Here is a 56,823-nt window from a genome sequence, read left to right as displayed (position 1 = left end):
TCCTTTGTGGCGCAGAGCATCGATGCGCTCGGCGAGATTGAGCTGCTGGTGTCCGGTGCCGGCGACATGAATCCTGGTCGCATCCATGAGATCAGCACCGAGACGTTCAACGATCAGATCCAGGTCCACCTGATCGGCGCGAACCGGCTGGCCACCGCGGTGCTGCCGGACATGGTCGCGCGCCAGCGCGGCGACGTGATCTTCGTCGGGTCCGACGTGGCACTTCAGCAGCGCCCCCACATGGGCGCCTACGGCGCCGCCAAGTCGGCGCTCGTCGCGATGGTGCACAACCTGCGCATGGAATTGGAGGGCACCGGGGTGCGCGCCTCGATCGTGCACCCAGGCCCCACGATGACCGAGATGGGCTGGAATCTGACCGCCGAGCAGGTGGGACCGATGCTCGAAGACTGGGCGAAGTGGGGCCAGGCCCGGCACAGCTACTTCCTGCGTCCCCAAGACCTGGCTCGTGCCATTGCGTTCGTTGCGGAGACCCCGCGCGGCGCACACATCGTCGACCTGGAGGTGCAGCCCGAAGCGCCGCTGCGCGACACCGCCTCCGACCGCCAGAATCTGCAACTGGGCGAGGAAGGAATGCCGTCATGACCGTGACCACCGAGATCCCGCGGGTTTCCGGAGGAGAGGCCGAACACGGCCACCTGGAAGAGTTCCGAACCGACCCGATCGCGTTGATGCAGCGCCTGCGCCAGGAGTGCGGCGACGTCGGCTGGTTTGACCTGGCCGGGCGCAAGGTGGTGTTGCTGACCGGACCCGAAGCCAACGAGTTCTTCTTCCGCTCCAGCGACGACGACCTCGACCAGGCTGCGGCCTACCCGTTCATGACGCCGATCTTCGGCAACGGCGTGGTGTTCGACGCCTCGCCGGAGCGACGCTCAGAGATGCTGCACAACACCGCGCTTCGCGGTGAACACATGAAGCGCCACGCGAGCACCATCGAACACGAAGTCCGCCAGATGATCGACGGTTGGGGCGACGAGGGCGAGATCGACCTCTTGGAGTTCTTCGCCGAGCTGACCATCTACACCTCGACGGCCTGCCTGATCGGACGGAAGTTCCGCGAAGAACTCGACAACCGATTCGCCCAGCTGTATTACGAGCTGGAGAACGGCACCGACCCGCTGTGCTACGTCGACCCCTACCTGCCGATCGAGAGCTTCCGGCGCCGCGACGAGGCCCGCGTCAAACTGGTCGAATTGGTGCAGGGAATCATGAACGGCCGGCTGGCCAACCCCGAGACCGACAAGAAGCGCCGGGACATGATCGACGTGATGGTGTCGATCCCCGATGAGGATGGCAACCCGAGATTCAGTGCCGACGAGATCACCGGGATCATCATTTCGATGATGTTCGCCGGACATCACACCAGCTCGGGAACTTCGGCCTGGACGCTGATCGAGTTGCTGCGCCACCCCGAGGCACACGCCGCGGTCATCCGCGAACTCGACGAGCTCTATGCCGACGGTGGCGAGGTCAGCTTCCACGCTCTGCGCCAGATTCCCAATCTGGAGAACGTGCTCAAGGAGACGCTGCGCCTGCACCCGCCGCTGATCGTGTTGATGCGAGTGGCCAAGGGTGAGTTCGAAGTCTGCGGGTACCCGATTCACGAGGGCGACATGGTGGCGGCGTCACCGGCGGTCTCCAACCGTATTCCGGAGAATTTCCCCGATCCCAACGACTTCGTTCCGGAGCGTTACAACGAGCCCCGCGAAGAAGACGTCATCCACCGCTGGACCTGGATTCCGTTCGGAGCGGGCCGGCACCGGTGCGTCGGGGCGGCGTTCGCCACGATGCAGATCAAGGCGATCTTCTCGGTACTGCTGCGCGACTACGAGTTTGAGATGTCGCAACCACCGGAGTCCTACCGCAACGACCACTCCAAGATGGTGGTGCAGTTGGCCCGTCCGGCCAAGGTCCGCTACCGCCGGCGCAGCAAGTAGGACCGAAATGGGTAGCTACACAGTCAAAGTAGATCTTGACCTGTGCCAGGGGCATGCCATGTGCGAACTGGAGGCACCCGATTATTTCCAGGTGCCCAAGCACGGGAAAGTCGAGATCCTCGACTCCGAACCTCCTGAATCCGACCGTCGCCAGATCCAGTTAGCCGTACGGTCTTGCCCCACCAGAGCGTTGTCCATTGAAGAGAAACAGGATTGAACATGGCCTCTTTTACCCGCGAACAACTCGAAGAATGGGTCGAGCGTTGGCTGCAGGCCAATCGTGACGCCGAAGCATCCGGCGACTGGCGCGTGCTGGCGGACTTCTACGCCGATGACGCCACGTACGGATGGAACATCGGCCCCAAGGAAGACGTGATGTGCGTCGGGATCGACGAGATCCGCGACATCGCCCTGGGCCTGGAGATGGAGGGGCTGGACAACTGGCAGTACCCCTACCAGAGGGTGATCATCGACGATAAGCAGGGCGAGGTCGTCGGATTCTGGAAGCAGGTCGCGACCGATGCCGACGGCGCGCAGTCGGAGATCTACGGGATCGGCGGCAGCTGGTTTCGGCTCACCGACAAAGACGGGCAGCCGCTCATCGAATGGCAGCGTGACTTCTTCGACTTCGGTCACGTGCAGAAGCTCTACCTCGATCTGATGACCGCCGGCAAACTCTCCGCCGGAATGCAGAAGCGCATCGAACGCAGCCTGGCCGGCGAGAAGCTTCCCGGCTACTTCCCACTGGGCAAGTCGCCCGTTCCGCTCTGGTGAAGCACAACTGAGCCCCAGGAGGACTCGTGGCCATACGCGTCGCACTGATCGGTACTGGTAACGCCGGGCGGATCGCCCTGCGCGGACTGATCACCAATCCCGCCTACGAGCTCACCGGGGTGTGGGTTTCGACGGCGGCCAAGGTGGGCCGAGACGCCGGTGAACTGGCCGGCCTCGACGTTCACACCGGTATCGCCGCGACCGACGACATCGCGGCGATCATCGCCGCTGCGCCCGAGGCAGCGGTCTACTGCGCGATGGGCGACACCCGGCTGCCGGACGCACTCAAGGACGTCTGCCGGCTGTTGGCCTCCGGAATCAATGTCATCGGGACGGCCCCCGGGGTATTGCAGTATCCCTGGGGCGTCATCCCGGACAAGTTCATCGCACCCATCGAAGAGGCTGCCCGACAGGGCAATTCGAGCGTGTATGTCAACGGCGTCGACCCCGGGTTCATCACCGACCTGGTGCCGTTGGCTTTCGCAAGCACGTGTCAGCACATCGACCAGATCCGCTGCCTGGAGATCGCCGACTACGCGACCTACGACGGCGCCGAGGTCATGTTCGACGTGATGGGTTTCGGCAATTCGCTCGACAACGTGCCGATGCTGCTGCAGCCCGGCATCCTGAGCATTGCGTGGGGTGCGACCATCCGCGAGCTGGCCGCCGGACTGGGCGTCACTCTCGATGCCATCACCGACTCATCCGAGCGTGAGCCCGCCCCGGAGGCCTTCGACATCGCCGCGGGGCACATCCCTGCAGGCGGTGTCGCCGCCCTCAAGTTCGAGATCAACGGCATCGTCGACGGCCGGCCGCTGATTGTCGTCGAGCACGTCACGCGGCTGCGCAGCGACCTGCGACCCGATTGGGCGCAGCCGGCTCAGCCAGGAGGCTCCTACCGGGTGGAGATCACCGGCGAACCTTCGTATGCCGTCGACATCTGCCCCACCAGCGGCCTCGGCGATCACAACTACGCGGCGATCGCCGTCGGTGTCGGCCGCGTCGTCAACGCCATCCCGGCCGTCGTAGCGGCACCGGCCGGAATTGTCACCACCCTGGACCTGCCTCTGGTCGGCGCACCCGCGGTCATCGCGGGCACCACCGGCTGAGGCACTCAAAGACCAACCCAGCATCACTGAACGGAAAGGCGCAAACCTATGGGACGTGTAGACGGCAAGGTAGCTCTGATCAGCGGGGGTGCACGCGGTATGGGCGCGGCCGACGCCCGGATGCTCGTGGGCGAGGGCGCCAAGGTGGTCATCGGTGACGTCTTGGATGCCGAAGGCGCGGCGCTGGCCGCCGAGCTGGGCGACTCGGCACGTTATGTGCACCTCGACGTCCGGGACCCGCAGCAATGGGCTGCGGCCGTGACAGAAGCGGTCGAGACGTTCGGAAAGCTGAATGTCTTGGTCAACAACGCCGGAACAGTCGCGCTGGGGCCGCTGCGCAAGTTCGATCTGGACGAGTGGCATCGGGTCATCGATGTGAACCTCAACGGCACCTTCCTGGGCATGCGCGCGGCCATCGATTCGATGATCGCCGCCGGCGGCGGTTCGATCATCAACGTCTCCTCGATCGAGGGCTTGCGCGGGGCGCCCATGGTGCACCCCTATGTGGCCTCGAAGTGGGCCGTACGCGGGCTGACCAAATCCGCGGCGCTGGAGCTGGCGCGCCACAACATTCGCGTCAACTCGCTGCACCCCGGTTTCATCCGCACCCCGATGACCGAGCACCTGCCCGAGGACATGGTCACGATCCCGCTGGGCCGGCCTGGAACGTCCGATGAGGTCGCCACCTTCGTGCTGTTCTTGGCCAGCGACGAGTCCTCCTACGCCACCGGCTCGGAGTTCGTGATGGACGGCGGACTGGTCACCGATGTTCCGCACAAGACCGGTTGACACCCGGTCATACACCTAGCCATCATGTGTATGCCCGAGCGTGGCTCATGCTCCAGTGACAACCAAAGGTGTTCGTCATGACCTCAACGCAATCAGCTTGTCCGTTCGGTGCCGGGTTCGACTTCACCGATCCGGACGTCCTGCTCAACGGCATGCCGATCACCGAGTTCGCCGAGCTGCGCAAGACGGCACCGGTCTGGTGGAACGAGCAGCCCTCGCACAGCAACATCTTCGATGACGGCGGCTACTGGGTCATCAGCAAGCATCAGCACATCAAAGAGATCTCCCGCGACAACGACGTCTGGTCGACCAATGCCAAGGGTGCGGTCATGCGGCTGCCCGACGGCATCACCGCCGACCAACTGGACCTGACCAAGGCATTGCTGATCAATCACGACCCGCCCGAACACACCCGACTGCGCAAGCTGGTGTCGCGGCTGTTCACCCCCCGGTCAGTCAGTGCCCTGGAGGAGAAGCTGGCCCATTCGGCCCGTGACATCGTCGCCGCCGCAGCCGAGAAGGACAGCGGCAATGTCGTCGACGACATCGCCATGCGCCTGCCGCTGCTGGCGATCGCCGATCTGCTCGGAGTTCCCGAGGACGACCGGGAAAAGTTGTTCCACTGGACCAACTCGATCATGAACACCGACGACCCCGACTTCGACTCGGATCCCGCCATGGCCAACGCCGAGCTCATGGGTTACGCCTACACGATGGCCGAGGAGCGGCGGCGCTGCCCGGCCGACGACATCGTCACGCGGTTGGTCCAGGCCGACATCGACGGTGAATCGCTCGGCGAGACCGAGTTCGCCTTCTTCGTGATCCTGCTGGCGGTCGCGGGCAACGAGACCACCCGCAACGCCATCACGCACGGCATCAATGCGTTCGCCGAGAACCCCGACCAGTGGGAGCTCTACAAACGGCAGCGACCCGCGACCGCCGTCGACGAGATCGTGCGCTGGGCCACCCCGGTGCATTGCTTCCAGCGCACCGCCAAAGTCGACACCGAGATCGGCGGGGTGGCCATCAGCCAAGGGCAGCGGGTCGGCCTGTTCTACAGTTCGGCCAACTACGACGAGGACGTGTTCGACCGGCCGTTCAGCTTCGACATCCTGCGCGATCCCAACCCGCACCTGGCCTTCGGCGGGCAGGGCACCCATTACTGCATCGGCGCCAACCTGGCTCGCATGGAGATCAGGCTGATCTTCGACGAAATCGCCAATCAGCTACCCGACATCGCGAAGCTGGCCGATCCACAGCGACTGCGTTCCGGCTGGATCAACGGGGTCAAGGACCTGCAGGTCGCCTACCACCCTTAGCCCCTCGCAAACGCACTCCACGGGAGTGCGCGCGGGGGTTCGAAAGAACCTCCCCGCGGTCGGTAAGTCGGCTATAGGCTCCGAACAGGAGACTGCCGGATGTCCGGAAATTCACAAGGAAAGCAGGTTGCGGTGAAGACAAAGGGTGCGTTGCTCTGGGAGTTCAACAAGCCGTGGTCGGTCGAGGAGATCGAGATCGGTGAGCCCCAGAAAGACGAGGTCAAGATCCAGATGGAGGCGGCTGGCATGTGCCACTCCGACCACCACCTGATGACCGGAAGCATCCCCATGGCCGGCTTCCCGGTCCTCGGCGGACACGAGGGCGCCGGCATCGTCACCGAGGTCGGACCCGGGGTCGAAGACATCGCCCCCGGTGACCACGTGGTGCTGTCCTTCATTCCGTCTTGTGGCAGCTGTCCGACCTGTCAGTCCGGGATGCGCAACCTGTGCGACCTGGGCGCGGGACTGCTCAACGGTGTCGCGGTCAGCGATGGCACCTTCCGGGTGACGGCACGGGGCGAGGGCGTGTACCCGATGACGCTGCTCGGGACCTTCTCGCCGTGGATGGTGGTGCACAAGTCCTCGGTGGTGAAGATCGACCCGTCGATTCCGTTCGAGGTGGCATGCCTGGTCGGTTGCGGCGTCACCACCGGTTACGGCTCGGCCGTCCGCAGCGCCGACATCCGCCCGGGTGAGGACGTCGCGATCGTCGGTGTCGGCGGGGTCGGCATGTCGGCCCTGCAGGGTGCGGTCAACGCCGGCGCCCGCAACATCTTCGTGATCGACCCGGTGGACTGGAAGCGCGACCAGGCACTGAAGTTCGGCGCCACGCATGTCTACCCGGACATCTTCGCCGCGATGGGCGGCATGATGGAGGTCACCCACGGCCTGATGGCTCGCAAGGTGATCGTCACCGTCGGCGAGGTGCACGGCGCCGACGTCGACAACTACATGATCCTGACCGCCAAGGGCGGCACCTGCGTGCTGACCGCGATGGGGTCCATGCTGGACAACCAGGTCACGCTGAACCTGGCGATGCTCACGTTGCTGCAGAAGAACCTGCAGGGCACCATCTTCGGCGGCGGCAACCCGCAGTACGACATCCCCCAGCTCCTGTCGATGTACAAGGTCGGCAAACTCAACCTCGACGACATGGTGACCCGCCAGTACCAGCTGGAGCAGATCAACGAGGGCTACCAGGACATGCTGGAGGGCAAGAACATCCGCGGCATCATCCGCTACACCGACGCCGACCGCTAGCGCGGCGGAGCCGGGCGCAGCGGGTCGGCGTTACCGCCCAGCCGACCGCTGACTCACCGTTGACTCTGCGCTCACCGGGCAGGCCACTCGAACTTCTGCCTGGTGAGCGCAGAGTCAACAAACGACCTAGGTGTGCCGGAAGACCAGGCTGGCCTTGAGCTTCGTCTTATTGCCGACCATGCCCAAAAAGTTGCCTTCCACGGCGAACTGCTTGCGGGTGACGGTGGCCTCGGTGGTGAGCCGCACTCCCCCGTCGGCGAGGGGTGCCACCTCGACCTTCATCGGCAACGGTCCGGTGATGCCCTTGACGGTCAGTTCGCCGTCCAGCTGCGCGATGTCGCCGCCGACCGGTTCGCCACCGGTGACGACGACGCTGATGTCGGGGTAGCGGTCGGTGTTGAAGAAGTTCGACCTGCGCAGGTCATGGTCGCGCGTACCAAGTCCGGTATTGATCGAGGCAGCCTTGATGTCGACCCTTCCAGAGACGGTCTTGGCGTCCGTGATCTCGCCGCTGCCGCTGAATTCGGTGAACGCACCCCGCACCTTCAGCGCGCCCCACATGGTTCCGTTCTCGAATCGGATACTCGACTGCTGCGGATCCAGAGTCCAAGAACCGACCGCCTGTGAGTTGCTGAGAAATGTTGCGACAGCTGACATCTCGACTCCTCTACCTGCGCTGGCGCGCCTGTCCTGTGGGTCCCGGTTCGCTGTCGATAATACGCAGCAGCGTCCTTTTCATCTGGCACTCGGCGCATATGCTGAACCCATGACCACCGTGTTCACCAAGATCATCAACCGGGAACTGCCGGGCCGATTCGTCTACGAAGATGACGCCGTAGTCGCCTTTTTGACCATCGAGCCGATGACCCAGGGGCACACCCTGGTGGTGCCCCGCGCCGAGATCGACCAGTGGCAGGACGTCGACGGCGGCGCCTTCGCCCAGGTGATGGCGGTGGCGCAGAAGATCGGGAAGGCGGTGTGCCGCGCGTTCGACACCGATCGCGCCGGCATGATCATCGCCGGCCTGGAGGTGCCCCACCTCCACGTCCATGTTTTTCCGACCCGCAGCCTGGCCGACTTCGGCTTTGCCGGCGTGGACCGCAATCCGTCCGCGGAATCATTGGACGAGGCCCAGGCCAAGATCAAGGCCGCCCTGGCCGAACTGCACTGAGGTTCAGAGAATCTCGGCGGGCAATTCGGCGGATCGCTCGGAGGCATCGGCCAGGCGAGGTAGCGAGACCCGGAACGTGCAGCCCTGACCTGGCGGGGAGCTGACGGTCACCGAGCCGTGATGCGCCCGGGCCAGCGAGTCGACGATCGAGAGCCCCAGGCCGGTGCCGCCACTGGCCCGGGCTCGAGACGAATCGGTTCGGAAGAACCTCTCAAAGGCCCGCTCCACATCCTGCTCACTCATGCCAGGTCCCTGGTCGATGACTTCAAGGATCGCGTTGTCGCCCTCCGTGCCGACCCGCACGGTGATGGCGGTCCCGTCCGGCGTGTGTTGCATCGCGTTGGTCACCAGATTGCTCAGCACCTGCCGCAGCCGGGCGTCGTCGCCGAGCACCTCCGGTGTTCCTGGGCCGTCGAAGACTTCGAGCTCTATGGTGCGATTCGGCGCGATCGCCCGGGCGTCGTGGACGGCGTCGGAGGCTAGCACCAACAGGTCTACCCAATGCCGCTCCAGTGGGCGCTGAGCATCCGTCCTGGCCAGCAACAGCAGGTCCTCGACGAGCAGGCCCATGCGCCGAGCCTCGCTTTCGATGCGCGACATCAACAGCTCGACATCGCGAGCCGCGCCCTGCCGGTAGAGCTCGGCAAAGCCGCGGATCGTGGTCAGCGGGGTGCGCAGTTCGTGGCTGGCATCGGTGATGAACCGGCGCATCCGCTCCTCGGAGATGCGGGCACTTTCGGCCGACGCCACCGAGGACGCCACCGCCTCCTGGATCTGCGCCAGCATGCCGTTGAGCGCGAGCGTGAGCTGTCCGACTTCGGTACGCGGATCTCGCTCGGGCACGCGACTGTCCAACCGGCCGGCGGCGATCGCCGCCGCGGTTCGCTCGACCTCGGTCAGCGGCCGCAGGCTGCGATTGACCACCACATAACCGGCTGCGCCCAGGATCAGCAGCACGCCGACGCCGATCGCCATTCGCCACCACGCTAGGTAACGCAGGGTGGCCCGGGGGTCGGAGAGGTCCCGGGCCACAGTGATCAGCCGGCCGCTCTCGCCGTGCACCGACAGCGCCCGCCACTGGACCCCCGACCCGTCGACAGAGCCGATCGTGACCGGCACCGACCCCACGTCGTTGTCGGGCGGCAGCAACGGTTCGGCGTTGTGGTCGTTGACGACGGTCCAGACGCTGCCGTCGGGATCGACGTCGCGAACGTAGAAGCTCGTCGGCGGTCGCCCGGCATGGGGGTCGTCGTCCGCCCTCCCCGGGTGCAGGCCACGCTGCTCCAGCGCCCACCCGTTGGCGGCGTCGATCAGCGTGGCATCGATCCTGCCGATCAGGCGGTGCCGCAGGATCGTGGTCACGGCGTAGCCCTGCGCCAGCAGCCCGATCGCCACCATGGCCAAGGTGGCAGCGACCAGGCTGACCTTCAGCGGCAGAATGTCCCGAAGGGGTTTGACCGTCCCCATGTGTGTCGACCTATAGCTCGTTTCCGGCCCTCACCGGCCGTCGTTCGTCACGGCTCGCTGTCATCGCGGCTCGCGCAGTACGTATCCGACACCGCGCAGGGTGTGCAACAGACGCTTCTCGCCGGTGTCGATCTTGCGTCGCAGGTAGGAGACATAGGACTCCACCACGTTGACGTCGCCGCCGAAGTCATAGCGCCAGACATGGTCCAGGATCTTCGGCTTGCTCAGCACGGTGCCGGCATTGATCACAAAGTACCGCAACAGCGTGAACTCGGTAGGCGACAGAGAGACCGGCTGGCCCGCCTTCCACACCTCGTGGGTGTCCTCGTCGAGTTCGATGTCGGCGAAGGACAACCGGGAGTTACGCGGCTCCTGGACGCCCTTGCCCGCCCGGCGCAGGATGACCCGCAGCCGGGCCACCACCTCCTCCAGGCTGAAGGGCTTGGTCACGTAGTCGTCACCACCCAGGGTCAAGCCGGTGATCTTGTCCTGCAACGAGTCCCGCGCAGTCAGGAACAGTGCCGGAGCGTCGATGCCGTCGGCGCGCAGCCGCCGCAGCACGCCGAACCCGTCCATGCCCGGCATCATCACGTCGAGGATCACCGCATCGGGCCGGATCTCTCGCGCGCGATCCAGCGCAGCGGGTCCGCTGGAGGCGGTGTAGACCTCGAATCCCTGGAATTTGAGGCTCACCGACAGCAGTTCGACGATGTTGGTTTCGTCGTCGATGACGAGAACTCTGGCCTCCGGTGCGGCCTCTTGCGCAGCTGTTGCTCCCATAACGACAATTCCCTCGCGGCCCGGTGAAAACCACCTGGATATTGGCTGTATGTTTGCTGTCAATCAAACTAGCCGATAGCGGCTCACAGTGAGCCCTAGACTGGTCAAATGAGCTTGGCCAAGCAGCTGATCGCCCTGTCCACCGCCCCGGCACGGATTGGTCTGTCGATCGCCGACGCCGGGCTCGGGGTGGCCACCGCGGCACTGGGCCTGGCCCGCCAGTCACTCGGCGAGACCGGTGACCGTGGCACGGCCAACTCGATGGCACACATGTTAGGCCTGGACGACACCATCGCGCGGGCCAATCGGCTGGCCAAGTTGATGGACGACGACGCCCCGCTGGGACGTGCACTTGCCCCCGGTGGCCCGGCTGACCGACTGTTGGCCCCGGGGGGCCTGATCGATCAGTTGACCGGGCCCGGTGGCGTGATCGACCGACTCACCGCCGAGGGCGGCGGCTTGCAGCGCGCCCTGCAGCCCGGCGGCCTGGTGGACCAACTGACCGATGAGGACGGGCTCATCGAACGCCTGCTGGCCGAAGACGGCCTGGCCGACCGGTTGCTGTCCGAAGGGGGGCTGATCGACAAGCTCACCGCCCGCAACGGCCCACTGGAGCAGCTCGCCGGTGTCGCCGACACCCTGAGCCGGCTGGCGCCCGGCATGGAGGCACTGGAGCCCGCCATCGAGACGTTGCAGGAGGCGGTGATCGCGCTGACCCTAGTGGTCAACCCGTTGAGCAACATCGCCGAACGGATTCCGCTGCTGCCCCGCCGCTCCAGCCGGCGCAGCTCGCCGCGGACGGTCCGCTCGCAGCGGGTGATCGACCAGGACCCGACCGATCCGCAGAGTTGAGTGCGCTGGCGGCTATGTCGCCGGGCCTCAGTACGACCGACCATCGGCGTACCGCTGTCGCCGGGAGTAGCGTCCCCTGCCGCGGTTCCTCGACTTGAATGTCGGCAGCTGGCTATCGCAGTTGGGGCATACCAGCCGTAGATTCCGACGACGATTATTGTCGGCGTCGCCGTCGATGTGGTCCATGATCAGCGTCAATGCCACGCCGTTCCACGTTCCGTCGATTCCGCAGATCGCACAACAGCCGCCCTGTTGCTCATGGAGGTAGTCCCGGACATAGTTGCCGACATACGACGTGCGACCACAGGCTCCGGTGTCGAGCCAGGCCTGTAACAGCACACGGCGACGGTGTGATTGTTGGCATGCATTGCCGCAGAACACCCTTAGGCGACGTCCTTCAAACGCGACGCCACATCCGAGACAGGTCACCGACACAAGCCGACGCTATCGGTGGGGGCCGACACGAACTGAGCCGCCGAATGGGGCCGCGTGAGAGACTCGAACTCTCGACATCCGCTTTACAAGAGCGACGCTCTACCAACTGAGCTAACGCGGCAAACCTGGCTCGATGACGAGCCATGGCGATTGTACGACGAGCGATGGCGTTAGAGTTTCCCGCTCCCGACCGCTCGCGCCGGAACCGGCCCCAGCCGGCGCTGTCGGCCCCGCCGGACTAGTTACTAGTCGCGGGTCAGGTACTCCAGCACCACCCGGGTGAAGGCGTCCTTGGCCTCGATCATGGTCCAGTGCCCGCAGTTGGGGAACACGTGCACCTCGGCGTCGGGGATGGTCCGCATCGGGATCAGCGCCATATCCAGCGGGCTGACGCGGTCGTCGCGGCCCCAGGTGACCAGGGTGGGCGTCTTGAGCCGGTGCATCATCGCCCACGGCAGCGGCCCCTTGGATGCCTGCATCATCTTCACCATGTTGGTGAAGGCTTCTTTGCCGTACATCCGCCGCGCGCTGGCCAGGGTGTCCGGGTCGGTGGCCAATGCCCACCGCTCCTCGATGAGCTCGTCGGTGATCACCGACGGGTCATAGACCATCGAGTGCAGCCACCGCACCAGGGCGTCGCGGCTGGGGTTGTCGACGAAGTCCTGCAGCAGCCGGATGCCCTCGGCCGGTCCCGGGCTGAGCAGGTTAGTGCCGATGCCCCCGATCGTCACCAGCTTGCTCACCTTGTCGGGGTTGCCGATCGCATAACCGATCCCGACGCCGCCGCCCATGGAGTTGCCGACGATGCTGAACCGGTCCAACCCCAGCGCTTCGGCGAAGGCCGGCACCGCGCCGAACGCCGTGACCATCGGGTGCCCGCCGAAGTCGTCGCTGACGCCGAATCCGGGGAACTCCAGAACCAGGCAGCGGAAGTGCTCGGCGAAGGCCGACAGCACGCCACGGTAGTTGCGCCAGCCGGTCACGCCGGGCCCGGAACCGTGCAGCATCAGCAGCGTCGGCCCGTCACCGGCTTCGTGGTAGCGCAGCACTCCCTGCTCGGTGGTGACCTCGCGCAGGGTCTCGTCGTGGCTCAGCTCTGCCGGCATGTGTCTCCTCACAAGTCTCGGAACTCTTTAGACACGCTAATGCCGAACGCTCTCCGTCGAGGTGCCGGGGTCCAGATCGTGCCCGCGCTCGCACCGCGGCCGACGGCCCGGCCCGGCCCCGCACATAGGCCGCCCGGCGAACGGCCTCAGCCGGGGCGTCATTGCCACAGTTTCTCCGCGCACCACAGCGCCGCGGCAGCGGCCGCCAGGTCCACGGTGGGTGAGTGCATGCCGTTCCACCAGTGCAGCTCGACGTCCGTACCGCGTGCGCGGTGCAGGCGTGTCAGCCGGCGGGTGAGCCAGAAGGGTGCCACCTCATCGAACCGGCCGGCATCGATGCGCAGCGGAACGCCGGCGGGCAGTCGCAGATCGGCCACCTCGTCGGCGTTGAACGAATCGAGCAGGCGCTGGCGCACCTCGGCCCCCTCGGCCCCAGCAGTGCGCGCGGCGCGAGCGCACCGAAGGAATCACGTTCGCAGAGCTCGACCAGGCTCCGTTCACCCAGTTGCGGCCACAAAGCCAGCGCCTCGCCGCTCAGCCCACCGTTGCCTAACAGCGTCCGCAACGGCGCTGACGTCGTCGCCGCGCCGTCGACCATCAGCGCGATGAGCGCCGTCACCACCTGGAATCCAGGAAGCACGACCGGCAATCGCTGGGCCGCCCCGATCGTCTGGCTCATCCGGGTCACGGGAGCGAAGGCCACCACGGTGCGCAGATCGAATCCGTCGACGGGCCCTCCGGCGACGGCGTGCATGGCCGCCATAGCGCCCTCAGAATGGCCGGCGCTGATCCACCGGCCGTCGAGCGGCCATCGGTCCCGAGCGCACGTCAGCAGGTCACGCACGCTGCGCCTCCCGGCTGGCGGGTCATCGACCGCGCCACCATCACGCACGCGGTGAAGCGTCAAAACCGGCTCTTGGAAGCTGATGGCCGAGTCCGGCGCTTCTGAGCTACACCTGACGCGCCTTGGCGAACGCGCGTGACCGCAACAGATAACGGGCCCTGCTGCCCTCTGTTTCACCCTGGGCGGTGATCATCCGCTGTTGCGCAGTGCGCTGGCCAGCCCATTCATCGTCAGCAGGATGCCGCGGCGCACCAGCTCGTCGTCGTCGCCGGCACGGTAGCGCCGCAGCAACTCCACTTGAAGGTGGTTCAGCGGCTCCAGATAGGGAAAGCGATTGAACACCGACCTCGCCAGCGCCGGGTTGTCGGCGAGCAGATCGTCATAGCCGGTGATGCGCAGGTACATCGAGATGGTCCGCTGATGTTCCGCGACAATCTTATCGAATACGTTGCGGCGCAACGATTCATCCGGCACCAGCTCGGCGTAGCGCGCCGCCAGGCCCAGATCCGACTTCGCCAGCACCTGCGCCATGTTCGACAGCACCGTGCGGAAGAACGGCCAACGCTGATACAGATCGTGCAGCACAGCGGTTCGATCGGCTTCGCTTTCCGGGCCCGCTGCTATCCACTGCGCAAGCGCCGACCCGGTCCCGTACCAACCGGGCAGCATCACCCGCGACTGGCTCCAGGCCAGTACCCAGGGAATGGCACGCAGATCGGCGATCGACGAGGTGGGTTTGCGCGAGGTGGGCCGGCTACCGATGTTCATCGCACCGATCTCGCTGACCGGCGTGGAAGCCAGGAAGTATTCGACGAACCCCGGTGTCTCGTGGACCAATTCGACGTAGGCACGCTGGGCGCGGACGGCCAGGTCGTCGAGCACCGCATACGCCGGTCCTGCGGCATCGCCGAGCCCCTCCACATCAAGCAGGGTGGCCTCAAGAGTTGCGGCCACCAGGCTCTCCAGGTTGCGGCGCGCCATCAGCGGTTCGGCGTACTTGGCGGCGATCACCTCGCCCTGCTCGGTGAGCCGCAGTGATCCGTTCACCGCGCCCGGCGGCTGAGCCAGGATCGCCTCATAGCTGGGACCGCCACCACGACCCACGGTGCCCCCGCGACCGTGGAAGAACCGCAACCGGATTCCCGCTCCGCGGGCCGCCTCGACGAGGTCGAGTTCAGCGCGGTACAGCGCCCAGTTGGCGGCCAGATAGCCTCCGTCCTTGTTGGAATCGGAGTAGCCGAGCATCACCTCCTGGCTGTCGCCGCGGGCAGCCACGATGGCCCGATACACCGGGATTTCCAACGCCGCCTGCAGTATTGACGCACCGCTACGCAGATCCTCGATCGTCTCGAACAGTGGCACGATGCCGACCGGACAGTAGGGCGTCGATTCGGAGGCGTCCAGCAAGCCGGTCTCCTTGAGCAGGATCGCCGCCTCCAAGAAATCCGACACCGACCGGCACATCGAGATCACGTAGTTGGGCACCGCCGCCTGCCCGAAGCGAGCAACCGCGTCGGCGGCGGCCTCGATGACGGCCAACTCACTGTGTGCGAGCTCCGAGAGCACGGCACGCTCCCCGAGCAACGGCCGCCGGGTGCCGAGTTCACCGACCAGCAGCGCGACCCGCTCGTCTTCGTCCAGCGAGGCATAGTCCGGATGCACCCCCGCCCACGCCAGCAGCTCACCGACCACCTGCTCATGCACGTCGGAGTTCTGCCGCATATCCAGGCCGCAGAGATGGAAGCCGAACACCTGCACGGCCTCGCGCAGCTGCGCCAGCCGGTCGTCGGCCAACAACGCGCCGCCGTGCCCCCGCAGCGACGCATCGACGGTGTCCAGGTCGGCCAACAGCTCAACCGGGTTCGCATACCGCGTCAAACCCAGGTCCAGGCCATCCGGCGGCAGGTGGTCCAGGATCTCGGCCCCGGTCGCGGTGAGGCGGGCCCGGATCACCCGCAGTGCCCGTCGATAGGGCTCGTCCGCTCGGGCCGGCTCCTGTTCTGCTTCGGCCAGGGCGGCCAACCCGGTGCTGACGCTGACCAGTCGGGCCGACATCGCCAGCTCCTGCTCCAGCGCGGTCAATTCGGCGAGGTAGTACGCCACCGCGGTGTACGCGGCGCTGCCCGTGGCCAGCCGCACTACCGCGCCTGTCACGTTGGGGTTTCCGTCGCGGTCCCCGCCTATCCAGGAGCCGGGCCGCAGGATGGGCTCATCCAGAAGGTCGGAGTCGGGCCAGCGGACACGCAACGCCGCCCGGACTTCGGCGTTGATCTTCGGTATCACGTCGAAGAACGCCGCTGGGTAGTAGCGCAGCCCCACCTCGATCTCGTCGGAGATCTGCAACCGCTCCACTCGGACCAATGCGGTCTGCCACAGCATCAGAACCTGGCGTCGCAGCTCGGTTTCGAGGTCACGCCCATCGTCGGTCTTGGTGCGCCCCGCCGATCGCAGCCGCATCAGTTCGCCGATCCGATGTTGGCTGGCGAACACCGTGCGCCGCCGGGTCTCGGTCGGGTGGGCGGTGATCACCGGAGCGACCAGGGCATCCGTGAGCGCTTCCGCCACAGCGGCCGAATCGAGTTCAGCAGCATCCAACTTCAGGTAAGTCGCGGCCAAACTGCTGTCCTGCGGTGGTTCCTCGGCGGCGATGTGGATGGCACGGCGCCGCTCCCGGTGGATGTCTTCGGCGAGGTTGGCCAGCAGCGCGAAGTGACTGAAGGCCCGAATGACCGGAATCGCCTCGTGGATGTCGATGCCGGAGAACATGCGAGCCATCTCGGCGCGGTCGACATCGGAATGGCGCACACCAAACGACGCCACCCGAGCCCGTTCGACCAGATCGAATACCCCGTCACCGCTCTGTTCACGGACCGTGTCGCCGAGAATCGTGCCGAGCAACCGGATGTCCTCACGCATCGGCTCCGTGGCTTCCCTGCCGATCCGGGTGCGGTGAACAGCGCCGATCGGTTCCAGTCCTGCGTCCGCGGCGTCTGCCATAGGTGCCAGTATCGCCAGCTTTGGCGCCCGCGACTAGTGTTGGCCCACTCACAGCTCGACTGAGCGCGCCGCTCAGCCGCCGTGTGAGGCACCCCGAAACGATCTCAACCGCATCAGATAACGCGGCACCCCAGACACTCCCAAGCTGCGCGGCCAGTCATCGGAACGAAAATAGGCGTCGGTACCACCGTCGACGAAGATCACACTGCCGCAGAGGAATTCGGCGGCGTCGGAAAGCATGAACAACATCCAGTCGGCCAACATCGCGGGATCGCCGAAACCGCCCACCGGAACGGGAAACGCCTGAACGGCCTTGGCCTGTTGAGGGATCGCCAACAGCTCATCGAGCAGCGGCGTCTGGATCGCGCCGGGCGCCAGCACATTGAGCCGGATTCCGGCCCCGGCCCACTCCGGCGTGACGGCCTGCCGCCGCGCCCAACGGGTCACAGCGATCTTCGATGCGCCGTAGGCCATCGACGGCGCGGCCGGGCCCAGTAGCTTCACCGTGCGCACCGCGCTCGCCGTCCTGCCGGCGCGCAGGGCACGTACCGCGCGACGCGGTACAGCCGGGATGGTGGTCGAGGAATTGCTGCCGATCACCACCACCTTGGCCCGCTCGGCGGCGGCCAGCGCTGGCCGCCACGCGTCGAGCAGATCCACCACCCCACGGAAGTTCACCTCGAAGATGGTCCGAGCCATCCCCGGACCCGGCTTGGGGCCTAGCCCGGCCGCCAGAACCGCGCCGTCGAGGCGGCCCCCGCACCGAGCCAGCACCTGCTCCGCCGCCGCGGCCCGGCCGTCCGGGCCAGACAGGTCCGCAGCGACTTCGGCGTCGCGCAGGTCCACCCCGATGACCGTGTGACCCGCTGCGCGTAGCTTCTCGGCGGCCTGCCGGCCCATGCCCGATGCCGACCCGGTTACCGCGTACACACTCAAGGGACTTCCTCCTCCACCCGTTGCGGCTGCGTCATACAGACATACAAGGCAAGCTGCACACCATGCACGTCGGATTCATCGGACTAGGGAACATGGGCAACGGCATGGCCGTCAATCTGCTCACGGCCGGTCACGCTGTCACCGCCTACAACCGATCGCCGGCCAAGGTGGACGCCCTGGCTCAGCAGGGCGCCACGCCGGCACGCACGGTAGCCGAGGCCTGTCAGGGCGACGTGGCGCAGACCATGCTGGCCGATGACGGCGCCGTCGAGCAGGTCACCCTCGGTCCGGACGGCATTGTGGCGTCGTTGCCGCCCGGCGGCACCCATGTCTCATCGAGCACCATCAGTGTGGCCCTCGCCCGACGGCTCTGTTCCGTGCACGCCGAGGCGGGGCAGTCCTTTGTCTCCGCACCGGTCTTCGGTCGGCCTGAGGCGGCCGCGGCGGCAAAGCTGTTCGTTGTCGCCGCGGGGCCACCGGCGGTCCTGGACGCGGTGGCGCCGATCTTCGACGCGATCGGTCAGCGCACCTTCGTGGTGTCGGAGCAGCCCCACGCCGCAAACCTGGTGAAACTCTCCGGCAATTTTCTGCTCGCCACCGTCATCGAGTCGCTCGGCGAGGCAATGACGTTGGTGGAGAAGGCCGGGGTGGACCCGGTGGCCTACGTCGACATCCTCACCTCAACGCTCTTCGATGCTCCGGCCTATAAGACCTACGGCGGCCTGATCGCTCGCAAGAGTTTCGAACCGGCCGGTTTCGCCGCCGCCCTCGGACTCAAGGACGTCCGGTTGGCGTTGCAGGCGGCCGAGGAGCTGACGGTGCCCCTGCCTCTGGGCAGCCTGCTGCGCGACCGATTCCTGACACTGCTCGCCGACGGCGGCGGGCAATTGGATTGGTCGGCGATCGCATCCTTGGCACGGCGAGACGCGGGCCTCGGCGGTTAGCGAGCCTCGACGAAGGAGAGCCGAAGCTGGACCGCCGCTAGCCCTGGACCACTCCCCGAAGCCCGTCGGCACCGAACGCCGGCTCCAACATCGAGGAGAAGTCCGGGCCGCGGCGCAGCATCTGCCCGCCGTCGACGTTGATCACCTGACCGGTGATGTAGCCGGCCGCGTCGCTGAGCAGGAACAGCGCCAGATTGGCAACGTCTTCCACCTCACCGGGCCGCGGCAGCGGCGTGCACACGCGGTAGTCCTCGCTCAACTCAGGCGAGTCCAGAATCGGAGCAACCAGCTCGGTGCGGGTCAGGCCCGGCCGAATGCTGTTGACCCGAACCCAGGAGGCACCCAGCTCGTCGGCCGCCAACTGCATCATGTGGTCCAGCGCCGACTTGGTGGGCCCATAGGCCCCGAACCAACGGTGGGTATTGCTCGCCGCGATCGAGGAGATACCGACAAAGGATCCCCCACCACCGCGCACCAGTGCGCGACCGGCGTGCTTGAGCACGTACAGGGTGCCGTTGACATTGAGGTCGACGGTGCGCCGCCACAGCTCCGAGTCGATCTGGGTGATCGGCCCGATGGTCTGCGACCCACCTGCGCAGTGCACCACGCCGTGCAGGCGGCCGTGCTCGGCCACCGCGGCATCGACGGCGGCGATCACGCTGTCCTCGTCGGTGACGTCGGTCGGCACGTGACGGACCGCGCCCCCGAGCTCGGCCGCCACCGCCGCCAAGCGGTCCGCGTCTCGCCCGACGATCAGCACGTCGGCGCCGGCCTCGGCCAGGCCCGCCGCCACGGCCTTGCCGATGCCGCTACCGCCCCCGGTGACCAGGTAACTGCGGCCTTCAAAGGAGAGCTGCACACCGACCCCTCACATCGAAACTGGAACAGGTCCTACCTATGGAACCATGCCTCACGCCCCCGCCCCCGCCGAACGTGAAGTTAGCTTCACGCTCACACGTCGGGCTGAAGCCAACTTCACGTTCGGCGGGAGCCAGCTCAGGGCTGGTCGCGGCGGGCCACGGCGGTGGGCCCGGCGGTGCGCCAGTCTTCGACGTCCGGCGGCAAGCCCAGTGGAGCCCGGTTCTCGTTGTGGGCCGCCCAATGCGCGTGGCCGAGCTGGTGGATGTGGAAGCCGTGCCGCAGCGCCTCGGTGAAGCCCATCGCGTCGGCTGCACCGTTCACCGAGTCCTTGATCAGCAGCGAAGCCATGGTTGGCAGTTTCGCGATACGCCGGGCGAACTCCAGGGTCTTGTCCGCCAGCTCATCGGCCGGGAACACCTTGGAGACCATGCCCAGCCGGTGCGCCTCATCGGCGTCCAGCGAATCGCCGGTCAGCAACAGCTCCTTGGCCTTGCGCGGCCCGAACTCCCACGGGTGGGCGTAGTACTCCACGCCGGGCATGCCCAACCGCACCCCGACCACGTCGGAGAACCGGGCGTTGTCGGCCGCCACGATCAGGTCGCACGCCCAGATCAGCATCAGACCGGCGGAGATCGCGTTGCCCTGCACCTGCGCGATGGTGATCTTGCGCAGGTCGCGCCACCGGCAGGTGTTCTGGAAGAAGAAGTGCCATTCCTGCAGGTAGGTCTTCTCCACCGGCGCTTCCCGGGTGGCGCCGTGGGACTGGAAGGTCGGGTGCTGCGCCGGACCGGGACGCCGCTCGAGCAGCGTGGCCTCCGAGCCCAGGTCGTGGCCGGCGGAGAAGTTCTTGCCTCGCGCAGCCAGGATCACCACCCGCACGGTGTCGTCGGCCTCGGCCCGGCCGAACGCCTCGTCGAGCTGCACCAGCAGGGTGCGATTCTGCGCATTGTGCACGTCGGGGCGGTTCAGCCAGATCCTGGCGATCCGCCCGTCATCGAGCGTTTCGTAGTCGACCAGTTGGTCCGAAGAACCGTCGACCTGTCCCGAATCGGTGTCCGATGTGCCCATATCCTCCGCGGCCTCCGCATTCGTCGTCATCGCATCACAGGCTACGACCGGGCACCCCGCCTGGCCGAGCCAGGTGTGACACAGCGCGCACTTCGCTAGAGTCGAGTCATGCCTGCAAAATCCGAACCCGCCGACATCGAGGACGTGGAGCCGCTGGCCGACAGCACCGCGAGCCAAGCCCGGCGCGTGGTAGCTGCCTACGCCGAGGACGCCGATGAGTGTCGGGTGTTCCTGTCCATGCTGGGAATCGGGCCTGCGACACCCGAGAAGGCCTAAATGCCGGAGGCGGTGCCACCCGGGGGTTCAGCGGGGCTCGACGACGGACAGCCGAAGCTGGGACCGCCGCATGAGCCCGGAGAGTCCGATTTCGTCGTCGTAGCCAACCGGCTGCCGATCGACATCGAGGTGCTGCCCGACGGCACCACGACCTGGAAGCGCAGCCCCGGCGGCTTGGTCACCGCACTGGAGCCTCTGCTGCGTAAGCGCCGCGGCGCTTGGGTGGGCTGGCCCGGCAGCCTGGACGCGCCCGAGGAGCCGATCGACGTCGAAGACCTCCGGCTGCACCCCGTGCCGCTGAGCACCACCGACATCGCCGAGTACTACGAAGGCTTTTCCAACGCCACCCTGTGGCCGCTGTATCACGACGTGATCGTCAAGCCGATTTATCACCGGCAGTGGTGGGACCGCTACGTCGACGTCAACCGCCGCTTCGCCGAGGCCGCGTCGCGCGCCGCCGCACCCGGCGCCACGGTCTGGGTTCAGGACTACCAGCTCCAGCTCGTGCCCAAGATGCTGCGGGACCTGCGGCCCGACGTCACCATCGGCTTCTTCCTGCACATCCCGTTTCCGCCGGTGGAGCTGTTCATGCAGCTGCCTTGGCGTGCCGAGATCGTCGACGGTCTGCTCGGCGCCGACTTGGTCGGCTTCCATCTGTCCGGCGGGGCCCAGAACTTCTTGTATCTGGCCCGCAACCTCGCCGGGGCGGTCACCTCGCGCGGCTCGGTCGGAGTGCGCAGCAAGTTCGGCGAGGTCCGACTTGCCGATCGCACCGTGCGGGTCGGCGCATTCCCCATCTCCATTGATTCCGGCGAACTCGACCGCAAGGCGCGCGAACGCGGCATTCGACGTCGCGCCAAGGAAATTCGGGCAGAGCTCGGTCACCCGCGCAAGATCCTGCTCGGCGTCGATCGCCTGGACTACACCAAGGGCATCGACGTACGGCTCAAGGCGTTCAACGAGCTGCTGGCCGAGGGTCGCGCAAAGCGTGACGACACCGTACTGGTGCAACTGGCCACCCCGAGCCGCGAGCGGGTGGAGAGCTATCAGATCCTGCGGGACGGCATCGAGCGTCAAGTCGGCCACATCAACGGCGAATACAGCGAAGTGGGCCACCCGGTGGTGCACTACCTGCACCGCCCGGTCCCCCGCGACGAGCTGATCGCCTTCTTCGTCGCCAGCGACGTCATGCTTGTCACTCCGTTGCGGGACGGGATGAACCTGGTCGCCAAGGAATACGTCGCCTGCCGCAGCGACCTCGGCGGCGCCTTGGTCTTGAGCGAATTCACCGGTGCCGCAGCCGAATTACGTCAGGCCTACCTGGTCAACCCGCACGACCCCGAATGCGTCAAGGACGTCATCGAGGCGGCGATCAACCAGGCCCCCGAAGAAGGTCGCCGACGGATGCGGGCCATGCGCCGCCAAGTGCTGGCCCACGATGTGGACCGGTGGGCCCGATCCTTCCTCGGTGCACTCGCCAACTCCGCGGAGTGACGTCCACCGCCTGTGCCGCTCAGCTACACAGGTGGATCGGATTGTCCTGGCAGTTCAACGGATAGTGGATCACCGGGACCGGCAGCGGTGACACGAAGGTCAGCGTGAACGGCCGCTTGTCCAACCCGGGCTGCAGCCCGCACACCGCATTGTGCGACTGGGTGTAGGTGCCGTTGAGGGACGTGTCGAACTGGTACATCTCCTCGCTGGCGGCAGTGCTGCCGTTCGAGCACCGCATGCCCGCCAGCAGCGGGGTCTTGTAGGTCCACCGACCGTTTGCCAGCCGGTAGGCCCCGGCCTGTCCCGGGGGCCCGTTGCTTTCGACCTGAAGTTTGCAGCCCACCGCCGTGTGCAGCGGAACCCGGCCGTCACCCACGGTCGGCACGCACAGCGGGTAGATCTTCCAGGTCGCGGACTTGACACCGTCGTTGTAGGTGTAGACGCCCTCGAGCGTGCCTTCCGGTATCGCGTCGTCGTCGGCACCGGCCTGGACCGCCAGGCCGGTGGCCGCCGTCAGCGCCGCAGCCAAGATGCCCAGCCCACGAACGAGTATCCCCATGGCGCTCATCCTTTCAGCTAGATCGGCGCGATATTGCTGATCAGCCACTTGCGGTCGATCTTGCGGAAATCCACCCGCAGGCGGCTGCCCTCGTAGTACTTCTCCTTGGACTTGCCCGTCACGGTGCGGTTGACGAACACCAGCACCGAACCCGACGTCCGTCGGGCGGTCATGGCACCGACGCCGACGACGTCGACCTGGTTCACCAGCTGCTTCTCGCGGGCCTGCGGAATGATCTCGTTCATGGCGCGGGCTTCGAACTCGCGGCGATAGTCCCCGGTAAACAGCGGGTAGGTCTCGGTCAGGCTGCGCTCCACCGTCTTGTACTCGTAACCCAGCACCTTGGGGATCTCCTCGGCAGTGAGCCTGACCAACTCGTTGCGCGTCGTCTGTTCACCGCGCGCCTCGACTCGGCTCCAATACAGCGATCCCGTCGCGGCGCCCAGACCCACGAACCCACCGAGAACTCCCACAAGGACGGCGAGCCACATCCAGCGCCGTGTCATCCGCTGCCCCCCGGCCATTTGAGGTCGTATGCAGTCATGTTGCCCGCATCGTCTTCGTGCACGATCACCCGCAACGCGTAGGGCTGCGACGGCCGGTTGACGCCGTCGGCATCGGTGGCGGTAGCGCGCATCGCCACCAGCACTGAGGCGTTGCCGGCGACGTTGTCGATGCCCTCAAGCGCTTTGGCGTTGATGACGGCTTCTGAGCTGTGCTTGGTCTCTCGCAGCAGAGCCTTGAGGTTCTCGGAGTTAGCCGCCATCGTGCCACGCAGTGGGCCGCTGGTACCGGCCACGAAGCGATCCACCTGTTCATTGATGGTGTCGGGCGTATAGGTGTACATGTTGAGCACCGTCTGCACCGCGGTGTCGACGAATCGCTGGTCCCGCTGGTGCGCCGCATCGGCATGCCGGTGCTGTACGCCGAGTAGGGCTACCAGCCCGCCCAGCAGGACCGATGCCGCCAGGACGCCGATTCCCGCCAGTTTCGCGGTCTGAAGAGCATTGGGCAGCCGCCGCGGCGGCGGTCCGGCCGGCCGAACCGCTCGTACCGCCGTGGGACTCGGGGCCGGAATCGTTACCGCAGTGGCCGTCTCAGCGGCCTCGCCGGCCGGTCCAGCGGCCCGCGAGGCCCGGCGCCGGACCTTCGCGTCCTCTGGTCCGGTCACGTCTGCCTCGGTGCGAGCATCAGATCGGCCCAGTTCTCTGCGGGCAGCCACTTGTCGGAGCCGGAGACGAATACCCCGCTGTTGCCGGCCGGATCCACGAACTTGCCAGTGCGGTCGTAACTGCTGTAGGCCACGCCGTTGGCCTCGGCGGGCAACGGTCCCGGCGCGGGCGCGGGAGCCGGTCCCGGCGCGGGGTCACGACCGTAGGCGGGCAGGCCGCCGTTGCCGCCCGGGCTGGTCGGCATGTTCTGGTCTGGCGGCGCGTAGTACGGCCACGGCGCCGGCGGGTTGGACCCGAGCTCGTTCGGCGGGTACGGCAGCGGGAACGGCGGGTTGGGCGCCGGTCCCGGTCCCTCGGGGACTCCGGGCGGCAGCGCCACGACGGGCGGGCCGGGGTCGTAGTCCGTCGACGGCGGGATGTAGGGGAACTTGTTCATCGGCCGCTGCATCCGCGGGTCGGTGATCGGGGTGTCATACGGGACTGGCGGGCCGCGCCAGGCGTTGCTGCCGATCGGGACAAAGCCCTGCGGGTCACGGCAGAGCTGGATTGTGGGCGCCCGCTTGCCCGGGTATTCCATGCACGGGTAGTTGCGTGCGCCACGGACCGCGGTCGGATCATTCTGCGCGGCCTTGCAGTACAGCCCCTTGGGCAGATCGCGCACCGTCTCGTCGGCCGGCGTGCGCATCTCGGTGAACGGCAGGAAGCCGACCGTGCACGGGGGCGGGTCATGCATGTCGATCTTGAAGTCCAGCTTGGCGCCCTCGTCCATCGGCACACCGCCGGCGACGGTGATCAGCGCGGCCATCAGCGCGGGAAATACCACCAGCGCCTGCTCGATGGAGTTGCGGTAGATGACCCCGACCCGGCCGAAGTTGGCGATGCTGGCCGCCAGGGTCGGAAAGGACGCCCGGATCCCGTCGAAGGTGGTGTTGACCTCGTCGGCGACGCTGGGCAGGGTCTGCAGTACTTCACGCAGCTGCGGGTCAGCGTTGCTCACCTCGGTGGTGACCGTCGCCAGCGAGCGGGACAGCTTCTTGATGTCGTCGCCGCTGCGGATCTGGGCATCCAAGAAGGGCTCAACCTGGTCGATCAGGGTCGACGTAGCGTCGAAGTTCGCGTTGGCCTCGTCGATCAGCTGCCGCGACGAGGAGATCATCCGGGCCAGCTCCTGGCCAGACCCGTTGAATCCCTCGAAGGCACTGCGCAGCAGATCACGCAGGCGACTGTTGCCGATGCTGTTGACCAGCGACTGGGCCTGGTCGAGCATTCCAGCGATGTCTTGGCCGATAGCGGTACGGTCCTGGCCGATGCGGGCGCCGTTGCGCAGCACGCCCGCGGCCAGGTCTCCCGGCGGGGGCACCAGATCGATGAACTGCTCACCGATCGCCGACATGCTCTTGACCGTCGCCGTCACATTGTTGGGGATCTTGGTGGAGCTGTTGAGGCGCATCGCGGCGTCGACGCCGTTGTCGCTGAGTTGGACCGATTCCACCCGGCCCACGGTCACGCCGCGGTAGGTGACATTGGCGCTCTTATAGATGCCGCCGCCACCGATGAAGTCGGCCGTCACCGTGTAGGTGCCGATACCCAATCGGCTCGGCGCGTGCAGGTAAAGGATCGAGATCGCACCGACGGCCAGCACTGTGACCACGGCGAAGATCCCGAGTTGGATTCGAACGAGGCGGGTCAGCATCGCAGGTCATTCCTCATAGTGGGCAGCCGTGCCGGGCGGGATCTTGAACGGGTCGGCGGCCTGCCCGGACAGGTTGGCCATCTCGCCGATCAAGAAATCGGGTGGATTGAGGATGTCGTGCATGTGCGGCATGTTCGGATCGAACCCGCCGGTGGTGAACACCGTCTCGCCGAATCGCCGCAGGGTCATATCGAAGATGACATAGACGTTGAGGAAGTCGCCGCGCACCGCGTTGCGCAGATACATCGACGGGAACGGGAACGTCGGAATGAACGGGAATGCTGTCACCAATTCGTTGGCATTGTCGGCGAACGCCTTGACGATCGGGTACAGGTCCTTGACGTCGGCCGCGAAGTCTTCCTTGGCCTCGCTCATGATTCGCGATCCGACCACGGCCAGCCGTTGCAGCGCACCGAACGCGTCGACGATGTTGCTGCGGTTGTCGTTGAGAACCTGCAACGCCGCCGGCATGGTGTCCAGCGCACGAGCCAGGCTGGGGGCGCTGCGAGCCAGCGTCGCCCCGACCCGGTTGAGGCCCTCGGCGGCCGCGATGATGTCGCGTGCCTGGTGGTCCAGCGACGTCGTGAGTTCGGCCAGTCGTGGCACCAGCTCGGCGAACGTACCGGCTCGACCGGCCACCGCGGCGTAGGCCTCTTCGGTGATGTCCTGCACCGCACCGAGATTGCCCTGGTTGACCACCACACCCAGCGACGACAGCACCTCTTCGGTGCTCGGGTAGCGCCCGGTCCGGCTCAGCGGTATCTCGTCCCCGGGGTCGAGGCGGCCCACCGGCGGCTGATCTGTCGGCTCGGCCAGCTCAATGTGCTGGGAACCCAACAGGGACGTTTGCGCGACCTTGGCGATGGCGTTGGACGGCAGCTGAACGTCGCCGTCCAAGGACAGCTTCACGGCGGCGTAGAAACTGCCGTCGGGCTGCTGCACGGCCCGGATACCCGAGACGCTTCCGACCGTGACGTCGTCGACCATCACCGGCGAGTTCTGCGGCAGCGTGGTCACGTCCGGCAGTTGCACTGTGACGGTGTATGAGCCCTTTCCGTGGCCCGCGGTTCCCGGCATGTTCAGTGAGTTCAGCCCACCGAACTGACAACCCGACAGCACCAACATTCCGGCACCGAGCAAGGCACTTCGCCGCCCGCCGCGCCGCAACGCACCGGCAAGAGACTTCACGCTCATCCGCCCTCCCGTGGTGCACCGGCCCCGGGCTGAGCCGGCCCGGTCGGGCCTGGCGGGGTACCCAGTTGCCCCGGCAGCGGCGGCGGCATGAACAGCGCGGCGACGTCATCGGTGCTCGGCGGCGTGACACCCGGTGCGGGCAACCATTTTAGGTACGGAAGCGGCGTCTGCGCTTTCGCCTCGGTGGCCGGAGTGTCGTAGATGATCTGACCCTTGTATGCGGTGATCGAGTTGATCGGGTGGAACAGGAACGGGACGAAGTTCATCGCCCAGCGGCGCATGACCGGCCCCATCCGCTCTTTACAGATCTCGGCCCGCTTGAAGTTGTCCGGGACCGAGCCGACATCGAAAACACCGCCACAGATGAACTGGACCGGGTTGGCAAAGTCCGGCAGCGACAGCAGGCCGGCCAGCGAGCCCTGGGCCGGGTTGTAGATGTTGTAGAAGTTGACTAGGCCGTGGGGCGTGATGTGCAAAACCTGCTCGAAGTTGTCACTCTGATCCGAGAGTGTCTTGGCGAACTGCGACAGCTTGTCGACCTGCGCGATCAACGCGTCGTTGTTGTTGTGCAGGAAGCCGCGAACGTCGCGCAACGCCTGGCTGAGGGTGCCCAGTGTGACGTCCAGGTCGACCGAACTCTCGGCCAGCACCCCGGACACCGCTGCGACGTGGTCGGTGAACTGCACGATCTGCTCGTTGCTGCCCGATAGTGCCTCGATCAGGACCTGCAGGTTCTTGACGGTGCCGAAGAGGTCGGTGCGCGAGTCACCGAGACGTCCGGTGGTGGTGGACAGTTCCCGCAGTGCGTTGCGGAACGAGTCGCCGTTGCCGTCGAAGGTGTCCGCGGCCTGGTTGACGAACGTACTCAGCGCGCCGTTGAGCTTGCCCTGCTCGGGGCCCAACTGAGCGCTGAGCTGAGTCAGCTCCTGCTTGACCTCGTCCCACTCGACCGGGACCGCGGTGCGATCTTCACCCAGTACGGCCCCGTCGGCGAGCTTTTCACCCTCGGTGTAGGCCGGGGCCAGTTGAACGACTCGTGCCGAGACGATATTCGGCGCCATCAGCAACGCATGAACATCGGCCGGCAACGGCACATCCTTGTTCACCGACATGGTGATCTTGACGTTCTCGGCACGCGGCTCGATGGACTCAATACGGCCGACCGGGACTCCGACCACCCGGACGTCATCGCCCGGGTAGAGGCCCACCGCGGAGGCGAAGTAGCCGGTGATGCGGTAGCTGCGCTGCGCGGGCAGCACCACGTAGGCCGCGGCGGCCAGAAGTACGGCCAGTACCCCGGCGAGGACGATCCGTGAAGTTCGGCGTGTCATGGTGACTTCGGCCTTATGACAGTGCGGTCGGAGATCATGCCGCGCAGGTAATCGGCCAGGCTGTCGGGCAGCTTGCCGGGCTGGAAGAACATGTCGAGCAACACCTCCGACATGGTGGGCGGCGGCAGGCCGTACAGGTTGATCTGGAAGCCCGGGCCCGAGGACACCACCTCGCCGAGGGTGGTGGCGTATCCGGGCAAGCGGTCCAACGCTCCGACTATCCGGTCCTCGCGCTCGATCAAGTTGTCCAGCACCAGATTGAGCTTCTTGAGGGTCGGACCGATCTCCTTTTCGTTATCGGTCACGAAACCGGAAAGCTGTTGCGATACATCATCGATACCACCAATTAGGGCGCCGAGGGCCTGGCGGCGCTCGTCCAGCGCCGCGAACAGCTGGTTGCCGTCGAGCACCAGCTGGTTGACCTGGCCGGCACGCTGATTGAGCACGCCGGTCACCACCTTGGCGTGCGACAACAATTGCCCCAAGGCCTCGTCACGGCGGTTGATGCTGCGCGACAGCGCGGCCACCCCATCCAGCGCCCCACGCAGCTGCGGCGTTGCCTCGCGCATGGAGTCGGTGAGTACCTGGAGTGCCTCTTCGAAGCGCGGCTTGTCCAGATCGCGCACATTGCCGCCGAGGTCCTGCAGGGCGTTGTTGAGCGTGTAGGGAGCACGGGTGCGTTCGAGCGGAATCGCGGTAACGGAGCCGGCACCGGCGGGGGTGACCGACAGCGCCTTCTCGCCCAGCACGGTGTCAGTACGGATGGCGGCCAATGACTGATCCCCCACCCGGACCTTGCGGTCCACAGTGAAGTCCACCTTGGCGCTGGCCCCGGCCAGCGACACCGACTTGACCTTGCCCACTCGGATGCCAGACACCGTCACGTCATTGCCGGCGATGATGCCGCCGGCATCGGCGAAGTAGGCGTGATAGTTCTTGCCCTGCGGCCAGAACGGCAGGCTGGTGTAGCCGAAGGACACCATCACCAGGAACGTCACCAGTGCGATGCCCAGAAGACCCGTGCGAACCGGGTTTACGCCGTCACTCTTTGACAGGAGAGCACCTCCCCTTGCTGGTGTCGTTCTGGCCGCCCATGGGCAGGATGATGTCACTGCCCGCGGGGCCGTTGAACTTCATCGCGACGGTGCAGTAGTTGATGTTGAAGAACGAGCCGTAGGCGCCCAACGCGTTCAGGCGCAGGTAGTTCTCCTCCAACGGGTCGATGACGTCGTTAAGCTCTTGCTTGCGCTTGTCCAGCACGGTGGCCAGTGGCCGCGCGTTCTCGAGCACGCCCTGCAGCGGCCGTCGAGTGCGGCGCAGGGTATCGGTCAGGTCGTTCTCGACCGAGGCCAGCGGTCCGATGGCGCCCGCGATCGCGTCCTTGCCCTGGGCCAGCCCGGTGATCAGCTGCTGAAGGCGATCCACGGTGGCGTCGAACTGTTCGCTCTTCTCGTCGACGGTGCCCAGTACCGTGTTCAGATTGTTGATCACGTCGCCGATCAGCTGGTCACGGGAGGCCAGCGTGGTGGTGAACGAGCTGGTGCTCGCCAGCATCTGCGTCAGGGCGCCGCCCTGACCCTGCAGCAACTCGATGAGCGCATTGCTGATCTCGTTGATCTTTCCGCCGTCCAGGCCCTTGAGCAGCGGGCGCATACCGCCGAGCAGCGCATCCAGGTCCAGGGCCGGCTGGGTGTGGTCTTGAGCGATGGTGCCGCCCGGCGGCAGCTTGCCCATATCGCCGGCACCCGAGGCGATCTCAAGATACCGGTCGCCAACCAAGTTTTCGTAGCGGATCAGGGCACGGGTCGAATCGTAGAGCTGGTAGCGCTTGTCCAGATCGAAGGTGACCCGGACGGTGTTGTCCGGGGTCAGCTCGACACGCTTGACCGTGCCCACCGGGATGCCGGCGATCCGCACATCCTGGCCGCCCTTGAGCCGGGACGCGGTGGCGAAATCGGCGTGGTAGGTGTTGTTCGAGGTGAATCGGAACTCGCCGAACACCACCACCAGGCCGGCCGAGACCAGCAGCATGGCCAGCGAGAAGACCGCGACCTTGATCAGGGTGCCGCGCGACGACATCAGTATTCATCCCGTTCCGCGAAGGCCCCGTTGAAGAGGAACTGCGCTGTGGAGGGGGCGTCGAACTGGACCTCAGTGTTGGGCTGGAACGGGATGTAGGCGCTGTCGGTCACCAGGAACGGCGACCGGAACCAGGAACCTCCGTACTGCTTGCTCGGCAGATCGGGCAATCCGCGGCAGTTCGGCCCGCCGGTCGCGTTGGCCACCGGCAGGCTCTCCGGGTAGGTGTAGGCCGGTGCGCCCGGGATGAAGCTGGACTGCACATACAGGGCCGGCTTGGTGCCACCCAGCGACGGGCCGAAACGCTCCAGGGCCTTTTCGATGCCCTTGAGGAGGCAACCGAACTCCGGCGAGTACTCGGCCAGCAGGCTGCTCATGGCGCGGAAGCGCTGGACCCCGGCGATGAAATCGTCAGCGGCCGGGGCGAAGGTGTCGTAGCCGTTGTTGGCCAATCCGGTCGTCGCCAGCAACGCCTTGTTCAGGTTCTCCCGCTGATCGACCAAGGTCTTACTGATCGCGGGGACGTTGTCGAAGGTCGTGGCTAGGTCCGGGGCGGCATCGCCGTAGATGTTGCCGACTATCGCGGTCTTGGCGAAGCCCGTCTGCAACTGGGGCAGTTTCGGATTGAACTTGCCCAGGTAGCTGTTCAGCCCGGACAGCAGCGCGCCCAGGTTGTCCCCGTTGCCCCGCAGACCTTCGGCCAGCGCGCTGACGGAGCCGTTGAGCTGCACCGGGTCGATCTTGTCCAGCACATCGGTCAGCTTCTGAAACAGGGTGTTGACCTCGAGCTGCACCGCGGTCGCCGGAACGTTCGCACCGTTGCGCAGCGCCGCGCCGGACGGCACCGGCGGCGGAATGAACTCCACCGATTTGGCCCCGAAGATGGTGTTGCCGGCGATGTGCACCGCGGCGTTGGACGGGATCTGATGCATGGCGGAGCTGTCGATCGCCAGCGACAGCTTGGCCTGATCGCCCTGATAGGCGATCGACTTCACCTTGCCGACCTGGATGCCGCGATACTTGACCTTGGCGTCTTGTTCCATCACCAGGCCGGCCCGCGGCGAGGTGACGGTGACCTTGTCGGTGGAACTGAAGACCGACACGTAAGACATATAGGTGAAGACGGTGGCGGCAAGCAGGATCGCACCGAGGATTGCCGCAGCAAGCCTCACCTGGGTACGAGACGATCCCGTTTGCACGTGTATATCCCCTGCTAGCCCGAAAGATTGAAGTTACCGGACCCGCCGTACACGGCGAGTGAAACGAACAGCGTGATGACCACGACGACCACCAGCGAGGTACGCACGGCCTGACCGACAGCGATACCCACCCCGACGGGCCCGCCGGCAGCGTTGAAGCCGTAATTGGTGTGCACCAGCATCACCGCGACCGACATGATGATGGCCTGCAGGAATGACCACAGCAGGTCGGTGGGGATCAGGAACGTGTCGAAGTAGTGGTCATACAGGCCTGGCGACTGGGCGTTGATGAACACCGTGGTGGACCGCGCAGCAAAGAACGCGGCCAGCACCGACAGTGAATACAGCGGGATGATCGCGATCAGTCCGGCCACCAGGCGAGTGGACACCAGGTAGGAAATGGCGTGCACGGCCATCGATTCGACGGCGTCGATCTCCTCGGCGACCCGCATGGCGCCCAGCTGGGCGGTGGTGCCGGCGCCGATCGTGGCAGCCAGTGCGATACCGGCCACCACGGGTGCGACGATCCGCACGTTGAGGAAGGCGGACAGGAAGCCGGTCAACGCCTCGATACCGATATTGCCCAGCGAGGAGAAGCCCTGGACCGCGATCACTCCGCCGGAGGCCAGGGTGAGGAAGGTCGCCACTCCGACGGTGCCGCCGATGATGGCCAGCGCGCCGGTGCCCATGGTGATCTCGGCGATCAGCCGGATGGTCTCCTTGCGGTACCGGGTCAGCGCGTTGGGGACGTAGCGGATCGATTCGGCGTAGAACAGTGCCTGCTCACCGAAGTTGTCGACGGCCTTGGGCACGCCGCGGAACAAGCGCCGGAAACGCAACGTGGCGTCGTAACTCATTTGACCAACACCCGGACGCTGATCGCGGTCATGACCACGTTGATGACGAACAGACAAATAAAGGCGTAGACAACGGTTTCGTTGACAGCGTTGCCCACGCCCTGAGGTCCGCCCTTGGCGGTGAGCCCGCGGTAACAGCCGATCAGGCCGGCGGCGGTACCGAACAGCAGCGCCTTGATCTCGGCCATCACCAGTTCACCGAGCCCGGTGAGCACGGTGAGCCCGTTGATGAAGGCGCCGGGGTTGACGCCCTGCAGGAAGACGGAGAACACGTAGCCGCCCACCAGGCCGATCGCGCACACCAGGCCGTTGAGCATCAGTGCCACGAAGGTCGACGCCAGGGCCCGGGGCACCACCAACCGCTGGATCGGGTCGATGCCGAGCACGCGCATGGCGTCGATCTCTTCGCGAATGGTTCGCGCCCCCAGATCCGCACAGATCGCGGTCGCGCCGGCGCCGGCCACCACGAGCACGGTGACCACCGGGCCCAGCTGGGTGATGGTGCCGAACGCCGTTCCGGCGCCGGACAAGTCGGCGGCGCCGATCTCGCGCAGCAGGATGTTGAGGGTGAACGCCACCAGCACGGTGAACGGGATCGCCACCAGCACCGTCGGCAGCAGCGAGACGCGCGCGATCATCCAGGTCTGGTCGAGGAACTCGCGCCCCTGGAACGGCCGGCGGAACATGGCCCGAAACGTCTCCAGCGACATCTCGACGAAACCGCCCACGGCCCGAGCCGGAACCGTGAGCTGTTCGATCAAGGCGTGTCCTTCCCTCAGGTCAGGATTCCGGGGTGTGTGGTCGCAAAACTGTATCCGCCAACCTCCGAGAGCCGACGTCATTCGCGTAATTCGATCGTCGACCAACGTGAGCTGGACCATACTAACTAGAACGCGTTCGCAGTGTCAAAGAACATGTTTACACCGATTCCACAGCTATTTTGCCTGGTCATGAGCCAGTGTGACCCACGCCTCGCTGTAACACGTTCTAGTTGCGATTAAGCCCCGGCCATCAACTCTGAGGCGGAGAAGGTCCGGGCCGGGTCGCGCCCGGCGAAGTAATTTGCCAGCGTGTCCGACAGTCCCGCCGGGTCCCACGCCTGTCCGTCGGCGCTGAACTTGCGTTCCACGGTGGGCGCAGCCATCAGCGTCACCTCGGGTCCGTAGACGACGAACACCTGACCGCTCACCGCCGCCGAGGCCGGTGAGGCCAGGAACCGGACGAGTGTCACGACGTGCTCAGGCGACAACGGGTCGACGTCCCCGGAATCAGCATCGGGAGCGGCGCCGAACACCTCAGCGGTCATCGCGGTACGGGCCCGCGGGCAGATCGCGTTGGCGGTGACGCCGTAGCGACTCAGCGCCCGGCTCGCCGAGAGCGTCAGTGCGGTGATGCCCGCCTTGGCCGCGCCGTAGTTGGCCTGGCCGACCGGGCCCATCAGTCCAGCCTCCGAGGAGGTGTTGACGATGCGGCCGTAGATGCCGGCGTCGGACTCCTTGGACTTCTGCCGCCAGTAGGCCGCCGCGTTGCGGGTCAGCAGGAAGTGCCCCCGCAGGTGTACCGCGATCACCGCGTCGAAGTCCTCGTCGGACATGTTGAACAGCATCCGGTCACGGGTGATACCGGCGTTGTTCACCACGATGTTGAGCCCGCCCAGGCCGTCGGCGGTGCTGATGAGCTCGTCGGCGGTGGACCGCTGGCTGATGTCGCCGGCCACCGGCACACCCTTGCCGCCTGCCGCGGCGATCTCGTCGATGACGTCAGAGGATTCCAGCGCCGGAGCGATGTCGTTGACGACGACAGTGGCTCCGGACCGGGCCAGCCCGATCGCCTCCGCACGTCCCAGACCGGCGGCCGCGCCGGTCACCACTGCGACCTTGCCGGTCAGATCGATCGCGTTGTCAGTCATCTACGCCGCTCCTTATATCTCGCCGGCGTACCTCGTGGTCGTCGGCGGTTATGAATACCTCTAGTCGTTGCCCGGGGCGGGCTTAGTCCTCGACGCGGCGCAACGCGGCGCGCGGGCACTCAGCGATGGCCTGCTCGGCGTGAGCTTCCCGGTCGGCCGGGACGGGGGCGAGTTTGACCTCTGCCTGCTCGTCGTCGTTCAGATCGAACAGGTCGGGGTCGATTCCGACGCAAATCGCGTTGCCCTCGCACCGATCCAGATCTACCTCAACTCGCATGACATCTCCTGTAAAAGCCCTGCGCCGACCGAGCTTTTCCGGCCGTCGTCGTCCACTAGTGTCACCATACGATCCGACAGCTTGCCCGCACGACCCGCTAGGGCCGTTGGACCCCGGGACTAGAACGTGTTACAACGGGCTGTCGAACCGAATCTTATCGTGACACCGATCACCCGCGAAGGACTCCCCCGATGCAGATCAGCTATACGCCGGCCCAAGAAGAGCTGCGCAGCGAACTGAGGTCCTACTTCACCACGCTGATGACGCCGGAGCGCCGCGAGGCCCTGAGCTCGACGCAGGGTGAGTACGGCACCGGCAACGTCTACCGCGAGACCGTGGCCCAGATGGGCAAGGACGGTTGGCTGACCCTGAGCTGGCCCACGGAGTACGGCGGCCAGGCGCGTTCTCCGATGGAGCAGCTGATCTTCACCGACGAGGCCGCCATCGCCGGCGCCCCGGTGCCGTTCCTGACCATCAACAGCGTGGCCCCGACCATCATGGCGTTCGGCACCGAAGAGCAGAAGAAGTTCTTCCTGCCCAAGATCGCCGCCGGCGAGCTGCACTTCGCGATCGGCTATTCCGAGCCGGGCGCCGGCACGGACCTGGCCTCGCTGCGCACCACCGCGGTGCGTGACGGCGACGAGTACGTGATCAACGGCCAGAAGATGTGGACGTCGTTGATCGCCTACGCCGATTACGTGTGGCTGGCCGCGCGGACCAACCCGGAGGCCAAGAAGCACCGCGGCATCTCGATGCTGATCGTGCCGACCACGGCCGAGGGCTTCTCCTGGACCCCGGTGCACACCATGGCCGGTCCGGACACCAGCGCCACCTACTACCAGGACGTGCGAGTGCCGGTCACCAGCCTGGTCGGCGAAGAGCATGCCGGCTGGAAGCTGGTGACCAACCAGCTCAACCACGAGCGGGTTGCCCTGGTCTCGGCGCAGCCGATCCTGGTGGCCCTCGAAGAGGTCCGCGAGTGGGCGCAGAACACCAAGGACGCCCAAGGCAACCGGATCATCGATTCGCAGTGGGTGCAGCTCAACCTGGCCAAGGTGTTGGCCAAGGCTGAGGTCCTCAAGCTGATCAACTGGGAGCTGGCCTCCACCGATAAGGCAGCCCCGTCCCCGGCGGACGCCTCGGCGGCAAAGGTTTTCGGTACCGAACTGGCGACCGAGGCCTACCGACTGCTGATGGAGGTGCTCGGCACCGCGGCCACCGTGCGCCAGGACTCCCCCGGCGCGCTGCTGCGCGGCCGGGTGGAGCGGATGCACCGGGCGTGCTTGATCCTCACCTTCGGCGGCGGCACCAACGAGGTGCAGCGCGACATCATCGGCATGGTTGCCCTGGGCCTGCCCCGTAACCGCTGACCTGACGACCCCAAAGACTTTGGAGGCAAGTACTCATGGACTTCACCACTACCGAAGCATCTGACGACCTTTCGGGCCTGGTCGGCACCATCGTGGACGCGGTGTGCACGCCCGATCACCAGCGTGAGCTGGACGGGCTGCCGGAGCGCTTCGACACCGAGCTGTGGCGCAAGCTGATCGACGCCGACGTGGTGTCCAGCGCGGCGAACGAGTCGCTGGGCGGCGGCGGGTTCGGCGTGCTGGAGCAGACCGCGATCCTGACCGCGCTGGGTCGCCAGTTGGCCGCGGTGCCCTACCTGGAGTCGGTGGTGCTGGCCGCCGAGACGCTGGCCAAGTTCGGCTCGGCCGATCTGCAGCAGGCCTGGGGTGCCCCGGCCGTCGCCGGCGACAAGATCCTCACCGTGGCCCTCGACGGCGACATGGGCGAAGGCCCGGTCCGGGCGGCCGCCGCCGGTGACGGGTATCGCCTCACCGGCACCCGCACCCAGGTCGGTTTCGCCTCCGTCGCCGATGCCTTCCTGGTGGCGACCGAAACCGATTCCGGCCCAGCGGTCTTCTTGGTGGCCGCGTCCGACCCTGGCGTCACGGTGACCGCACTGGCCACCACGGGCCGGGGCAGCGTCGGCCACCTGGAGCTGTCAGGGACCGATCTTGCGGCGGACCGCCTCGTGGGCGGCGCTGAGGTGCTCGACCACCTGATCAGCGTGGCAGCGCTGGGCCACAGCGCCTACCAGCTGGGCGTGCTCGAGCGCGGCCTGGCCCTGACCGCCCAGTACGCCCGTGAGCGCGAGCAGTTCGACAAGCCGATCGGAAGCTTCCAGGCGGTGTCGCAGCGGTTGGCCGACGGCTACATCGATGTCAAGGGACTGCGGCTCACGCTGACCCAGGCGGCGTGGCGAGTCAGCGAAGGCCTGCCCGCCACCACCCAGGTGGCCACCGCCGCGTTCTGGGCGGCCGAGGCCGGCCACCGGGTGGCCCACAGCATCGTCCACATTCACGGCGGAGTGGGCATCGACATCGACCACCCGATCCACCGATACTTCCTGGCCGCCAAGCAAACCGAGTTCGCGCTTGGCGGCGCCACCGGAGCGTTGCTGACGATCGGCCGCGAACTGGCCGACACGCCCGCATAGTGGGCTGCGTAGGAAAGTTCTAGCGGTTCAGCGCATCCCCGAAGGTCACCTTGAAACCTGGCAGATCCGTCAGGGCCACGGTGGCGTCGTAGGTCCGGTCGTAGCCGGTGTGGCTGAACTTCCAGCCGTCGGCGGTGCGGCAGTACGTGTCGTGGTAGAAACCTGCCCCGATCAGCATCAGGTTGACGTCGGGAACGATCACCCGATCCTGCAGGTACCAGATGCCCGTTGCGGTGTCCGGGCCCGTGAGGGTGATCTCGGGATGGTTCACCCGGTGCTCGGTGATGACGTTGCCGGGAAGGGAGTTCCGCATGAACTCGACCAGCTCCGCACGGCCGGTGAACGTGTGCTTGTTGCCCATCGACTGGCCGTAGGCGGCAGTGACGTCGTCGGACAGGGTGGCTTCGAAGTCGTCCCAGTGTTTGGTGTCCAAGGCCCGCATGTAGCGGTACTTGACCTGTTTGATGGCATCGACGTCGGCGATGTGTTTCAGGGCTGCTATGGCGTCTACGGCGTTCAAGGCCTGCGAATCAGTCACCGCTCTATTCCAACACTAATCTGATCACCATGTCAGCACCCGCCGAAATCGACGAACCTTCCACCGTCACAGCACTGCTGAGCCGCCTGGCCGAGGTAGACGACCGCGGCGTCTTCTACGAGGACACCTTTGTCAGCTGGCGAGATCACCTCGCTGCCGGCGCCCGTTTGGGGGCCGCGCTGCAGGCTCGGATCGATCCGGCAAAGCCGCCACATGTCGGTGTGCTGCTGGGCAATACACCGTTCTTCTCGACCATGCTGGTGGCGGCGGCACTGACCGGCATCGTGCCGGTGGGCCTGAATCCCACCCGCCGGGGCGCCGCCCTGGAGCGCGACGTGGCGCACGCGGATTGCCAACTGGTGCTGGCCGACAACACTGCCGACGTCTCGGTTCCGGGCATGATCGATGTCGAATCACCCTCGTGGCAATCGGAATTGGCCGGTGTTGCCGACACCCCGGTGAGCTTCCGGCAGGCCGACCCCGACGAGCTGTTCATGCTGATCTTCACCTCGGGCACCAGCGGTGACCCGAAGGCGGTGCGCTGCACCCAGTGGAAGGCGGCATTCCCCGGGGTGATGCTCTCGCAACGATTCGGACTGGGGGCCGCCGACGTCTGCTATCTGTCGATGCCGCTGTTCCACTCCAACGCGGTGATGGCGGGCTGGTCGGTGGCGGTGGCCGCCGGTGCGTCAATCGCGTTGCGCCGCAAATTTTCCGCCTCTGGATTCATTCCCGATGTGCGCCGATTCGGGGCGACCTACGCCAACTACGTGGGCAAACCGCTGTCGTATGTGCTGGCCACGCCGGCGCAGCCCGACGATGCCGACAACCCGTTACGACTGCTCTACGGCAACGAGGGCGCCCCACGAGACCTGGAGCGCTTCGCGACCCGGTTCGGGTGCACCGTGATCGACGCCTTCGGCTCGACCGAGGGCGGGGTCGCGATCGGGCGCACCCCGGACACTCCGCCCGGGGCGCTGGGGCCGCTGACCGACGGCAACACCATCATCGATGTCGAGACGGGTGAAGAGTGCCTGCCGGGCGTGGTCGGCGAGCTGGTGAACGCCAGTGGCCGCGGCCAGTTTCGGGGTTACTACCGCGATCCCGAGGCCGAGGCGCAGCGGATGGCCGGGGGGATGTATCACTCCGGCGACCTGGCCTACCGCGACGAGGCCGGCTACGCCTACTTCGCCGGCCGGCTCGGCGACTGGATGCGGGTGGACGGGGAGAACCTCGGTACCGCACCGATCGAGCGGATCCTGCTGCGCCACAACGCCGTCGCTCAGGTCGCGGTCTATCCGGTCCCGGACCCCGCGGTGGGCGATCAGGTGATGGCCGCGCTGGTGCTGGCCCGGGGAACGTCGTTCGACGCCGACGACTTCCGCGCTTTCCTGGCTGAGCAGCCCGATCTGGGACCCAAGCAGTGGCCGTCTTATGTGCGGGTGGCCGGGGAGTTGCCGCGCACCGAGACGTTCAAAGTGCTCAAGCGGGTGCTGTCCGCCGAGGGCACCGAGTGCACCGATCCGGTGTATCGGATCTCCCGATAGCCGCTCGTCCCAGCTCCTGCCGGCCCAATCAGGAGATGACGTCCCAGCCTTGGCTCGGGTCGTCGCCGCAGTAGCGGGTGGAGACCCACGTCCCCGGCCCCGGTCCGCCGAGGACAGTGAGGCAGTACCAGCCCGGGTCATTTTTGACGTGGCCATTGGGATCGAGATTCCAGTTCTGGTTCCACAGTCCGATACAGGGTCCGAGGTGCGCGAACACACCATCACCCGCCGGATTGATCAGGCATCCCCCGGGGAAGGCCACGTTCTGCAGCTGCCTGCCATTGAGAAACCAGCGCTGGGTGTCCGAACCATCGCAGGGGTTGACCACCACCGCGGCGAAATAGTTCGCGCTCGGGGCATCCAGACAGAAATCGCCCAGCCGACTGGCCAACCCGACCGGCCCGTCGGCGGCTGCCACGCCGGCGATTGGCACCGTGGCGGCCAGCACCGTCCCAGCAACCACAAGGGCCCAGCCGGCAGCGCCCATCGACCTCATCGGATGCATGGTTCGCTCCCTCTTCGCGGCGTCATCGGCCCCGTCGGCCGCGGCGGCACCAAGTGATGCAGCCACTCCTATCACCATGACCACAGTTCACGGGCCGCAAGTAGCAGATTCCCCCTTCCGGTGCCGTCGCGTCGAGGTGTTGCTCGCCACCTGGCGAAGTCGCGCCCGCTTGGCCGATCAGCGTCAAGACGCCGCCGACAACGCCGTACTCCCGAGATCCGGATTCGGCATTCCCCCACCTTTTCGGAGATTTGGGCGTACAAATGGACCACTGGGCGGCTGCCGCCGCCTCTTTGGCCCATCATCCGACAGTCGCCCAACACAGTGCCGAATCCTGGACCCTCCGCACCGCCACAACTGGCCCCCGCTCCGACCCTGCGCTGCGCGCAGGTAGCCGACCGATTGGTACTGCTGGACCTCTCCACCGGTGTCTACGACGTGGTGGATGAGATCGGCACCGCCATGTGGGCCCAACTCACCCGGCCACCGAAACAGCGCGACATCGCCGCCCTCGCCGACAACTATGGAGTGCCTGCGGCCACCGTGGCGGCCGACACCGCCGACTTCGCCGCATCACAGTTGGCCGCCGGCCGACTGGTCCGCGCGCCGCAGCCCGCCACGCCGCATGCCGGCGTCCGGGCACGGCGACGCAGGCCAACGATCATGCGCGCCTTGACCGAACGAGCCGCCGCGGACCGCGACCTGCGAAAGGGTTTCGCTTCCGCCTACCACAAGCGCACCCAACCCGTCGCCGACCCCACCGAGCCGCGGACTGACGTGCAGCTGGCAACAGCGCGCTTTTTCACCGCCGAGGGCCTCTATCCCGCCCGCCAGGCGCCGCTGGACTGTCTACCGCGCTCGCTCGCCCTGACCAGCTTTCTTCGCGCAGCCGGCTGGCCGGCCCAGCATGTGATCGGCGTGGCGCTGTACCCCTTCGAAGCCCATGCCTGGGTGGAGTTGGACGGCGTAGCGCTCAAGGAGAGTGCCTCCGTCCTGCACCGCTTCACCGTTATCCAGCGGGCATGACGCAACCAGCCCTGCAGGGATTCCTGGTGTCGCTGCCCACCACGGTGGGGGCACCGATACAGGGCTGGCCGCAGCACGAGCCGGTCGGCGAAACCGCGGTCTGGTTTCACGGCTACCTGGCGAACCCGGCGCGGTTGCGCGCCGAGTTGAATCTTGCCCCCTCGGCGTCCTTCGGCCGGATCGTGGAAGCCGGACTCCGGCGCTGGCAGGCCAACACCGCCGAGCGCATCATCGGCGAATACGCGGTTGTCATCGTGAACGGCCCCGATGCCGTGCTGGTCGGCGATCGCATGGGCCTGCGGCCCCTCTACTACGCCGTTAGGCCGAACGCAACCGTGGTGTCCACCGACTTGGCAGCACTGGTCCGCGAAACCGGGGCCTGGCGAGAGTTGGACGAAGAGTATCTGGCCGACATGTTCAGCACCGGAATGCATCTGGGCCCGCGCACCCCGTACCGCGGCATTCGACGGCTGCAGGTGGGCCAGTTCGCTACCTGTCACACCGGCCGCCCCCGGCTGCGCGGCGGATGGCGACCGTCGACCGATCCTGTCCACGAGACATTCGACGGCCATCAGGAACTGTTGCGCGACACCGTTAAACGTGCCGTCGCAGGAGCATTGTCGCCCGACGGCACCCAAGCGGTCGAGTTGTCGGGCGGCCTGGACACCTCGACGGTATTAGCCGCGGCCACCGGTCTGGCGCCGGTGGCCGCGCTCAGCTTCACTCATCCCGGATTCCCCGGCAGCGACGAGTCGTCGTGGATGAGGGCGGCGCTGGAAACGAGTCCGGCACCGTGGCATCCCATCGACGCCACCGAACACGGCACCTTCACCGCCGGGCCGGAATTGGGCATCTTCCTACCTGCACCCACGCGCCGGATCATCAACTGGGCCCCGAGCGCGGCCGAGGAGGCCGTCGCGCGGGAGTTGGGCGTGTCGACTCTGCTCACCGGCGAGGGCGGCGACGCGGTGTTCTTCGCGGGCCTGCTGCCCTGGTACCTGGCCGACTTACTGCGTAACGGACAGCCGGTACACCTGTGGCGCGAGGCGCTGCGGTGGAGTGCCGAGTCCGGGCTGGGCCGACCCGCCACGTTCTGGCTGCGTCGCGCGGCCCTCGAAGGACGGCGCCGGTGGCGACGCGGTCGGACCCTGACGCTGCAACCGTCTGCGCGCATTACCGAAGCGGCACCGTGGCTGCGCCGAGAGTACGTCGAGGGTCACGGGCTGCAACGCCGCGCCGAGTTCACCACGCCGATCCGAGCGCAGACGGTCCACGGTCAGGCCGTCGTGGAGAACGTGCTACGCGGCCTGGAGTTCGCCCGAAGCCGCCACCAGTTCCCTTCGGCCACATTCGAATTGCGGCATCCGCTGCTGGCGCCACCCTTGGTCGACTTGGCACTGGCCACCCCGTGGAACATCGCGGTGGATCCCCGTATCGATCGAGCGGTGCAGCGGTACGCCTTCGCGGGGCTGGTCAGCGAACAGGTACTTCGGCGGCGGTCGAAACCGATCGCGGACGAGGCGATGCTGCACGGCTTCGAACGCCATCCCCAATGGCGGGAATTCCTGGCCGAACGGCCCCAGATCGTGGAGCGCGGCTATGCCGATGCCGACGCCTGGACCGCGGCGCTGCCCGCACCCGGGCGTGTGGGCGCCGTCACGCAGTTCTACACGGCAATCCAGATCGAGGTCTGGCTGCGCCACCTACACCACGTGGGCGCTCCTGCCCTGCTGACCGGCGCTGCGCCCTGATTCGCCGAAACGCCATGTCTCGCTCGCTGGCATCAAGTACACTTTCGGAGGCCAGCTGGCGTGTGACGACTCTTTGGAGGTTCCCGGATGCGCAACTACTCACCCCCGCAGGTCGTGCACGTAGGGGATGTCCGCGCCACCACTCAGGGCAGCGGGAATTACCTGTCGGACAGCAGCACGGGCTACGGCTACATGGGCTGGTACCAGCGGCATCTCGACACCCCCGACACCGCGGCACCGCTGCCACCGCGCGGCTGAGCGGTCGCTCCGGAAGCCTCGTCGCACCGATCAATCGGGCAGGGCTCCTCGCGAGCGGGTCGTCTTCTCAGCCCGGAGCGCTGCGATCGAGTAGTGCCGAGTCCGCGTTGTCGGCAGCGCAGAGCCGCGTGTACAGGCCGCCACGATTCATCAACTCCGCGTGAGTGCCCTGTTCGGCGGCTCTGCCGTGGTTCAACACGATGATCCGGTCGGCCACGGCCGCGATGAAGTCCATGTCGTGGCTGATCACCAGACAGGTGCGGGTATCCGCGTATTCCCGGATCACGGCGGTTACGCGGGATCGCTGATCGGCATCCAGGTTCTCCGTCGGCTCGTCGAGGAGCAGGACCTGCGGCCGGCGAAGCAGACACCGCGCGAAGGCGATCAGCCGCTTCTGCCCTCCCGACGGCACCTCGAGGTCCATGACGGTGTCATAGCCGTCGCGAACCTTGGCCGGATCGACGATCACCGCATGGATATGGGCCGATCGGCAGGCATCTTCGACCTCACTGTCGCTGGCATCGCGCCTGCCCAACCGCACGTTCTGTCGAATCGTGTCCTTTAGATAGAACGGGAACTGCGCGAGTTTGGACACCTGTTCTCGCAGCGAGTGCAATGTCACCTGACGGATATCGTTGCCGTCCAGCAGAATCCGGCCGCTCTGCGGTTCAAGGAAACGCAGCAGTAGATTGAAGACGGTCGATTTTCCTGATCCGATCGGTCCGACCAGCGCCACCGTCTCTCCTGCCGCGATCGAGAAGGACAACCCATTCAGAACCTTCTGTTGCGGCGAATAGCTGAAGGAAACATCTTCGAATACGACGTCGCCCCTGATGCTGGGCAACGCGGCAGCATTAGGGAGTTCCCGCACCGTGGGCTCGGTGTCGAGCAGTTCGTAGGTCGATGCGACGTGGGGCAGGATCGACTGATAGGTCGTATACGCCAATACCATTCGCTGCACAGCTGCAAACATCGTCGGCACATACGCGATGAACACCACCAGGCCCGCGAAGCTCAGACCGAACCGGTCGCCCCACGCGATCCCGCTCACCAGCACCAGCACCGTGCTCAGCGCGATGAAGACCTGGACACCGTTGGTCGATGCCTGCATCCAGACCCGCATCGCGGCCATGTTCTTCGTCGCGGCCATCGCCGATTCGCCGAACGTCTCACTGCGGCGACGCTGGGCGTTGAACACCTGAATCTCCGAGATACCACTGGCCGTCTCGGCGAGTTCGCCACTCATCTCGCGATTTGCCATCATCGCTCGTTGCGTCACCACCTGGAGCCTGCCGCCCGCGTAACGAAGGGCCATGAGCGCGAGCGGGGCCAGAACCAGCGACACCACCGTCATCGGCCAGGACAACGCGAGAAGGTATCCGAGCGCGACCACCAAGACCACTGCGTCGACAAGCGGTGGGACAACGCAATCGGTCAACAGCCGCTGGACGCACGGCGCCTCCAGTTGCACACGCTGAATCAGGACACCGCTGCGCGCACCGACGAAGAAGTCCAGGGACAGCGATTGAACGTGGTCGTGAACACGCTGCAGGATCGCAGCCAGCAGCTTGCGCTCGACATGCGCACCGATCCACGCGTTGACGAAGCCCAGCGCTTGCGCCAGCACCAATGCGCCCGACCAAATGCTCAGCAGCACCATGAAATTCAGCGGCTTCGTCAGCCATCCGACAAGACCGGAGGCCAAACCGCCGTCACGGCTGAGCAACGAACCCTGTTGCCCCCATACATCGGAGAGGTCCCCATTCATCCCGGCGGCGGCGACGGCTTGCATCAGCGGCCCCAAGGCCGCACTGGACACAAAAGGCAGCGCCGTGACGAACAACCCCAGCAGGACGCAAATCAACACCGCCCCGCGGACCGCGCGCAGCATGGTCAAACTGCGACGTATGTACATGGCCCGCTCCTCGATCACGGTTTGGCGTCCACGATGACAGAACCACACCCGGCGACGTGGAGATTCTGCGCGATATCCGTTCGCGCCCGCATGCAGCCGCGATCAGCAAAAACCGCGTACCACCTTCCGGCGCCGGTGCGATGATCTACGGGTGCCCCTTCACCAGCTCACCGGACACCGCATACCTCAGACCCGCAGGACACTCTTGGCCGCGACTTTCGTGGCCGCACTGTCGATGCCGACGGCTTGCTGCGGGAACACCGAGTCGTCTGTCTCCATGGGACATCAGCTCGTTGTCACATCGACAACCCTGACTTCCGCAAGCCCATCGCCGGTGACCCACACGGATTCGCAGATCTCCAACGGGAAGAGTTACACCGTCACGGTCGCCCCAATCGAGGGAGCGACCGCCGACGGCCGGGGCCACTGGCGCGCGGAAGTCGGCCGGATATCGGGCGGCGATCCCCGGGTGGCCGAGTCGTTCAACAAAGCCGGCAACGCATCGGCGCGCTATCAGATCGATCAAGTGCGTGCGGACGCGGACACCAGTTCGCCTTGGCGGCTTGAGATTCAGTCGGCATTGACCTTTCGCCCCATCGCGATCGCCCAGGTTCTCACCGGCGTCTACTACGCCAAAGACGCGGCCCATCCGACCAACTATGTGAGCACTGTCGTCATCGACAGTCGGAATGCCAAACCGATCACTTTGAGCGACCTGTTCATCACCGAACAAGACGGCCTCAATCGATTCTCCGAGCAGACCAAACGGATCTGGCCGACCACCTACGGCGGCGGCGAGCCGATGTCCGACGAACCGGGCAACCGCCCGATCGCGGAAAACTTCGCGAACTGGATTCCTACCGCCGAGGGCATCCAGATCCACTTTGCCGACTATCAGTTCGGACACGGCTCGCCGGTCATCACCGTGCCATGGTCATCGCTGACCGACGTGCTGGCACCCGACATGAAGGCACTGGCGCAGCGCTGAAAATGCCTGTCAGAACAGTTCGTAAGACTCGCGGGAAATCACGAACCCGTGGTCGTCCCGGTTCTCGCACCTGATCCCGGACTTCTCACTGGTGCACAGATGTGTCGTTGAACTGTCACGTTCGCCGTAGTTGAGGGTTCGCGCGTCCCCGCCGAACGTGGTGTCTCCGGCACAGACGAACTCGGCCTTACCGTGAGCCTCGATTTGGATGCCCTGCCCGTACCCGGTCTGACTGTAACAATCCGACGGCCGCGGCGGCGGCGACCAATCACGTTCTTGGATGTCGCACCGGACCCAGTCGGGGCCTACCAGGCACGCGATGTTTCCGCTCGGGGATACGAAGAAGTGCAGATCCGGCTGCGCCAGGACGGTCGGCGCCATGCCGATAGCCGAGAAGATCAGGGCCGCTGCTGCACCGAGCGCTGCTTTCATGATGAAAAGATAGCCGAAAACAGACGATTGTACGGTTTAACGAGAATTGTTACACCTCCGGTGCCCCACTCGCCCGTGCTGAGCCCGGCATTCAGCGGCTGCCACGGACCGCTCTGGTCGAACAATCCCGGGGATTGGCCGGTTCGACACGGCCAATGGTCATCCCCTTTCGTCGCCCACCGCGGGCAATATGAGTCAATGCCTGCCGCCCGCCGCATGCTCGTCGCAATCCTGGCCGCCGCCCTGGCCTTACCCCTGGCCCTGGCCTCGCCCGCCTCCGCGGAACCGCTCCAGGCCAGCTTCGCGCAGCTGGCCAACACCATCGGAGCCAACGTCGGCATCGCCTATGCCCCGGTCGGCCAGAACCAGGTGGCCACCCTCGGATCGCTGCAGAACGGCGTGGCCTGGTCGACCATCAAGGTCCCGCTGGCGATCGCGGCGCTGCACGCCAACCGCCCGAACGCCCAGGAGCTGGCGGCTAAGGCCGTGACAGCATCCGACAACGACGCCGCCGAGCAGTTGTGGGCATCGCTGGGGCCGGCGCCTCAGGCCGCCCAGCAGGTGCAGGCCGTCCTGCGGGCCGGCGGGGACACCGGCACCGCGGTCGAATCCCGGCGGCTGCGTCCCGAGTTCAGCGCCTTCGGTCAGACCCAGTGGCCGCTGGCCCGCCAAGCGGTGTTCGCCGCCCACCTGCCCTGCATGGCCGTCGCTGCGCCCGTCTACAGCTTGATGCGCAACACCGTGCCCGACCAGCGCTGGGGGCTGGCCGGGCTCAACGTCCCCAGCAAGGGCGGCTGGGGACCCGGCGCCGGTGGCGGGTACCTGGTGCGGCAGTTCGGCATCGTGCACGCACCGGCGGGCGATCTGGCCGTGGCCTTGGCCGCCGAACCCAAGGACGGCAGTTTCGGATCCGGGACTGCGGCACTCAACCAGCTCACCCAGTGGCTCAGCGCCCATGCCGCCGAGCTACCGGGCGGCCGCTGCGCCGGGTAGGTTGGCGGCTAACGCCGTGTTACCCGCGAGTAGGAGATACCCATGCCTGCCCCATCCGCCGCCGACTTCGACCGGCTGCGCCAGCTGTCCGCCATCGACGACATCGACGCTCGGCAGTCCAAGACCATCGACGAGGTCTTCACCGGCAAGCCACTGACCACCATCCCGGTCGGCACCGCCGAGGATGTGACGGCGGCATTCACCAAGGCCCGTACGGCCCAGCGCACGTGGGCGGCGCGCAGCGTCAAGGAGCGCAGCGCGATCATCGAGCGTTACCGCGACCTGGTGATCGCCAACCGGGACTTCCTGATGGACGTCTGCCAGGCCGAGACCGGCAAGGCGCGTTCGGCGGCCCAGGAAGAGATTCTCGACATCATGCTCAACGCGCGGTACTACGCGCGCCAGGCCACCAAGTTGCTGGCCCCCAAGCGAGTCCCCGGGCTGCTGCCCGGCATCGTCAAGACCGTGATCAACCACCACCCCAAGGGCGTGGTGGGCGTGATCGCACCGTGGAACTACCCGATGACCCTGTCGATCTCCGACGCCATCCCCGCGCTGCTGGCCGGCAACGCGGTGGTGGTCAAGCCGGACAGTCAGACCCCCTACTGCACGCTGGCCAACGCCGAGCTGCTGTATCAGGCGGGCCTGCCGCGTGAGTTGTTGGCGGTGGTGCCGGGGCCGGGGTCGGTGGTCGGCACCGCGATCGTGCAGCAGTGCGACTACCTGATGTTCACCGGCTCCAGCGCCACCGGTCGCACCCTGGCCGAGCAGTGCGGTTCCCGGCTGATCGGCTTCTCCGCCGAGCTGGGCGGCAAGAACCCGATGATCGTCACCAAGGGCGCCAACCTGTCCGAGGTCGCCAAGGCTGCCACCAGGGCCTGCTTCTCCAACGCCGGACAGTTGTGCATCTCGATCGAGCGCATCTACGTCGAGCGCGACGTCGCCGAGGAGTTCGCGGCGAAGTTCGCCGAGCAGGTGCGCGCGATGAAGCTCTCGGCGGCCTACGACTTCACCGCGGATATGGGCAGCCTGATCTCCGAAGACCAGGTCAAGACCATCTCCAACCACGTCGACGACGCCAAGGCCAAGGGCGCCAAGGTGATTGCCGGTGGCAATGCCCGCCCCGACATCGGGCCGCTGTTCTACGAGCCGACCGTGCTGGCCGACGTGACCGACGAGATGGAGTGCGCACGCAACGAGACGTTCGGGCCGGTGGTCTCCATCTACCCCGTCGACAACGTCGAGGAGGCGATCGCACGGGCCAACGACACCGAGTATGGGCTGAACGCCAGCGTGTGGGCCGCCACCAAGTCCCAGGGTGAGGCGATCGCCGCGCGCATCAAGTCCGGGACGGTCAACGTCGATGAGGGCTACGCGCTGGCCTTCGGCAGCGTCGCCGCGCCGATGGGCGGCATGAAGGCTTCCGGCGTGGGCCGTCGGCACGGCGCAGACGGAATCCTCAAGTACACCGAGTCGCAGACGGTCTCCACGGCGCGGGTCCTGAATCTGGACCCACCGCTGGGGATCTCGGCTCCGGTGTGGCAGAAGCTGCTGACCCCGATGATCCGGGTGGTGCAGGCGCTACCGGGCCGGTAGCGCTCAGCGCCGGCCGGTCCGGTTCTTGCCTCGATCGATGTCGCGCTCCAACTCCGCCAGCGCCGGTTCGATAGCGTCGGCCATCTTGTGGATGTCCTCGGCGATCTCCGGCGTAGTCACGAATCCGAAGTCGAGGTGGTCGCGGTAGGAGAAGCAGGTGATGTTCAGCGCCACGTCCATCACGGGCGGACCGAGCGGCACCAGTGATTCCAGTTCCGCGCCTGCCATGTAGATCGGAATCGGCGGACCCGGAACGTTGGAGACCACGAGGTTGATCGGGGCCAGCCGATGTGACAGGCCGGTCGCGGTGTAGGCGCGGGCCGCCAGTTGCAGCAATCCGGGCGGGGTGGTGTCGGTCAGCCCCATGATCTGGTGCGCCGAGAGTGCCTTGGCCATCTGCTTGGCGCTTTGGGTGCTGGCGTGAATCGTCTTGAGCCGCTGGGCGGCTCCCTCGATGTCGGTCGCCATGGACACGGTCATCGAGCTGACTTGGTTGCCGACTTCACCCTGACTCTCCTCGGTGCGGGTCGACACCGGGATCTGGGCCACCAGTGGCTTGTCCGGCAGCTCGTCACGCTCGCGCAGATAGTCGCGGACGGCGCCGGCGACCATGGCCAGCACGACGTCGTTGAGCTTGACCCCGTAGGCGTCCTTGACGGCCTTGATCCGGGCAAGCTCGACGCGCGCGGCACTGATCCGCCGATGTGGCGAAACGCTGTCGTTGAACCGGGTCACCGGGGCGTCGAAGTAGCGCGGAGGTTTGCGGGGCAGCCCCAGCCCCACCGTGGCGATCTGCTGGCGCACGGTCTGCTCCAACAGGCGCCCTATCCGATAGGGCGTCTTGACGGCGACGTTGACCAGCTCTTCGAGGACACGGCGCTCGTAGCTGGGCATGCTGGCCCCGTTCGACGACCCGATCGGAGTCGGCTCCGGCGGCCGCGGCTCCGGCGTGACGTCCAGCATGATCTCGAAGAGCCCTGCCCCAGAGACCCCGTCGACGATCGCGTGATGCATCTTGGTCAGGGTCGCGACCCGACCGCCGCTGACGCCCTCGATCACCCACATCTCCCATAGCGGGCGGGACCGGTCCAGCTTGTAGGACATCAACCGGCCCACGAGTTCTTCCACCTCGCGCCGCCCGCCGGGTGCGGGAACGCCGATGCGGCGCAGATGGAAGTCGATGTCGAGGTGCTCGTCCTCAACGAACCACGGGCGGTCCAGCCCCAACGGAGAAGGGCTGACCCGCCAGCGCAGCTGCGGCAGCTGCGGTAGCCGCTCGATCAGAAGCTGGCGGACCCGCTCGAAGCTGTAGTTGGGCGCATTGGTGGTGTCACAGATCGCCAGCCCACCGATGTGCATGTGCCAGCCCGCCGTTTCCGCGGACCAGAACGCGGCGTCGACGCCCGAAAGTCGCTGCATCGAAAGAGACTAGCCCGGACACGGGTTCGCTGGGAGCGGCTCACCGGCAAAAGATCCGGCGAATCTAGCTCTCGGCCGCCACATGCTTTGCGTGCACCTCATCGGCGGGACGGGCCTCGGTCTGCTCCTTGGCCCAGCGGTAGTCGGGTTTGCCAGCCGGGGAGCGCTTCACCTCGTCGACGAACCACAGGCTGCGGGGAACCTTGTAGCCGGCGATCTCGGTGCGCGCGCAGGCGTTGATCTCGTCCAGCGAGGGCCGTGCGTCCCCACGCGCCTGCACCACCGCGGCCACGTGCTGGCCGTAACGGGCATCGGGCACCCCGACCACCAGAGCGTCGAAGACGTCGGGGTGGGTTTTGAGGGCGGCCTCGACCTCCTCGGGGTAGATCTTCTCGCCTCCGGAGTTGATCGACACCGACCCGCGGCCCAGCATGGTCACCGACCCGTCGGCCTCGACCTGTGCGAAGTCGCCCGGGATGGCGTACCGCACCCCGTTGATGGTGCGGAACGTCTCGGCGGTCTTCTTCTCGTCCTTGTAGTAGCCGACCGGGATGTGGCCGCGCTTGGCGATGATGCCGCGCACGTTGGATCCGGGCTGGACCTCGTTGCCGTCCTCGTCGAGCACCACGGTGTTCTTGTCGATGGTGACCCGGGGACCGCCGGTGTGCGCCTCGCCCTTGGCCACCACACTGGTGCCGCCGAAACCGGTCTCCGACGAACCGATGGAGTCGGTGATGATCCGGTTGGGCAGCAGCTCGAGTAGCCGTTCCTTGATGCTGGGGCTGAACAGTGCCGCGGTGGACGCCAGCAGGAACAGCGACGCCAAGTCGTACTCGTTGCCGGCCTCCTGGTGGGCCAGCAGCGCGTCCAGCAGCGGGCGCGCCATGGCGTCGCCGGTGAAGAACAGCAGGTTGACCTTGTGGTCGTGGATGGTGCGCCACACCGCGTCGGCGTCGAATTCGGGTGCCAGCACCACGGTCTGGCCGCTGAACAGCGACATCCAGGTCGCCGACTGGGTGGCTCCGTGGATCATCGGGGGAATCGGGTGGCGGACCATCGGCGGGTTGGCCACGGCCTGCTTGGCCAGGCCGTACTCGTCGGCGATCGGCTCGCCGGTGGCGAAGTCGGTGCCGCCGAAGAGCACCCGGTAGATGTCCTCGTGGCGCCACATCACGCCCTTGGGGAAGCCCGTGGTCCCGCCGGTGTAGAGCAGGTAGATGTCGTCTTCGCTGCGCGGTCCGAAGTCACGCTCCGGGGAACCCTGCGCCAATGCTGACTCGAACTCCACGCCGCCGTAGCGCTGGTAGTCCAGGTCGCTGCCGTCCTCGATCACCAAGACGGTCTTGACGTTCGGCGTGTCCGGCAGCACGTTGGCGACCCGGTCGGAGTACTGGCGTTCGTGCACCAACGCGACCATGTCGGAGTTCTCGAACAGATAGCGCAGTTCGCCCTCGACGTAGCGGAAGTTGATGTTGACCAAGATGGCGCCGGCCTTGACGATGCCGAGCATCGCAACGACGATCTCGTTGCGGTTGCGGCAGTACAGGCCGACCTTGTCGTCCTTCTTGACGCCCTGGCTGATGAGGTAGTGGGCCAGGCGATTGGCCTTCTCCTCAAGCTGCGCATACGTCAGCTGTTCAGTGCCACAGATCAGGGCAACCCGATCCGGTACGGCGTCGATGGCGTGTTCAGCTAGGTCAGCAATGTTGAGGGCCACAACACACAAACTAGAACGTGTTACATTTCGATTTCAAGTCGAGCTTCCAACCCGGAAAGGCGGACGCCGGTGAGCGAGTCGTCAGAGCAGCCCCACGCCCTCGTTGAACAGCGGGGACACACCCTGATCGTGACCCTGAACCGGCCAGAGGCCCGCAACGCCCTGTCCGGCGAAATGTTGGCCATCATGGTCGAGGCGTGGGACCGCGTCGACAACGACGACGAGATCCGCTCGTGCATCCTGACCGGCGCCGGAGGTTATTTCTGCGCGGGCATGGACCTCAAGGCGGCCAACAAGAAGGCTCCGGGCGACTCGTTCAAAGACGGCAGCTACGACCCGTCGCGGATCGACGGCCTGCTCAAGGGCCGGCGGTTGACCAAGCCGTTGATCGCCGCGGTCGAAGGTCCGGCCATCGCCGGCGGCACCGAGATCCTGCAGGGCACCGACATCCGCATCGCCGGCCGCAGCGCCAAGTTCGGCATCTCCGAGGCCAAGTGGAGCCTGTACCCCATGGGCGGCTCCGCGGTGCGCCTGGTTCGCCAGATTCCCTACACCATGGCCTGTGACCTGCTCTTTACCGGTCGCCACATCACCGCCGCCGAGGCGCTGGAGATGGGCTTGATCGGCCACCTGGTCGAAGACGGCCAGGCGCTGACCAAAGCGCTGGAGATCGCCGAGCAGATCAACAACAACGGTCCGCTGGCGGTGCAGGCAATGTTGCGCACCATCCACGAGACCGAAGGCCTGCACGAGAACGACGCCTTCAAGATCGACACCCAGATCGGCATCAAGGTGTTCCTGAGCGAGGACGCCAAGGAAGGCCCCCGGGCGTTTGCCGAGAAGCGCAAGCCGGAGTTCAAGAACCGCTGATGCGGGTCGCAGTCACCGGCGGTACCGGCTACCTCGGCGCCCACACCGTCAAGGCTTTGCTGGAGGCCGGCCACTCGGTGCGGCTGCTGGTCGCCCCGGGTTGCGGCGATGAGCCCGTGATTCCGCGGCTGCGCGAGTTGGGCGCCGTGGAGGTGCTCGACGGCGACATCCGCGACACCGGGGTGGTGGCGGCGCTGCTGGACGGCTGCGACTCGGTGCTGCACGCGGCCGGGGTGGTCGGCACCAACGACCGCATGGAAAAGCTCATGTGGGACATCAACGCCCACGCGACTGAAGCCATCCTGACCCGCGCCGCGGCCGCCGGCCTGGACCCGGTGGTGTCGGTCAGCTCCTACAGTGCGCTGTTCCCCCCACCGAACGGGATCATCGGCCCCGACTCGCCGACCGTGCCCGGGCGCAGCGCCTACGCCCGCACCAAGGCCTACGGCGAGCGGGTGGCCCGGCGATTGCAGGACGAAGGCGCCCCGGTCGTGGTCACCTACCCTTCGAGCGTCGTAGGCCCTGCTTTTCACACCGCGCCGGGCGTCACCGAGCGGGGCTGGGCACCGATCGTGAAGTATCGGGTGGCGCCGGTGGTGCGTGGCGGCATGGCGATGGTCGACGTTCGTGACATCGGCCGGGTGCACGAGGCGCTGATGCGGCCCGGCCGCGGCCCGCACCGGTATCTGTGCGGCGGGATCATGGTGAGCTTCGCCGAGATGATCGCCGCGGTGGAGCAGGGCCTGGGCAAGCCGGTCCGGCGAATCCCCATCGCGCCCAGCGTTTTCAAGGGCATCGGCCGCGTCAGCGACCTGGCCAGCAAGCTGTTGCCACTACCTGAGTCGCTGAGCTACGAGGCGGCCTGGCTGCTGACCTCGGCTACTCCGACCGATGACTCGGCCACACTGGCCGACCTGGGCTTGGCGTGGAGTTCACCGACCGCGGCGATCATCGAGTCGCTGCGGGCGCACTGACGCCGGCGTCGTTCCGCTCCCGCCGCTCGCCTCCCGTCGCTCGCCGAGCGTGCAATCAGCCCGACTTTTCGGGCAATATTTCGGTCTGAGTACACGTTCGGCGTAGCTGGGCGACGTTGTCGGTGCCCGCGGGCAGACTCCCGGCATGTCAGAGCCCTTTATCGGCAGCGAGGCCGTCGCGGGAAAGCGGGTCTCGAAGTACGCGCTGAGCAGTCGATTCGTCGCGGTCCATCCCGACGTCTACATACCGCGTGGCACGCCGCTCGACGCGGCGCTGCGAGCCAAGGCCGCGTGGCTGTGGTCGCGCCGGCGCGGGGTGATCGCCGGCCAGTCCGCCGCCGCACTGCACGGCGCGAAGTGGGTCGAGGACCGCGCCGCGGCCGAGTTGCTCTATGACTGCCGCCGACCGCCTCGGGGCGTGGCGACGTGGTCCGATCGGATATCCGACGACGAGATTCAGTTGCTCGAAGGGATGCGGGTCACCACTCCCGAGCGCACCGCCTTGGACCTGGCCTGCCGCTATCCCAGCGCCAGGGCCGTCGCAGCCATCGATGCACTGGCTCGCGCGACTCGTCTCTCACCAGAAGGCGTCGACGCGCTGGCCGGACGCTATCCAGGTCGTCGCGGCATCCGGCGCGCTCGAAAGACACTGCAACTCGTCGACGCCGGTGCCGAGTCACCCCGCGAGACATGGTTGCGACTCCTGCTGATTCGAGCTGGTTTCCCGCCCCCGCAGACCCAGCTCCCGGTATTCGACACCTGGCGACAACTGGTCGCTGTGTTGGACATGGGGTGGGAGGACATCAAGGTCGGCCTCGACTACGAGGGCGACCACCACCGCACCAGTCAACGTCAATTCACCAAGGACATCCGCCGGCATGAGGCCGTGACCGGGCTCGGCTGGATCGACCTACGGATCACCCGCGAGGACACCGCGGGCAGCATCATCGGTCGAGTACGCGACGCATGGGCCCGCCGAACGTGCCCTGAGGCCGATAATCCGGCTGATTTTTCGATCTGATTGCACGCTCGGCGAATAGGACGGCTATCCCAGCACCGGCTTGCTCGGGGTGAACACCACCGGCATCGACTCCAGTCCGCTGACGAAGTTCGCCGGCCGCAACGGCAAGGCGTCACCAGACGCCAGTCGCAGATCCGGCAGCCGTTGCAGGATCCGCTGCGTCATCAGCCGCAACTCCAGGCGGGCCAGCTGGTTGCCGAGGCAGAAGTGCGTGCCGAATCCGAATGCCAGGTGGCTGTTGGGGTCTCGGGTGATGTCGAATCGCTGCGGCTCCTCGAACACCGACTCGTCGAAGTTGGCCGACTCGAACAGCAGCAGCATCTTCTCGCCCTCGCGCAGAGCCGTCCCGTAGAACTCGGTGTCGCGGGTCAGCGTGCGGCACATGTTCTTCACCGGCGAGGTCCACCGCAGCATCTCCTCGATGGCCACCGGCAGCCGGTCGGGTTCGCGTTGCAGCATGTCCCATTGATCGCGGTGGCGCAGCAACTGCGCGGTGCCCCCGGACAACGTGTGGCGGGTGGTCTCGTCTCCGCCGATCAGGATCAGCAGCGTCTCGAACACGATCTCGTCGTCAGTCATCCGCTGCCCGTCCACCTCGGCGTTGACCAGGATGGAGAACAGGTCATCGGCGGGCTCGGCGCGGCGCTTGCCGATCAGGTCCATGGTGAACGCGGTGTAGGCGCTGAAAGCCTCCATCACGGCCTGGAAGGTGGCCGATTCCGGGTCCAGATGCGAGCTCAGCCCGCACACCAGATCATCGGACCACTTCAACAGCATGCCGCGCTGTTCGGGCAGGACCCCGAGCATGTCGCCGATCACCGCCATGGGCAGCGGGGCGGCGATGTCGCGGACGAAGTCGCATTCGCCCCGCTCACACACCGCGTCGATCAGGGTGTCGCACAGCGTCTCGATGGAGGGCAGCTGGGCGTGTACCCGCTTACGGGTAAAGCCGGCGTTGACCAGCTTGCGCCGCAACAGGTGTGCGGGGTCGTCCATGTCGATCATGTACGGAAATCCCGGTTGGTCCGGGCGAATGCCACCGGCGTTGGAGAACACCTCCGGGGTACGTTCGGCGTCGATCACCGCCTGGTACGTCGACGCCGCCGCCAGCCCGTTGCGATCCCGGAACACCGGTTCGTTGGCCCGCATCCACGAGTAGGCACCGCGAGCGCCCCCGTCGGCGTAAAACGTGCCGTCGGTCAGATCGACATCCGGCTTGGTCGCGGGAATCGCATCGGCCATTACCTCGGTCATGGGCGTCCTCCGGATTACAGTGGGAGTCATGGCTCTTTCACAGCACACCATCGCTGGCACTGTGCTTACCATGCCCGTCCGGATCCGTCACGCGGATGTGCATTCCGCGATGTTCTCGGTTCCCGCGGACGCCGCACAGCAGATGATCGACTACAGCGGGCTGCAGGTTTTCCAGCAGCAGCCGGGACGTGCGGTGGTCAATCTGATGCTGGCCCGCTACATCGATGGCGACCTGGGCCGCTACCTGGAATTCGGTACCGCGGTGATGGTCAACCCACCGGGCACCGAAGCAAGCGGCTGGCGAGCGCTGGGTTCCGCCGGCGCGTTCATCCACCACCTGCCCGTCGACCAGGAATTCACCCTCGAAGCCGGACGCACCATCTGGGGATTCCCGAAGATCCTGGCGGACTTCACCGTTCGCGACGGTGAGCAGTTCGGCTTCGATGTTGCCGCCGACGGCCAACACATCGCCACCATGGAGTTCAGTCGTGGCCTGCCGGCGCCAAGTCTGTTCACCTCCCGGCCGCGGGTCCTGCAGGCATTCAGCCACCTCGACGGCGTCACCCGCCAAACTCCTTGGGAGATGCGGGTTTCGAAGGTTCGCGGGGCGCTGGGCGGCACCCAGCTGCGCCTGGGCACCCATCCGTACGCGCGTGAGCTGGCCGCACTGGGCCTGCCGAAGCGGCCGATGATGTCGTCGACCGTGGGCCGGGTCGAAATGACCTTCGGTGACGCCCACGCGCTAGGGCGCTAGCTGTGATGTCCAGGGAGGTTGGTCAGTCGGGTGACCGGTGGTTGGCCTCCGATGG

Annotated in this window: 56 protein-coding genes and 1 tRNA gene (1 of these 57 only partly in view); 26 read left to right on the top strand and 31 right to left on the bottom strand. The window is 66.3% G+C overall.

Annotated features, from left to right (window positions below; translation table 11 throughout):
• The 8 genes from BST15_RS11270 to BST15_RS11235 form a co-directional block, all read left to right on the top strand.
• Positions 1-603, top strand: the 3' portion of a protein-coding gene (locus tag BST15_RS11270; protein WP_046188421.1) for an SDR family oxidoreductase. It extends 225 nt beyond the left edge of the window; the window shows 603 of its 828 coding nt (coding positions 226-828); the start codon falls outside the window, past its left edge; the stop codon is at positions 601-603.
• Positions 600-1,955 carry a cytochrome P450 gene (locus BST15_RS11265; protein WP_046188420.1) on the top strand — a complete coding sequence of 452 codons (1,356 nt, stop codon included), beginning with the start codon at positions 600-602 and terminating at the stop codon, positions 1,953-1,955. Before BST15_RS11270 ends, BST15_RS11265 begins: the two co-directional genes overlap by 4 nt.
• A 7-nt stretch (positions 1,956-1,962) precedes the next feature.
• A complete protein-coding gene (locus BST15_RS11260) occupies positions 1,963-2,172 on the top strand; it encodes a ferredoxin (RefSeq protein ID WP_046188419.1) in 210 nt (69 codons plus the stop codon).
• Between the two features lie 2 nt (positions 2,173-2,174).
• Entirely contained in the window at positions 2,175-2,729 is a 555-nt protein-coding gene (locus BST15_RS11255) for a nuclear transport factor 2-like protein (RefSeq protein ID WP_046188418.1), read from the top strand.
• Between the two features lie 26 nt (positions 2,730-2,755).
• Positions 2,756-3,838, top strand: coding sequence for an NAD(P)H-dependent amine dehydrogenase family protein (locus BST15_RS11250; protein ID WP_046188417.1), 1,083 nt, complete (start codon positions 2,756-2,758; stop codon positions 3,836-3,838).
• 48 nt (positions 3,839-3,886) lie between these two features.
• On the top strand, positions 3,887-4,627 hold the full coding sequence (locus BST15_RS11245) for a glucose 1-dehydrogenase (RefSeq protein ID WP_046188416.1): 741 nt from the start codon (positions 3,887-3,889) through the stop codon (positions 4,625-4,627).
• A 77-nt stretch (positions 4,628-4,704) separates the two neighbouring features.
• Positions 4,705-5,946 carry a cytochrome P450 gene (locus BST15_RS11240; protein ID WP_046188440.1) on the top strand — a complete coding sequence of 414 codons (1,242 nt, stop codon included), beginning with the start codon at positions 4,705-4,707 and terminating at the stop codon, positions 5,944-5,946.
• Positions 5,947-6,078: 132 nt separating this feature from the next.
• The gene (locus BST15_RS11235; RefSeq protein WP_046188439.1) at positions 6,079-7,206 is read left to right on the top strand and encodes an NDMA-dependent alcohol dehydrogenase; all 1,128 of its coding nucleotides are present in this window, start codon (positions 6,079-6,081) and stop codon (positions 7,204-7,206) included.
• Between the two features lie 126 nt (positions 7,207-7,332).
• Here BST15_RS11235 and BST15_RS11230 read toward each other — a convergent pair whose 3' ends face one another.
• The gene (locus BST15_RS11230; protein WP_046188415.1) at positions 7,333-7,863 is read right to left on the bottom strand and encodes a YceI family protein; all 531 of its coding nucleotides are present in this window, start codon (positions 7,861-7,863) and stop codon (positions 7,333-7,335) included.
• 109 nt (positions 7,864-7,972) lie between these two features.
• Between BST15_RS11230 and BST15_RS11225 the strand changes: the two genes are divergently transcribed.
• A complete protein-coding gene (locus tag BST15_RS11225; protein WP_046188414.1) occupies positions 7,973-8,377 on the top strand; it encodes an HIT family protein in 405 nt (134 codons plus the stop codon).
• Positions 8,378-8,380: 3 nt separating this feature from the next.
• On the opposite strand, the gene BST15_RS11220 is transcribed toward BST15_RS11225, so the two are convergent.
• Both BST15_RS11220 and BST15_RS11215 read right to left on the bottom strand, forming a co-directional pair.
• Positions 8,381-9,844 carry a sensor histidine kinase gene (locus BST15_RS11220; RefSeq protein ID WP_046188413.1) on the bottom strand — a complete coding sequence of 488 codons (1,464 nt, stop codon included), beginning with the start codon at positions 9,842-9,844 and terminating at the stop codon, positions 8,381-8,383.
• A gap of 60 nt (positions 9,845-9,904) precedes the next feature.
• Positions 9,905-10,624 (bottom strand): response regulator transcription factor, encoded by a 720-nt coding sequence (locus tag BST15_RS11215; protein ID WP_046188412.1) that lies wholly within the window; start codon positions 10,622-10,624, stop codon positions 9,905-9,907.
• 108 nt (positions 10,625-10,732) lie between these two features.
• Here BST15_RS11215 and BST15_RS11210 point away from each other — a divergent pair, with 108 nt between their 5' ends.
• Positions 10,733-11,476 (top strand): MlaD family protein, encoded by a 744-nt coding sequence (locus BST15_RS11210; protein WP_046188411.1) that lies wholly within the window; start codon positions 10,733-10,735, stop codon positions 11,474-11,476.
• Between the two features lie 27 nt (positions 11,477-11,503).
• Here the strand turns inward: BST15_RS11210 and BST15_RS11205 are convergent, their stop codons facing one another.
• The 6 genes from BST15_RS11205 to BST15_RS11180 all read right to left on the bottom strand — a co-directional run bounded on the left by BST15_RS11205 (position 11,504) and on the right by BST15_RS11180 (position 17,794).
• A complete protein-coding gene (locus BST15_RS11205) occupies positions 11,504-11,911 on the bottom strand; it encodes an HNH endonuclease signature motif containing protein (RefSeq protein WP_083070951.1) in 408 nt (135 codons plus the stop codon).
• 45 nt (positions 11,912-11,956) lie between these two features.
• Positions 11,957-12,032, bottom strand: a tRNA-Thr gene (locus BST15_RS11200).
• Positions 12,033-12,156: 124 nt separating this feature from the next.
• Positions 12,157-13,017: an alpha/beta fold hydrolase gene (locus BST15_RS11195; protein ID WP_046188410.1), complete on the bottom strand. Its 861-nt coding sequence runs from the start codon at positions 13,015-13,017 to the stop codon at positions 12,157-12,159.
• A gap of 158 nt (positions 13,018-13,175) precedes the next feature.
• Positions 13,176-13,433, bottom strand: coding sequence for a hypothetical protein (locus BST15_RS11190; protein ID WP_046188409.1), 258 nt, complete (start codon positions 13,431-13,433; stop codon positions 13,176-13,178).
• A gap of 617 nt (positions 13,434-14,050) precedes the next feature.
• Positions 14,051-16,858 carry a phosphoenolpyruvate carboxylase gene (gene ppc, locus BST15_RS11185; protein WP_046188408.1) on the bottom strand — a complete coding sequence of 936 codons (2,808 nt, stop codon included), beginning with the start codon at positions 16,856-16,858 and terminating at the stop codon, positions 14,051-14,053.
• 72 nt (positions 16,859-16,930) lie between these two features.
• Complete coding sequence (locus tag BST15_RS11180) at positions 16,931-17,794, bottom strand: SDR family oxidoreductase (protein ID WP_083070950.1); 864 nt, start codon at positions 17,792-17,794, stop codon at positions 16,931-16,933.
• Positions 17,795-17,856: 62 nt separating this feature from the next.
• On the opposite strand from BST15_RS11180, the gene BST15_RS11175 reads away from it, so the two are divergent.
• Positions 17,857-18,738, top strand: coding sequence for an NAD(P)-dependent oxidoreductase (locus BST15_RS11175; RefSeq protein WP_046188406.1), 882 nt, complete (start codon positions 17,857-17,859; stop codon positions 18,736-18,738).
• Positions 18,739-18,775: 37 nt separating this feature from the next.
• On the opposite strand, the gene BST15_RS11170 is transcribed toward BST15_RS11175, so the two are convergent.
• Together BST15_RS11170 and BST15_RS11165 are read right to left on the bottom strand one after the other, a co-directional pair.
• Positions 18,776-19,597, bottom strand: a complete 822-nt coding sequence (locus BST15_RS11170; protein WP_046188405.1) for an SDR family oxidoreductase — start codon at positions 19,595-19,597, stop codon at positions 18,776-18,778.
• 137 nt (positions 19,598-19,734) lie between these two features.
• On the bottom strand, positions 19,735-20,667 hold the full coding sequence (locus BST15_RS11165) for an enoyl-CoA hydratase (RefSeq protein ID WP_046188438.1): 933 nt from the start codon (positions 20,665-20,667) through the stop codon (positions 19,735-19,737).
• Between the two features lie 108 nt (positions 20,668-20,775).
• Here BST15_RS11165 and BST15_RS21325 point away from each other — a divergent pair, with 108 nt between their 5' ends.
• Positions 20,776-20,943 carry a hypothetical protein gene (locus tag BST15_RS21325; RefSeq protein WP_109370735.1) on the top strand — a complete coding sequence of 56 codons (168 nt, stop codon included), beginning with the start codon at positions 20,776-20,778 and terminating at the stop codon, positions 20,941-20,943.
• Between the two features lie 12 nt (positions 20,944-20,955).
• Positions 20,956-22,437, top strand: coding sequence for an alpha,alpha-trehalose-phosphate synthase (UDP-forming) (locus BST15_RS11160; RefSeq protein WP_409366530.1), 1,482 nt, complete (start codon positions 20,956-20,958; stop codon positions 22,435-22,437).
• A gap of 19 nt (positions 22,438-22,456) precedes the next feature.
• Here BST15_RS11160 and BST15_RS11155 read toward each other — a convergent pair whose 3' ends face one another.
• The 13 genes from BST15_RS11155 to BST15_RS11095 all read right to left on the bottom strand — a co-directional run bounded on the left by BST15_RS11155 (position 22,457) and on the right by BST15_RS11095 (position 34,707).
• The gene (locus BST15_RS11155; protein WP_046188436.1) at positions 22,457-22,996 is read right to left on the bottom strand and encodes a hypothetical protein; all 540 of its coding nucleotides are present in this window, start codon (positions 22,994-22,996) and stop codon (positions 22,457-22,459) included.
• A gap of 17 nt (positions 22,997-23,013) precedes the next feature.
• Positions 23,014-23,502 (bottom strand): hypothetical protein, encoded by a 489-nt coding sequence (locus BST15_RS11150; RefSeq protein WP_046188435.1) that lies wholly within the window; start codon positions 23,500-23,502, stop codon positions 23,014-23,016.
• On the bottom strand, positions 23,499-24,167 hold the full coding sequence (locus tag BST15_RS11145) for a hypothetical protein (protein ID WP_046188404.1): 669 nt from the start codon (positions 24,165-24,167) through the stop codon (positions 23,499-23,501). Before BST15_RS11145 ends, BST15_RS11150 begins: the two co-directional genes overlap by 4 nt.
• The gene (locus BST15_RS11140) at positions 24,164-25,861 is read right to left on the bottom strand and encodes an MCE family protein (protein WP_046188403.1); all 1,698 of its coding nucleotides are present in this window, start codon (positions 25,859-25,861) and stop codon (positions 24,164-24,166) included. Before BST15_RS11140 ends, BST15_RS11145 begins: the two co-directional genes overlap by 4 nt.
• A 6-nt stretch (positions 25,862-25,867) precedes the next feature.
• On the bottom strand, positions 25,868-27,055 hold the full coding sequence (locus tag BST15_RS11135; protein WP_046188402.1) for an MCE family protein: 1,188 nt from the start codon (positions 27,053-27,055) through the stop codon (positions 25,868-25,870).
• The gene (locus BST15_RS11130; RefSeq protein WP_024442233.1) at positions 27,052-28,386 is read right to left on the bottom strand and encodes an MCE family protein; all 1,335 of its coding nucleotides are present in this window, start codon (positions 28,384-28,386) and stop codon (positions 27,052-27,054) included. The genes BST15_RS11135 and BST15_RS11130 overlap by 4 nt, the downstream gene beginning before the upstream one ends.
• Entirely contained in the window at positions 28,383-29,441 is a 1,059-nt protein-coding gene (locus tag BST15_RS11125; protein ID WP_024442232.1) for an MCE family protein, read from the bottom strand. Before BST15_RS11125 ends, BST15_RS11130 begins: the two co-directional genes overlap by 4 nt.
• Positions 29,428-30,465: a virulence factor Mce family protein gene (locus BST15_RS11120; protein WP_046188401.1), complete on the bottom strand. Its 1,038-nt coding sequence runs from the start codon at positions 30,463-30,465 to the stop codon at positions 29,428-29,430. The genes BST15_RS11125 and BST15_RS11120 overlap by 14 nt, the downstream gene beginning before the upstream one ends.
• Complete coding sequence (locus BST15_RS11115; protein ID WP_046188400.1) at positions 30,465-31,637, bottom strand: MCE family protein; 1,173 nt, start codon at positions 31,635-31,637, stop codon at positions 30,465-30,467. Before BST15_RS11115 ends, BST15_RS11120 begins: the two co-directional genes overlap by 1 nt.
• 41 nt (positions 31,638-31,678) lie before the next feature.
• The gene (locus BST15_RS11110) at positions 31,679-32,521 is read right to left on the bottom strand and encodes an MlaE family ABC transporter permease (RefSeq protein ID WP_046188399.1); all 843 of its coding nucleotides are present in this window, start codon (positions 32,519-32,521) and stop codon (positions 31,679-31,681) included.
• A complete protein-coding gene (locus BST15_RS11105; protein ID WP_046188434.1) occupies positions 32,518-33,282 on the bottom strand; it encodes an MlaE family ABC transporter permease in 765 nt (254 codons plus the stop codon). Before BST15_RS11105 ends, BST15_RS11110 begins: the two co-directional genes overlap by 4 nt.
• Positions 33,283-33,518: 236 nt before the next feature.
• Entirely contained in the window at positions 33,519-34,430 is a 912-nt protein-coding gene (locus BST15_RS11100) for a 3-oxoacyl-ACP reductase (RefSeq protein WP_046188398.1), read from the bottom strand.
• 82 nt (positions 34,431-34,512) lie between these two features.
• The gene (locus tag BST15_RS11095) at positions 34,513-34,707 is read right to left on the bottom strand and encodes a ferredoxin (protein ID WP_046188397.1); all 195 of its coding nucleotides are present in this window, start codon (positions 34,705-34,707) and stop codon (positions 34,513-34,515) included.
• A 191-nt stretch (positions 34,708-34,898) separates the two neighbouring features.
• Here BST15_RS11095 and BST15_RS11090 point away from each other — a divergent pair, with 191 nt between their 5' ends.
• Positions 34,899-36,077 carry an acyl-CoA dehydrogenase family protein gene (locus tag BST15_RS11090; RefSeq protein ID WP_046188396.1) on the top strand — a complete coding sequence of 393 codons (1,179 nt, stop codon included), beginning with the start codon at positions 34,899-34,901 and terminating at the stop codon, positions 36,075-36,077.
• Between the two features lie 35 nt (positions 36,078-36,112).
• Complete coding sequence (locus BST15_RS11085; RefSeq protein WP_046188395.1) at positions 36,113-37,210, top strand: acyl-CoA dehydrogenase family protein; 1,098 nt, start codon at positions 36,113-36,115, stop codon at positions 37,208-37,210.
• Positions 37,211-37,229: 19 nt separating this feature from the next.
• Here the strand turns inward: BST15_RS11085 and BST15_RS11080 are convergent, their stop codons facing one another.
• A complete protein-coding gene (locus tag BST15_RS11080; protein WP_409366525.1) occupies positions 37,230-37,748 on the bottom strand; it encodes a nuclear transport factor 2 family protein in 519 nt (172 codons plus the stop codon).
• A 29-nt stretch (positions 37,749-37,777) separates the two neighbouring features.
• Here BST15_RS11080 and fadD17 point away from each other — a divergent pair, with 29 nt between their 5' ends.
• Positions 37,778-39,295 (top strand): long-chain-fatty-acid--CoA ligase FadD17, encoded by a 1,518-nt coding sequence (gene fadD17 / locus BST15_RS11075; protein ID WP_046188394.1) that lies wholly within the window; start codon positions 37,778-37,780, stop codon positions 39,293-39,295.
• A 28-nt stretch (positions 39,296-39,323) separates the two neighbouring features.
• Here the strand turns inward: fadD17 and BST15_RS11070 are convergent, their stop codons facing one another.
• Positions 39,324-39,800, bottom strand: a complete 477-nt coding sequence (locus BST15_RS11070) for an Rv1419 family lectin (RefSeq protein WP_046188432.1) — start codon at positions 39,798-39,800, stop codon at positions 39,324-39,326.
• A gap of 324 nt (positions 39,801-40,124) precedes the next feature.
• Here BST15_RS11070 and BST15_RS11065 point away from each other — a divergent pair, with 324 nt between their 5' ends.
• The 3 genes from BST15_RS11065 to BST15_RS21320 all read left to right on the top strand — a co-directional run bounded on the left by BST15_RS11065 (position 40,125) and on the right by BST15_RS21320 (position 42,835).
• Complete coding sequence (locus tag BST15_RS11065) at positions 40,125-40,826, top strand: lasso peptide biosynthesis B2 protein (RefSeq protein WP_131701180.1); 702 nt, start codon at positions 40,125-40,127, stop codon at positions 40,824-40,826.
• Positions 40,823-42,577 (top strand): asparagine synthase-related protein, encoded by a 1,755-nt coding sequence (locus tag BST15_RS11060; protein ID WP_024442219.1) that lies wholly within the window; start codon positions 40,823-40,825, stop codon positions 42,575-42,577. The genes BST15_RS11065 and BST15_RS11060 overlap by 4 nt, the downstream gene beginning before the upstream one ends.
• 87 nt (positions 42,578-42,664) lie before the next feature.
• Positions 42,665-42,835: a lasso RiPP family leader peptide-containing protein gene (locus BST15_RS21320; protein WP_109370734.1), complete on the top strand. Its 171-nt coding sequence runs from the start codon at positions 42,665-42,667 to the stop codon at positions 42,833-42,835.
• A 67-nt stretch (positions 42,836-42,902) separates the two neighbouring features.
• Here the strand turns inward: BST15_RS21320 and BST15_RS11055 are convergent, their stop codons facing one another.
• A complete protein-coding gene (locus BST15_RS11055) occupies positions 42,903-44,768 on the bottom strand; it encodes an ABC transporter ATP-binding protein (RefSeq protein ID WP_234708228.1) in 1,866 nt (621 codons plus the stop codon).
• A gap of 202 nt (positions 44,769-44,970) precedes the next feature.
• On the opposite strand from BST15_RS11055, the gene BST15_RS11050 reads away from it, so the two are divergent.
• Positions 44,971-45,738, top strand: coding sequence for an RsiV family protein (locus BST15_RS11050; protein WP_234808418.1), 768 nt, complete (start codon positions 44,971-44,973; stop codon positions 45,736-45,738).
• A 9-nt stretch (positions 45,739-45,747) separates the two neighbouring features.
• On the opposite strand, the gene BST15_RS11045 is transcribed toward BST15_RS11050, so the two are convergent.
• Positions 45,748-46,170 carry a DUF6636 domain-containing protein gene (locus BST15_RS11045; RefSeq protein WP_024442216.1) on the bottom strand — a complete coding sequence of 141 codons (423 nt, stop codon included), beginning with the start codon at positions 46,168-46,170 and terminating at the stop codon, positions 45,748-45,750.
• 198 nt (positions 46,171-46,368) lie between these two features.
• On the opposite strand from BST15_RS11045, the gene BST15_RS11040 reads away from it, so the two are divergent.
• Both BST15_RS11040 and BST15_RS11035 read left to right on the top strand, forming a co-directional pair.
• Positions 46,369-47,163 (top strand): serine hydrolase, encoded by a 795-nt coding sequence (locus tag BST15_RS11040; RefSeq protein WP_231384168.1) that lies wholly within the window; start codon positions 46,369-46,371, stop codon positions 47,161-47,163.
• A gap of 42 nt (positions 47,164-47,205) precedes the next feature.
• A complete protein-coding gene (locus tag BST15_RS11035; protein WP_046188393.1) occupies positions 47,206-48,759 on the top strand; it encodes a succinic semialdehyde dehydrogenase in 1,554 nt (517 codons plus the stop codon).
• Between the two features lie 3 nt (positions 48,760-48,762).
• Here BST15_RS11035 and BST15_RS11030 read toward each other — a convergent pair whose 3' ends face one another.
• Together BST15_RS11030 and BST15_RS11025 are read right to left on the bottom strand one after the other, a co-directional pair.
• On the bottom strand, positions 48,763-50,178 hold the full coding sequence (locus BST15_RS11030) for a WS/DGAT/MGAT family O-acyltransferase (protein ID WP_046188392.1): 1,416 nt from the start codon (positions 50,176-50,178) through the stop codon (positions 48,763-48,765).
• Between the two features lie 64 nt (positions 50,179-50,242).
• Positions 50,243-51,895: an acyl-CoA synthetase gene (locus BST15_RS11025; RefSeq protein ID WP_046188391.1), complete on the bottom strand. Its 1,653-nt coding sequence runs from the start codon at positions 51,893-51,895 to the stop codon at positions 50,243-50,245.
• 69 nt (positions 51,896-51,964) lie between these two features.
• Here BST15_RS11025 and BST15_RS11020 point away from each other — a divergent pair, with 69 nt between their 5' ends.
• The 3 genes from BST15_RS11020 to BST15_RS11010 all read left to right on the top strand — a co-directional run bounded on the left by BST15_RS11020 (position 51,965) and on the right by BST15_RS11010 (position 54,760).
• Positions 51,965-52,765, top strand: coding sequence for a crotonase/enoyl-CoA hydratase family protein (locus BST15_RS11020; protein ID WP_046188390.1), 801 nt, complete (start codon positions 51,965-51,967; stop codon positions 52,763-52,765).
• A complete protein-coding gene (locus tag BST15_RS11015) occupies positions 52,765-53,739 on the top strand; it encodes an NAD-dependent epimerase/dehydratase family protein (protein WP_046188389.1) in 975 nt (324 codons plus the stop codon). Before BST15_RS11020 ends, BST15_RS11015 begins: the two co-directional genes overlap by 1 nt.
• Before the next feature lie 145 nt (positions 53,740-53,884).
• Positions 53,885-54,760, top strand: coding sequence for a hypothetical protein (locus BST15_RS11010; protein ID WP_046188388.1), 876 nt, complete (start codon positions 53,885-53,887; stop codon positions 54,758-54,760).
• Between the two features lie 24 nt (positions 54,761-54,784).
• On the opposite strand, the gene BST15_RS11005 is transcribed toward BST15_RS11010, so the two are convergent.
• Complete coding sequence (locus tag BST15_RS11005; RefSeq protein ID WP_109370733.1) at positions 54,785-56,014, bottom strand: cytochrome P450; 1,230 nt, start codon at positions 56,012-56,014, stop codon at positions 54,785-54,787.
• Positions 56,015-56,042: 28 nt separating this feature from the next.
• On the opposite strand from BST15_RS11005, the gene BST15_RS11000 reads away from it, so the two are divergent.
• On the top strand, positions 56,043-56,768 hold the full coding sequence (locus BST15_RS11000; protein WP_046188429.1) for an acetoacetate decarboxylase family protein: 726 nt from the start codon (positions 56,043-56,045) through the stop codon (positions 56,766-56,768).
• The last annotated feature ends 55 nt before the right edge of the window (positions 56,769-56,823 follow it).

The sequence above is a fragment of the Mycolicibacter arupensis genome, assembly GCF_002086515.1.
Lineage (GTDB): Bacteria > Actinomycetota > Actinomycetes > Mycobacteriales > Mycobacteriaceae > Mycobacterium > Mycobacterium arupense.
The sequence above is the reverse complement of the archived record's forward strand: the minus strand, read 5'-3'. Positions and strand labels throughout refer to the sequence as shown.

Excerpts from the sequence above, each read along its gene's own strand:
- BST15_RS11265 (WP_046188420.1), top strand. The coding sequence starts at position 600 with ATGACCGTGACCACCGAGATCCCGCGGGTTTCCGGAGGAGAGGCCGAA.
- BST15_RS11260 (WP_046188419.1), top strand. The coding sequence starts at position 1,963 with ATGGGTAGCTACACAGTCAAAGTAGATCTTGACCTGTGCCAGGGGCAT.
- BST15_RS11255 (WP_046188418.1), top strand. The coding sequence starts at position 2,175 with ATGGCCTCTTTTACCCGCGAACAACTCGAAGAATGGGTCGAGCGTTGG.
- BST15_RS11245 (WP_046188416.1), top strand. The coding sequence starts at position 3,887 with ATGGGACGTGTAGACGGCAAGGTAGCTCTGATCAGCGGGGGTGCACGC.
- BST15_RS11240 (WP_046188440.1), top strand. The coding sequence starts at position 4,705 with ATGACCTCAACGCAATCAGCTTGTCCGTTCGGTGCCGGGTTCGACTTC.
- BST15_RS11230 (WP_046188415.1), bottom strand. The coding sequence starts at position 7,863 with ATGTCAGCTGTCGCAACATTTCTCAGCAACTCACAGGCGGTCGGTTCT.
- BST15_RS11225 (WP_046188414.1), top strand. The coding sequence starts at position 7,973 with ATGACCACCGTGTTCACCAAGATCATCAACCGGGAACTGCCGGGCCGA.
- BST15_RS11220 (WP_046188413.1), bottom strand. The coding sequence starts at position 9,844 with ATGGGGACGGTCAAACCCCTTCGGGACATTCTGCCGCTGAAGGTCAGC.
- BST15_RS11215 (WP_046188412.1), bottom strand. The coding sequence starts at position 10,624 with ATGGGAGCAACAGCTGCGCAAGAGGCCGCACCGGAGGCCAGAGTTCTC.
- BST15_RS11210 (WP_046188411.1), top strand. The coding sequence starts at position 10,733 with ATGAGCTTGGCCAAGCAGCTGATCGCCCTGTCCACCGCCCCGGCACGG.
- BST15_RS11195 (WP_046188410.1), bottom strand. The coding sequence starts at position 13,017 with ATGCCGGCAGAGCTGAGCCACGACGAGACCCTGCGCGAGGTCACCACC.
- ppc (WP_046188408.1), bottom strand. The coding sequence starts at position 16,858 with ATGGCAGACGCCGCGGACGCAGGACTGGAACCGATCGGCGCTGTTCAC.
- BST15_RS11175 (WP_046188406.1), top strand. The coding sequence starts at position 17,857 with ATGCACGTCGGATTCATCGGACTAGGGAACATGGGCAACGGCATGGCC.
- BST15_RS11165 (WP_046188438.1), bottom strand. The coding sequence starts at position 20,667 with ATGGGCACATCGGACACCGATTCGGGACAGGTCGACGGTTCTTCGGAC.
- BST15_RS21325 (WP_109370735.1), top strand. The coding sequence starts at position 20,776 with ATGCCTGCAAAATCCGAACCCGCCGACATCGAGGACGTGGAGCCGCTG.
- BST15_RS11155 (WP_046188436.1), bottom strand. The coding sequence starts at position 22,996 with ATGGGGATACTCGTTCGTGGGCTGGGCATCTTGGCTGCGGCGCTGACG.
- BST15_RS11150 (WP_046188435.1), bottom strand. The coding sequence starts at position 23,502 with ATGACACGGCGCTGGATGTGGCTCGCCGTCCTTGTGGGAGTTCTCGGT.
- BST15_RS11140 (WP_046188403.1), bottom strand. The coding sequence starts at position 25,861 with ATGCTGACCCGCCTCGTTCGAATCCAACTCGGGATCTTCGCCGTGGTC.
- BST15_RS11135 (WP_046188402.1), bottom strand. The coding sequence starts at position 27,055 with ATGAGCGTGAAGTCTCTTGCCGGTGCGTTGCGGCGCGGCGGGCGGCGA.
- BST15_RS11130 (WP_024442233.1), bottom strand. The coding sequence starts at position 28,386 with ATGACACGCCGAACTTCACGGATCGTCCTCGCCGGGGTACTGGCCGTA.
- BST15_RS11120 (WP_046188401.1), bottom strand. The coding sequence starts at position 30,465 with ATGTCGTCGCGCGGCACCCTGATCAAGGTCGCGGTCTTCTCGCTGGCC.
- BST15_RS11110 (WP_046188399.1), bottom strand. The coding sequence starts at position 32,521 with ATGAGTTACGACGCCACGTTGCGTTTCCGGCGCTTGTTCCGCGGCGTG.
- BST15_RS11100 (WP_046188398.1), bottom strand. The coding sequence starts at position 34,430 with ATGACTGACAACGCGATCGATCTGACCGGCAAGGTCGCAGTGGTGACC.
- BST15_RS11095 (WP_046188397.1), bottom strand. The coding sequence starts at position 34,707 with ATGCGAGTTGAGGTAGATCTGGATCGGTGCGAGGGCAACGCGATTTGC.
- BST15_RS11090 (WP_046188396.1), top strand. The coding sequence starts at position 34,899 with ATGCAGATCAGCTATACGCCGGCCCAAGAAGAGCTGCGCAGCGAACTG.
- BST15_RS11085 (WP_046188395.1), top strand. The coding sequence starts at position 36,113 with ATGGACTTCACCACTACCGAAGCATCTGACGACCTTTCGGGCCTGGTC.
- fadD17 (WP_046188394.1), top strand. The coding sequence starts at position 37,778 with ATGTCAGCACCCGCCGAAATCGACGAACCTTCCACCGTCACAGCACTG.
- BST15_RS11070 (WP_046188432.1), bottom strand. The coding sequence starts at position 39,800 with ATGCATCCGATGAGGTCGATGGGCGCTGCCGGCTGGGCCCTTGTGGTT.
- BST15_RS11060 (WP_024442219.1), top strand. The coding sequence starts at position 40,823 with ATGACGCAACCAGCCCTGCAGGGATTCCTGGTGTCGCTGCCCACCACG.
- BST15_RS21320 (WP_109370734.1), top strand. The coding sequence starts at position 42,665 with ATGCGCAACTACTCACCCCCGCAGGTCGTGCACGTAGGGGATGTCCGC.
- BST15_RS11045 (WP_024442216.1), bottom strand. The coding sequence starts at position 46,170 with ATGAAAGCAGCGCTCGGTGCAGCAGCGGCCCTGATCTTCTCGGCTATC.
- BST15_RS11040 (WP_231384168.1), top strand. The coding sequence starts at position 46,369 with ATGCCTGCCGCCCGCCGCATGCTCGTCGCAATCCTGGCCGCCGCCCTG.
- BST15_RS11035 (WP_046188393.1), top strand. The coding sequence starts at position 47,206 with ATGCCTGCCCCATCCGCCGCCGACTTCGACCGGCTGCGCCAGCTGTCC.
- BST15_RS11030 (WP_046188392.1), bottom strand. The coding sequence starts at position 50,178 with ATGCAGCGACTTTCGGGCGTCGACGCCGCGTTCTGGTCCGCGGAAACG.
- BST15_RS11015 (WP_046188389.1), top strand. The coding sequence starts at position 52,765 with ATGCGGGTCGCAGTCACCGGCGGTACCGGCTACCTCGGCGCCCACACC.
- BST15_RS11010 (WP_046188388.1), top strand. The coding sequence starts at position 53,885 with ATGTCAGAGCCCTTTATCGGCAGCGAGGCCGTCGCGGGAAAGCGGGTC.
- BST15_RS11005 (WP_109370733.1), bottom strand. The coding sequence starts at position 56,014 with ATGACCGAGGTAATGGCCGATGCGATTCCCGCGACCAAGCCGGATGTC.
- BST15_RS11000 (WP_046188429.1), top strand. The coding sequence starts at position 56,043 with ATGGCTCTTTCACAGCACACCATCGCTGGCACTGTGCTTACCATGCCC.